The organism is Phaeobacter porticola (assembly GCF_001888185.1).
Classification (GTDB): domain Bacteria; phylum Pseudomonadota; class Alphaproteobacteria; order Rhodobacterales; family Rhodobacteraceae; genus Phaeobacter; species Phaeobacter porticola.
The window spans coordinates 897784-955454 of sequence record NZ_CP016364.1; the positions used below are offsets into that span (position 1 = coordinate 897784).

At 59.9% G+C, this 57671-nt stretch carries 48 protein-coding genes and 3 tRNA genes (2 of these 51 only partly in view); 29 read left to right on the forward strand and 22 right to left on the reverse strand.

The window, feature by feature from the left end:
* Positions 1 to 141, reverse strand: partial view of an imidazoleglycerol-phosphate dehydratase HisB gene (gene hisB, locus PhaeoP97_RS04440; protein WP_072504049.1) — the beginning only. Its footprint begins 447 nt before the window's first position; 141 of the gene's 588 nt are visible here — the first part of the coding sequence; its start codon is at positions 139 to 141; its stop codon lies beyond the left edge, outside the window.
* Positions 142 to 341: 200 nt separating this feature from the next.
* Between hisB and PhaeoP97_RS04445 the strand changes: the two genes are divergently transcribed.
* Positions 342 to 581 carry an Lrp/AsnC family transcriptional regulator gene (locus tag PhaeoP97_RS04445; protein ID WP_072506297.1) on the forward strand — a complete coding sequence of 80 codons (240 nt, stop codon included), beginning with the start codon at positions 342 to 344 and terminating at the stop codon, positions 579 to 581.
* Between the two features lie 387 nt (positions 582 to 968).
* On the opposite strand, the gene PhaeoP97_RS04450 is transcribed toward PhaeoP97_RS04445, so the two are convergent.
* The 6 genes from PhaeoP97_RS04450 to PhaeoP97_RS04475 all read right to left on the reverse strand — a co-directional run bounded on the left by PhaeoP97_RS04450 (position 969) and on the right by PhaeoP97_RS04475 (position 5179).
* Positions 969 to 2321, reverse strand: coding sequence for an aminotransferase (locus PhaeoP97_RS04450; RefSeq protein WP_072504050.1), 1353 nt, complete (start codon positions 2319 to 2321; stop codon positions 969 to 971).
* Between the two features lie 204 nt (positions 2322 to 2525).
* Positions 2526 to 2600: transfer RNA gene (locus PhaeoP97_RS04455), tRNA-Gly, on the reverse strand.
* 218 nt (positions 2601 to 2818) lie between these two features.
* Positions 2819 to 2893: transfer RNA gene (locus tag PhaeoP97_RS04460), tRNA-Gly, on the reverse strand.
* Between the two features lie 66 nt (positions 2894 to 2959).
* The gene (locus PhaeoP97_RS04465; protein ID WP_072504051.1) at positions 2960 to 3871 is read right to left on the reverse strand and encodes a NaeI family type II restriction endonuclease; all 912 of its coding nucleotides are present in this window, start codon (positions 3869 to 3871) and stop codon (positions 2960 to 2962) included.
* Between the two features lie 102 nt (positions 3872 to 3973).
* On the reverse strand, positions 3974 to 4948 hold the full coding sequence (locus tag PhaeoP97_RS04470) for a DNA cytosine methyltransferase (RefSeq protein WP_072504052.1): 975 nt from the start codon (positions 4946 to 4948) through the stop codon (positions 3974 to 3976).
* A gap of 156 nt (positions 4949 to 5104) precedes the next feature.
* A tRNA-Gly gene (locus tag PhaeoP97_RS04475) sits at positions 5105 to 5179 on the reverse strand.
* A gap of 238 nt (positions 5180 to 5417) precedes the next feature.
* Between PhaeoP97_RS04475 and PhaeoP97_RS04480 the strand changes: the two genes are divergently transcribed.
* Complete coding sequence (locus tag PhaeoP97_RS04480) at positions 5418 to 5636, forward strand: hypothetical protein (RefSeq protein WP_072504053.1); 219 nt, start codon at positions 5418 to 5420, stop codon at positions 5634 to 5636.
* 95 nt (positions 5637 to 5731) lie between these two features.
* Here PhaeoP97_RS04480 and PhaeoP97_RS04485 read toward each other — a convergent pair whose 3' ends face one another.
* The 3 genes from PhaeoP97_RS04485 to PhaeoP97_RS04495 form a co-directional block, all read right to left on the reverse strand.
* Positions 5732 to 9172: a pyruvate carboxylase gene (locus PhaeoP97_RS04485; RefSeq protein ID WP_072504054.1), complete on the reverse strand. Its 3441-nt coding sequence runs from the start codon at positions 9170 to 9172 to the stop codon at positions 5732 to 5734.
* Positions 9173 to 9299: 127 nt separating this feature from the next.
* Positions 9300 to 10505 (reverse strand): alpha-hydroxy acid oxidase, encoded by a 1206-nt coding sequence (locus PhaeoP97_RS04490; protein ID WP_072504055.1) that lies wholly within the window; start codon positions 10503 to 10505, stop codon positions 9300 to 9302.
* Positions 10506 to 10902: 397 nt separating this feature from the next.
* On the reverse strand, positions 10903 to 12696 hold the full coding sequence (locus tag PhaeoP97_RS04495) for a sensor domain-containing diguanylate cyclase (RefSeq protein WP_072504056.1): 1794 nt from the start codon (positions 12694 to 12696) through the stop codon (positions 10903 to 10905).
* Positions 12697 to 12930: 234 nt separating this feature from the next.
* On the opposite strand from PhaeoP97_RS04495, the gene PhaeoP97_RS04500 reads away from it, so the two are divergent.
* The gene (locus PhaeoP97_RS04500) at positions 12931 to 15288 is read left to right on the forward strand and encodes an ATP-dependent helicase (RefSeq protein ID WP_072504057.1); all 2358 of its coding nucleotides are present in this window, start codon (positions 12931 to 12933) and stop codon (positions 15286 to 15288) included.
* A gap of 415 nt (positions 15289 to 15703) precedes the next feature.
* Here the strand turns inward: PhaeoP97_RS04500 and PhaeoP97_RS04505 are convergent, their stop codons facing one another.
* Positions 15704 to 15922, reverse strand: a complete 219-nt coding sequence (locus PhaeoP97_RS04505; protein WP_072504058.1) for a DUF1127 domain-containing protein — start codon at positions 15920 to 15922, stop codon at positions 15704 to 15706.
* 296 nt (positions 15923 to 16218) lie between these two features.
* On the opposite strand from PhaeoP97_RS04505, the gene PhaeoP97_RS04510 reads away from it, so the two are divergent.
* The gene (locus PhaeoP97_RS04510; protein ID WP_072504059.1) at positions 16219 to 17289 is read left to right on the forward strand and encodes an Mrp/NBP35 family ATP-binding protein; all 1071 of its coding nucleotides are present in this window, start codon (positions 16219 to 16221) and stop codon (positions 17287 to 17289) included.
* A 175-nt stretch (positions 17290 to 17464) separates the two neighbouring features.
* On the opposite strand, the gene PhaeoP97_RS20785 is transcribed toward PhaeoP97_RS04510, so the two are convergent.
* Positions 17465 to 17587, reverse strand: a complete 123-nt coding sequence (locus PhaeoP97_RS20785) for a hypothetical protein (protein WP_257786528.1) — start codon at positions 17585 to 17587, stop codon at positions 17465 to 17467.
* Positions 17588 to 18047: 460 nt separating this feature from the next.
* Between PhaeoP97_RS20785 and mraZ the strand changes: the two genes are divergently transcribed.
* From mraZ to mraY, 7 genes are read left to right on the forward strand one after another with little or no spacing between them, the layout of a single operon-like run.
* A complete protein-coding gene (mraZ, locus tag PhaeoP97_RS04515) occupies positions 18048 to 18551 on the forward strand; it encodes a division/cell wall cluster transcriptional repressor MraZ (RefSeq protein ID WP_072504060.1) in 504 nt (167 codons plus the stop codon).
* A 3-nt stretch (positions 18552 to 18554) separates the two neighbouring features.
* Positions 18555 to 19547 carry a 16S rRNA (cytosine(1402)-N(4))-methyltransferase RsmH gene (gene rsmH, locus PhaeoP97_RS04520; protein ID WP_072504061.1) on the forward strand — a complete coding sequence of 331 codons (993 nt, stop codon included), beginning with the start codon at positions 18555 to 18557 and terminating at the stop codon, positions 19545 to 19547.
* Positions 19544 to 19915, forward strand: coding sequence for a cell division protein FtsL (ftsL, locus tag PhaeoP97_RS04525; protein WP_072504062.1), 372 nt, complete (start codon positions 19544 to 19546; stop codon positions 19913 to 19915). Before rsmH ends, ftsL begins: the two co-directional genes overlap by 4 nt.
* Positions 19912 to 21699, forward strand: a complete 1788-nt coding sequence (locus PhaeoP97_RS04530; RefSeq protein ID WP_072504063.1) for a peptidoglycan D,D-transpeptidase FtsI family protein — start codon at positions 19912 to 19914, stop codon at positions 21697 to 21699. The genes ftsL and PhaeoP97_RS04530 overlap by 4 nt, the downstream gene beginning before the upstream one ends.
* 15 nt (positions 21700 to 21714) lie before the next feature.
* Complete coding sequence (locus tag PhaeoP97_RS04535; RefSeq protein WP_072504064.1) at positions 21715 to 23199, forward strand: UDP-N-acetylmuramoyl-L-alanyl-D-glutamate--2,6-diaminopimelate ligase; 1485 nt, start codon at positions 21715 to 21717, stop codon at positions 23197 to 23199.
* Complete coding sequence (locus PhaeoP97_RS04540; protein ID WP_072504065.1) at positions 23196 to 24605, forward strand: UDP-N-acetylmuramoyl-tripeptide--D-alanyl-D-alanine ligase; 1410 nt, start codon at positions 23196 to 23198, stop codon at positions 24603 to 24605. The genes PhaeoP97_RS04535 and PhaeoP97_RS04540 overlap by 4 nt, the downstream gene beginning before the upstream one ends.
* A gap of 27 nt (positions 24606 to 24632) precedes the next feature.
* Positions 24633 to 25715, forward strand: coding sequence for a phospho-N-acetylmuramoyl-pentapeptide-transferase (mraY, locus tag PhaeoP97_RS04545; protein WP_072504066.1), 1083 nt, complete (start codon positions 24633 to 24635; stop codon positions 25713 to 25715).
* 318 nt (positions 25716 to 26033) lie between these two features.
* On the opposite strand, the gene PhaeoP97_RS04550 is transcribed toward mraY, so the two are convergent.
* The gene (locus PhaeoP97_RS04550) at positions 26034 to 26948 is read right to left on the reverse strand and encodes a glutaminase (protein ID WP_014879519.1); all 915 of its coding nucleotides are present in this window, start codon (positions 26946 to 26948) and stop codon (positions 26034 to 26036) included.
* A 124-nt stretch (positions 26949 to 27072) separates the two neighbouring features.
* Between PhaeoP97_RS04550 and murD the strand changes: the two genes are divergently transcribed.
* Positions 27073 to 28470 (forward strand): UDP-N-acetylmuramoyl-L-alanine--D-glutamate ligase, encoded by a 1398-nt coding sequence (murD, locus tag PhaeoP97_RS04555; RefSeq protein ID WP_072504067.1) that lies wholly within the window; start codon positions 27073 to 27075, stop codon positions 28468 to 28470.
* A gap of 30 nt (positions 28471 to 28500) precedes the next feature.
* Positions 28501 to 28836 (forward strand): thiamine-binding protein, encoded by a 336-nt coding sequence (locus PhaeoP97_RS04560; RefSeq protein ID WP_072504068.1) that lies wholly within the window; start codon positions 28501 to 28503, stop codon positions 28834 to 28836.
* 44 nt (positions 28837 to 28880) lie between these two features.
* Here the strand turns inward: PhaeoP97_RS04560 and PhaeoP97_RS04565 are convergent, their stop codons facing one another.
* The 3 genes from PhaeoP97_RS04565 to PhaeoP97_RS04575 all read right to left on the reverse strand — a co-directional run bounded on the left by PhaeoP97_RS04565 (position 28881) and on the right by PhaeoP97_RS04575 (position 30885).
* Positions 28881 to 29324, reverse strand: coding sequence for a MarR family winged helix-turn-helix transcriptional regulator (locus PhaeoP97_RS04565; RefSeq protein ID WP_072504069.1), 444 nt, complete (start codon positions 29322 to 29324; stop codon positions 28881 to 28883).
* Between the two features lie 4 nt (positions 29325 to 29328).
* Entirely contained in the window at positions 29329 to 29622 is a 294-nt protein-coding gene (locus PhaeoP97_RS04570) for a putative quinol monooxygenase (protein WP_040174194.1), read from the reverse strand.
* Positions 29623 to 29703: 81 nt separating this feature from the next.
* The gene (locus PhaeoP97_RS04575; protein ID WP_072504070.1) at positions 29704 to 30885 is read right to left on the reverse strand and encodes a BaiN/RdsA family NAD(P)/FAD-dependent oxidoreductase; all 1182 of its coding nucleotides are present in this window, start codon (positions 30883 to 30885) and stop codon (positions 29704 to 29706) included.
* Positions 30886 to 31018: 133 nt separating this feature from the next.
* On the opposite strand from PhaeoP97_RS04575, the gene ftsW reads away from it, so the two are divergent.
* From ftsW to PhaeoP97_RS04650, 15 genes are all read left to right on the forward strand, one after another.
* Positions 31019 to 32203, forward strand: a complete 1185-nt coding sequence (gene ftsW, locus PhaeoP97_RS04580) for a putative lipid II flippase FtsW (protein WP_072504071.1) — start codon at positions 31019 to 31021, stop codon at positions 32201 to 32203.
* 93 nt (positions 32204 to 32296) lie between these two features.
* On the forward strand, positions 32297 to 33394 hold the full coding sequence (locus PhaeoP97_RS04585) for a UDP-N-acetylglucosamine--N-acetylmuramyl-(pentapeptide) pyrophosphoryl-undecaprenol N-acetylglucosamine transferase (RefSeq protein ID WP_072504072.1): 1098 nt from the start codon (positions 32297 to 32299) through the stop codon (positions 33392 to 33394).
* Positions 33391 to 34788, forward strand: coding sequence for a UDP-N-acetylmuramate--L-alanine ligase (gene murC, locus PhaeoP97_RS04590; protein ID WP_072504073.1), 1398 nt, complete (start codon positions 33391 to 33393; stop codon positions 34786 to 34788). Before PhaeoP97_RS04585 ends, murC begins: the two co-directional genes overlap by 4 nt.
* Positions 34789 to 34846: 58 nt before the next feature.
* Entirely contained in the window at positions 34847 to 35101 is a 255-nt protein-coding gene (locus PhaeoP97_RS04595; RefSeq protein WP_072504074.1) for a DUF2484 family protein, read from the forward strand.
* Positions 35098 to 35349: a DUF2484 family protein gene (locus PhaeoP97_RS04600; RefSeq protein ID WP_072504075.1), complete on the forward strand. Its 252-nt coding sequence runs from the start codon at positions 35098 to 35100 to the stop codon at positions 35347 to 35349. The genes PhaeoP97_RS04595 and PhaeoP97_RS04600 overlap by 4 nt, the downstream gene beginning before the upstream one ends.
* A 381-nt stretch (positions 35350 to 35730) precedes the next feature.
* On the forward strand, positions 35731 to 36672 hold the full coding sequence (gene murB, locus PhaeoP97_RS04605) for a UDP-N-acetylmuramate dehydrogenase (protein ID WP_072504076.1): 942 nt from the start codon (positions 35731 to 35733) through the stop codon (positions 36670 to 36672).
* 287 nt (positions 36673 to 36959) lie between these two features.
* Positions 36960 to 37880, forward strand: coding sequence for a D-alanine--D-alanine ligase (locus tag PhaeoP97_RS04610; RefSeq protein ID WP_072504077.1), 921 nt, complete (start codon positions 36960 to 36962; stop codon positions 37878 to 37880).
* Complete coding sequence (locus PhaeoP97_RS04615; RefSeq protein ID WP_072504078.1) at positions 37868 to 38761, forward strand: cell division protein FtsQ/DivIB; 894 nt, start codon at positions 37868 to 37870, stop codon at positions 38759 to 38761. Before PhaeoP97_RS04610 ends, PhaeoP97_RS04615 begins: the two co-directional genes overlap by 13 nt.
* 1 nt (position 38762) lies before the next feature.
* On the forward strand, positions 38763 to 40097 hold the full coding sequence (ftsA, locus tag PhaeoP97_RS04620) for a cell division protein FtsA (RefSeq protein WP_072504079.1): 1335 nt from the start codon (positions 38763 to 38765) through the stop codon (positions 40095 to 40097).
* 476 nt (positions 40098 to 40573) lie between these two features.
* Positions 40574 to 42352, forward strand: a complete 1779-nt coding sequence (ftsZ, locus tag PhaeoP97_RS04625; protein WP_072504080.1) for a cell division protein FtsZ — start codon at positions 40574 to 40576, stop codon at positions 42350 to 42352.
* A gap of 213 nt (positions 42353 to 42565) precedes the next feature.
* Entirely contained in the window at positions 42566 to 43501 is a 936-nt protein-coding gene (gene lpxC, locus PhaeoP97_RS04630) for a UDP-3-O-acyl-N-acetylglucosamine deacetylase (RefSeq protein WP_072504081.1), read from the forward strand.
* A 593-nt stretch (positions 43502 to 44094) separates the two neighbouring features.
* On the forward strand, positions 44095 to 44943 hold the full coding sequence (locus PhaeoP97_RS04635; protein WP_072504082.1) for an outer membrane protein assembly factor BamD: 849 nt from the start codon (positions 44095 to 44097) through the stop codon (positions 44941 to 44943).
* Between the two features lie 27 nt (positions 44944 to 44970).
* Positions 44971 to 46617: a DNA repair protein RecN gene (recN, locus tag PhaeoP97_RS04640; RefSeq protein ID WP_072504083.1), complete on the forward strand. Its 1647-nt coding sequence runs from the start codon at positions 44971 to 44973 to the stop codon at positions 46615 to 46617.
* Positions 46618 to 46730: 113 nt separating this feature from the next.
* Positions 46731 to 48422, forward strand: coding sequence for a chloride channel protein (locus PhaeoP97_RS04645; RefSeq protein WP_072504084.1), 1692 nt, complete (start codon positions 46731 to 46733; stop codon positions 48420 to 48422).
* Between the two features lie 216 nt (positions 48423 to 48638).
* Positions 48639 to 48830 carry a hypothetical protein gene (locus PhaeoP97_RS04650; RefSeq protein WP_072504085.1) on the forward strand — a complete coding sequence of 64 codons (192 nt, stop codon included), beginning with the start codon at positions 48639 to 48641 and terminating at the stop codon, positions 48828 to 48830.
* A 394-nt stretch (positions 48831 to 49224) separates the two neighbouring features.
* Here PhaeoP97_RS04650 and PhaeoP97_RS04655 read toward each other — a convergent pair whose 3' ends face one another.
* The 5 genes from PhaeoP97_RS04655 to cobS form a co-directional block, all read right to left on the reverse strand.
* Complete coding sequence (locus tag PhaeoP97_RS04655; RefSeq protein ID WP_072504086.1) at positions 49225 to 49566, reverse strand: DUF427 domain-containing protein; 342 nt, start codon at positions 49564 to 49566, stop codon at positions 49225 to 49227.
* A gap of 61 nt (positions 49567 to 49627) precedes the next feature.
* On the reverse strand, positions 49628 to 51430 hold the full coding sequence (locus PhaeoP97_RS04660) for an aminopeptidase P family protein (protein ID WP_072506298.1): 1803 nt from the start codon (positions 51428 to 51430) through the stop codon (positions 49628 to 49630).
* Between the two features lie 273 nt (positions 51431 to 51703).
* A complete protein-coding gene (gene cobT, locus PhaeoP97_RS04665) occupies positions 51704 to 53581 on the reverse strand; it encodes a cobaltochelatase subunit CobT (protein ID WP_072504087.1) in 1878 nt (625 codons plus the stop codon).
* Complete coding sequence (locus PhaeoP97_RS04670) at positions 53578 to 53949, reverse strand: hypothetical protein (RefSeq protein WP_072504088.1); 372 nt, start codon at positions 53947 to 53949, stop codon at positions 53578 to 53580. The genes cobT and PhaeoP97_RS04670 overlap by 4 nt, the downstream gene beginning before the upstream one ends.
* A gap of 3 nt (positions 53950 to 53952) precedes the next feature.
* Positions 53953 to 54939, reverse strand: coding sequence for a cobaltochelatase subunit CobS (cobS, locus tag PhaeoP97_RS04675; RefSeq protein WP_072504089.1), 987 nt, complete (start codon positions 54937 to 54939; stop codon positions 53953 to 53955).
* 427 nt (positions 54940 to 55366) lie between these two features.
* Between cobS and PhaeoP97_RS04680 the strand changes: the two genes are divergently transcribed.
* Positions 55367 to 57481, forward strand: a complete 2115-nt coding sequence (locus tag PhaeoP97_RS04680; protein ID WP_072504090.1) for a DEAD/DEAH box helicase — start codon at positions 55367 to 55369, stop codon at positions 57479 to 57481.
* An 80-nt stretch (positions 57482 to 57561) separates the two neighbouring features.
* Here the strand turns inward: PhaeoP97_RS04680 and bla are convergent, their stop codons facing one another.
* Positions 57562 to 57671: the 3' end of a class A beta-lactamase gene (gene bla / locus PhaeoP97_RS04685; protein ID WP_072504091.1), read on the reverse strand. 781 nt of this gene lie beyond the right edge of the window; 110 of the gene's 891 nt are visible here — the last part of the coding sequence; its start codon lies beyond the right edge, outside the window; the stop codon is at positions 57562 to 57564.

Below are 57671 nucleotides of genomic sequence, written 5' to 3' on the forward strand. Positions count from 1 at the left end.
CGAATGCCGCGACAGCTGGTCCAGCATATGATCGAAGAAACCGACGCCGGTCTGATTGTCATAGGCGCCGACGCCGTCGAGGTTGATCTCGACCGTGATTTCGGTTTCGGCGGTCTTGCGGGTGATCTGAGCGGTGCGCATGGCGGCATGTCCTTGATATCCTGCGCCGCTTATAGGGGCAGGGTGGGGGCACGCTCAAGCCTATGGGTGGATTTGCCGCAAAACTGTTGCCGCAGATGCCCGCGTTTGGAACGGCGTCTGCCCCACCGGGGATTGCCACCCGCGCGCGTGCATGTCAGCTTGGCCATCAAATCAGGCATTCCAACCAGTTGAGGGGCACCATGTCCACCTGCGTCTTTATCCAGATCCGCTGCAGACCCGGCACCACGTATCAGGTCGCTGAAGAGATCGCGCTGCGCGAAATCCACTCCGAGCTTTATTCCACCAGTGGTGATTTTGATTTGCTGATGAAGCTCTACATCCCCAGCGATCAGGATGTCGGTAAATACATCAATGATCAGCTGCTGAACATTCCCGGCATCGAACGGTCGCTGACCACGATGACATTCAAAGTGTTCTGATACCGCCATGTCTTGTAACAACTGACAGCGGAGAACGGCGCGGGTCCGTGCCGCGCCGTTTTCCTTGCCCCGGCGTCCCCGATACAGTGGTCCCCGGTTCCACTGGCCTTTTGATCTTGCACGCCCCCCGGCCTTTGGCTCCCCCCAGAGCGCTCGGGCCGCGATCAGTGCAGGATCGTGAAATTATCTGGTGCTGAAATGCTGGATTGGAACACCCTTGGAATAGATCAAGCCTTGCAGCAATTTACGGTCGGTTCACGGGGAAAAATCGCAAGAATGTGACATTACTGTCTGTGGTGGGTTCCAAGTTTGGCATCAGCCCAAAACATGAAAAGTAGCGCCAATTCCCCGGCGCTGCTTTGTTTGTTTTAGACGTCGCTAGCGGCGTCAGCGGGCGAGATGGCCCTGCATCTGCAGTTGCTCAAAGCTGGCGTCAATCGCGGTCTTCAACCGGCTCAACATCTCGTCCACCTCTTCCTTGGTGATGATCAGAGGCGGGCAAAGCGCGACCGCATTTCCTGCCACGGCGCGCAGGATCAAGCCGTTGTCCTGACACAGTTTCTGTGCCGTTGCTCCCGCTAACCCCTTGTCAAAGCTGGCTCCCGTGGTCTTGTTCGATACCAGTTCAAGGGCTGCAATAAGACCTTTTCCGCGCACTTCGCCAACCAGCGGATGGTCGGTAAAGATATCACGCAGCTGGGCCTGCATATAGGCACCAACGTTCGCGGCATGCTCAAACAGGTTGTCGCGCTCATAGATCTCCAGTGTCTTCAATGCAGCGGCGCAGGCGGCCGGGTGGCCGGAATAGGTGTACCCATGGCCAAAAACGCCGACTTCGTTGGTTTGGTCAACCATGGCGTCATACATCCAGCCCGGAATGACAGAGGCTGAAATGGGGAAATAGGCAGATGAGAGTTGCTTGGCCAAGGTCATCAGATCCGGTTTGATGCCCATTGTGGTACAGCCGAAATCGGCACCCGTGCGGCCAAAACCGCAGATCACCTCATCCGCCCAGACAAGAATGCCATGTTTGCGCAGCAGCGCCTGTAGCCCTTCGTAATAGCCCTCTGGCGGGACAATCACGCCCGAGGCGCCGGTGATCGGCTCGACAATCATCGCCGCGATGGTGTCGGGATCTTCGGCGATGATCTGGTCCTCTAGGTTCTGAAGGATCCGCTCGACAAATTGCGCCTCGGTCTCATTGCCTTGGCGGGCTGTATAGTAGTGGGGCGAGTCGGCGCGCAGAATGCTCAACGCTTCAAGAGGGGCATCGAAATGCGCCAGGTTTGCGGGCAGCGAGGTCAGTGAACCGGCTGCGACGGTCACACCGTGATAGCCCCGTTCGCGTGTGATAATCTTGCGTTTTTCCGGTTTGCCGATGGCGTTGAAGTAATAGCGCAGCATCTTGTAGTGGGTGTCATTCGCATCAGACCCGGAGTTGCCGAAGAAGATATAGGCGTTTTCAATCGGGACCATCGCGCTCAGCTTGGTGGCGAGATCCTGAATCGGTTGATGCGTCTTACCGCCAAAAGTGTGTGAGAACGGCAGCTTGTGCAACTGCTCGGTAATCGCATCCACGACTTCGGTATTGCTGTAGCCCAGTGAGGTGCACCAGAGACCGGCAAGCCCCTCAATGTATTTGCGCCCGTCGCTGTCAAACACATAGATGCCTTCACCGCGCTCCAGGCAGAGCTGTTCGGTCGCAGTGAAATTGGTGGTGGGATAGATGACCGGGGCCATGGGCTGACGTCCTCCTGAGCTGGGGCGCCGCAATAGTCGGCGCATATGCGGTGGGGCAGGCCGCCCCTTCGGCACAGCATTGGCGCGTTTTGTGTGTCACGTCAAAGGAATTTGATCAAATTTAACCTGATCCAAGTTGGCGCGAACAACGCTGGGCCTGAAACGCAAAAAGCCGCCCATAACGAGCGGCTTTTGCAATCCGAATGGAGCGGGCGAGGCGATTCGAACGCCCGACCCTAACCTTGGCAAGGTTATGCTCTACCCCTGAGCTACGCCCGCGCTGCCATTCGGTGAGCCGGTGTTTAGGAAATTGCCGCACCGCCCGCAAGAGGAAAAGCGGCAGATTGGCGAAGAAAAGAACCGCCTATTTCATCGGGCTGATGGCCGTCAGTTCTGCACGCGCGCGATCAAGAGTGACGTGGCGGATGCACTGTAAGGTGTTTATTTATTGGCAAAAAAGAAAAAGCCGCTCAGATGAGCGGCCTTTCTTGTCCAGATGGAGCGGGCGAGGCGATTCGAACGCCCGACCCTAACCTTGGCAAGGTTATGCTCTACCCCTGAGCTACGCCCGCGCTGCATCTGGTGAGCCGGTGAATAGGCAATTGCGCAGCGGCCTGCAATAGAAAATCGTCAGGTTTTTACGCGCGATCAGAAAAATCTTCGCAGATCGGGTGGCCGGCGCTTGCCGCCAGACGCTGCTCTGCCGATGTGCTGAGCGATGCAGAGATAAATTCGGACCTGCTGCAATGTGAAAGCCCCAGCGCGCGGATCAGCTGTGCGTCTTTGCGCCCCTCAAGGATCACGATCCCTTCGCGCGCCAGCAGGTCCCGTGTCCCATGCCCGCCGTCAGATCGGATACGGCGCATAAAATCCTTCTGCGCCGCCACGGCCTCGACAACATCGCGCGGGATGGGGCGGCCCTGAAGCGCGCGAAACAGGCCTGCCATCCGTGCGTTGCCGCTGTCCCCGTCAAAGATACGCGCAACCGTTTCCTCTGGTAGGATGCGCCAGAAATTCGCAGGGTAGGGTTGGTCACAAAGCAGCCAGAGGATATGGCAAAAGCCCTCCGCAGAAATCGAGCGTTTGGCATCCTTGTTCTGGCCAGCCGTCAGATAATCCATCCGTGCCACAATCAGGCCCAGATAACACCGCGCCCGCGGCTCATCTGCGGCGACCAGAATACACGGCTGATCAATCGCCTCGGTCGGGATCATCCAATTGCTGCCCATTGTATGTTTGATGTCCACATCGTGGCCAAGGATTTTGGTGTCCAACCGCCCCTTTGGCAGGCGCAGCATTGCGCGCAGTTCGATCTCTACCCGAGTGCCAATGTAGGTCTTTTCGGTCTTCTCAAGCTCCTCGTAGCTGCGTCGCCCGGTTTTGGGCGTCATGATTACATTGTCGATGCACTCGCGCAGCATGGCTGGAAAACACTCGGCCAGTTCGATCGCCCCGCCTGAACGTGTGGTGATCTCTTGGGCAAGCGCGCTCAGCAGGGCGTGATCGGAATGGCCAGGACAGATGCAGCTGGGTGGCAGTTTCCGTTTCATGGCAGGCCCTGCGCATGGTTGATCCGTTGCTGTGAGTATTTTGGGAAAGGTGACAGGGCGGGCTGTGCCCTGTCAGAGGGCTGCGCGATGTTTGTCGGCACATCAACGCCCGATGGCAGATGTGGACACAACCCGCAGGTTGGGCCGGGCGATGGCGCGACTGATCTGTCGGGCAACCGCCTCGGCCACTGGCGGGGGGAAGGCATTGCCGACCTGACGGTAGGCGTTGGTCTTGGCACCGGTAAAGTGCCAGGAATCAGGAAAGCCCTGAATGCGCGCAACCATGCGTACAGTAAGCCGCGGCATATCATTGTGAAACGGATCGGGAGCCTCGGGTGCAATCGTGCGTCCCTCGACACCCAAGGCGGCCCAGGCGCGCCGCGCGCGTGTCGGGCCCAGGTCTGGTCCGCCATGTTTCTTGGAGCCACCCACGATGGTTGGCGCAATCTCATCAGCCTTGGCGGCCCAATCCTCAGCCCCACGCCAGCCGCGTTCCTTCATCAGGTCCAGCAGTGTCGCGCCAACGGTGGGGGGATTATGCGGCAGCGGGTCTGGCCAAGCGAATTGGTCCGAGAATTCCTTGCGCAGGGCCACGATGGCGACGCGCGGCCGCAGCTGCGGGACGCCAAAGTCTGAGGCATTGAGCAGCCGCCAGTCGGTTTCATAGCCAAGTTTTGACAATTGGCGTTTCAGCTTCTCGCGGTAGTCATGGAACACCGCATCCAGAAAACCACGGACATTTTCGATCATCACGGCGCGCGGACGGGTGGCGGCGACGATTTCAATGGCATCATCAAACAGGTTGCGCTCGTCTTGTTCGCCAAGCTGCTTACCTGCGACGGAAAACGGCGGGCAGGGCAGGCCGCCCGCCAGCAGATCAATGCCGCGATAGGCGTCGGCATCGTCTTTGAATGCCCGCACATCTTCCTCCAGCACGTTCCACTTGGGCCGGTTGTGGCGCAGGGTCGCACAGCAATGTTTGTCGATCTCTACCAGCGCTGTGTGGTCAAAACCGGCAGATTCCAGTCCGAGTGCCTGACCACCTGCACCTGCGCAGAGTTCTACTGATGTTAGCATCCTGCCGTGTCACCCGTTCCTATGCCGCTGCGCAGCTGTTCGTGCTCTGTTCTTAGGCGCTGAAATGATTCCGCGCAAGCCAGAGGCTACGTCGGATTTCAGAAACACAAAAGGCCACCGTTGCGTCTGCAAACGGTGGCCTTTTCATGTTCCAAATGGAGCGGGCGAGGCGATTCGAACGCCCGACCCTAACCTTGGCAAGGTTATGCTCTACCCCTGAGCTACGCCCGCGCTGCCATTCGGTGAAGCGGGATTTAGTCATTCACTGGCAGGGCTGCAAGCGAAAAACGCAAATCTGGCAGCAAAAAATGGCCGTCACAACGATTTGAGCGACGGAAACCGCGTCCGGTGCCGTTTTACCCGTATGATGGTGACAGGAACCCGGCCAATTCACCCGAATTACCTGACGAGCCAATGAGCCGGGTCAAACCGTGGACAGATCCGCGATACAAAAATTGGGAGCCCCAAGATGACACTGCTAAGCACACCGCTGCACGACCGAATGGGCAAATCTATGGACGACACATTGGATACCCTGCGCATTCTCAGCCTGACGTTTGCAATATCGCTGGCTGTTAGCATTCAACTGTCCGGCAGCGCTGCAACCGGTGGACCGATGCTGGATCACCACAGCGTCAACGCACCAATGAGCGCGCCTTCCGCCATTGAGGTGCGCGCGCTGATTTAAGCGCTGCAGGCCTCTGATGCAAAAAGGCGCCCCTGGCAAAAGGGACGCCTGTGAAATTTTGGAGCCCGGTTAGCAGGCGTTTCACAGATCGCCGATCACTCCAGTTCGATCAGCAGATCCTTGGCGTCAATCTGGCCGCCGGCCTGTACGTGTACCGCCTTCACCACCGCGTCGTGTTCGGCGTGGATCCCAGTTTCCATCTTCATTGCCTCGATGGTCAACAGCATGTCGCCTTCGTGGATCTGTTGACCTGGATGCACGGCAACCGTCGCCACAACGCCCGGCATCGGCGCGCCGATGTGGTTAGGATTGCCCGCTTCGGCTTTTTTGTTGGCGACCTGGGTCGCGGCGACCTTGCGGTTGGGCACCCGGATGACACGTGGTTGGCCATTGAGCTCGAAGAAGACTTTGACCTCTCCCTTGTCATCGGTTTCGCCAATGGCCTGGAGGCGAATTTCCAGCGTCTTGCCGGGGTCGATTTCGGCGGTGATCTCTGCGCCCGGCTCCATCCCGTAAAAGAATGTGCGGGTTGGCAGGGCACGCACCGGACCGTAGAGCCGATGGCGGCCCATGTAGTCAAGGAACACCTTGGGATACATCAGATAGCCATTGAGATCTTCGTCATCGACCTTAAAGCCTTCCAATTCGGCCGAGAGTTCGGCGCGGCTGGCTTCCAGATCAACCGGCTCCAGATGGGCGCCGGGGCGCGCCGTATTCGGGGCGTCACCTTTCAGCACTTTGGCAACGATCCCCTCAGGGAAACCACCGGGGGGCTGACCCAGATTGCCGCGCATCATGTCAACTACAGAATCCGGGAAGGCCACATCGGTCTTCGGATCCTCGACATCATCGCGGGTCAGGCCTTGGGACACCATCATCAGGGCCATATCGCCAACCACCTTGGACGAAGGCGTCACCTTGACGATATCGCCAAACATCTGGTTCACGTCGGCATAGGTCTGTGCCACGTCGGACCATTTTTCTTCCAGACCCAGCGAACGTGCCTGTGCCTTGAGGTTGGTAAACTGACCGCCAGGCATCTCGTGCAGATAAACCTCAGAGGCCGGTGCGGCGAGACCTGATTCAAAGGCCGCATATTGTGCCCGCACCTGCTCCCAATAAGCAGAGATTTCGCGGATTCTGGTGATATCCAGCCCGGTGTCGCGGTCGGTATTGCGCAGCCCCTCGACGATAGAGCCGAGGCAGGGCTGCGAGGTACCGCCACTGAAGGCATCCATAGCGGCGTCAACAGCATCAACCCCGGCATCGGCAGCCGCCAGAATGGTCGCCCCGGCAATGCCGGAGGTATCATGGGTGTGGAAATGGACGGGCAGGCCGACCTCTTCCTTCAGCGCCTTGACCAATTGCCGGGCCGCGGCGGGCTTCAACAGGCCCGCCATGTCTTTCAGGCCCAGGATATGCGCGCCTGCGGCTTCCAGCTCCTTGGCCATGCCGACATAATATTTGAGATCGTATTTGGCCCGGTTGGGATCGAGGATATCGCCGGTGTAGCAGATGGTGCCTTCGCAGATCTTGCCGCTCTCGACGACTGCATCCATCGCAACACGCATGTTTTCAACCCAGTTCAGCGAGTCAAAGACGCGGAACACATCAACGCCGGTGGCGGCCTGCTTCACAAAGCTCTGCACCACATTGTCGGGATAATTGGTGTAACCAACCCCGTTTGAGGCGCGCAGCAGCATCTGGGTCATCAGATTCGGCATCCGCTCGCGCAGGTCGCGCAGGCGTTGCCAGGGGCATTCCTGCAAGAAGCGGTAGGCCACATCAAATGTCGCACCACCCCAGCATTCGACCGAGAACAGCTGGCTTAGATGCTGCGCATAGGCCGGCGCCACTTTGATCATGTCATGGCTGCGCATGCGTGTGGCCAGCAGCGATTGGTGCCCATCGCGCATGGTCGTGTCTGTCAGCAACAGCTGGCGCTGTGCTTTCATCCAATCGGCCACCGCCTGCGCACCCTTTTGTTCCAACAGGTTGCGGGTGCCATAGGGTTGGGTTGCGGCATCGGCTTTGGGCGCTCGGGGCTCTTTCAGGTCTGCCTGCGGCTTGGGGCGGCCTTCGGTTTCCGGGTGCCCGTTGACCGAGATATCGGCGATATAGGTCAGCACCTTGGTGCCGCGATCGCGACGCTTGGCAAACTGGAACAGCTCCGGCGTCTCGTCGATGAATTTGGTGGTGTATTCATTCGACAGAAAGGTCGGATGTTTCAGCAGGTTCTCGACAAAGGCGATATTGGTGCTGACACCGCGCACCCGGAATTCACGCAAGGCGCGGTCCATACGGGCGATGGCTTTTTCTGGCGTTGGGGCCTTGGCGGTGACCTTGGTCAGCAGCGAATCGTAATAGCGTGTGATCACGCCGCCCGCGTAGGCGGTACCGCCGTCCAGACGAATGCCCATACCCGTGGCCGAGCGATAGGCGGTGATGCGGCCATAGTCGGGGATGAAGTTGTTCAGTGGGTCCTCAGTGGTCACACGAGTCTGTAGCGCATGGCCATTGAGCTGGATCTCGTCTTGGCTGGCCTTGCCCGTGGCCTCAGCGATGGTCTTGCCTTCGGCAATCAGGATCTGCGCCTGCACGATGTCGATACCGGTCACTTCCTCGGTGACGGTGTGTTCCACCTGCACGCGGGGGTTCACCTCGATAAAATAGAATTTGCCGTCGTTCATATCCATCAGGAATTCGACGGTGCCCGCGCATTCATAGTTCACATGCTGGCAGATCTTGCGGCCCAGATCGCAGATCTCGGCGCGCTGCTCCTCCGTCAGATAGGGGGCGGGCGCACGCTCGACCACTTTCTGATTGCGGCGCTGGACTGAGCAGTCCCGTTCAAACAGGTGATAAATCTCGCCGTGTTTGTCGCCGAGGATCTGCACCTCAACGTGGCGCGCGCGGGTGATCATCTTCTCCAGATAGCCCTCGCCATTGCCAAAGGCGGCTTCGGCTTCGCGGCGGCCTTCCAGCACCTTTTCTTCCAGTTCATCTTCGCCGTGGATCGGGCGCATCCCGCGGCCACCGCCACCCCAGGACGCCTTGAGCATCAAGGGATAGCCGACCTCTGCCGCTTCTTTGCGGATCGCGTCCATATCGTTGCCCAAAACCTCGGTCGCCGGGATCACCGGGACACCTGCGTCGACCGCAACGCGCCGCGCGCTGGCCTTGTCGCCAAGGGCGCGCATGGTTTCAGCCTTGGGGCCAATAAAGGTGATGCCGTTGCGCGCGCAGGCATCGACGAAATCGGGGTTCTCGGACAGCAGGCCGTAGCCTGGGTGGATCGCATCGGCGCCGCATGCCTTGGCAACGCGGATGATCTCATCAATCGACAGATAAGCGGCAACCGGCCCCATACCTTCGCCAATCCGGTAGGCTTCATCGGCTTTGAACCGGTGCAGTCCCAGCTTGTCCTCTTCGGCGTAGACGGCAACCGTCTTTTTGCCCATCTCATTGGCGGCCCGCATGACGCGGATGGCGATTTCGCCGCGATTGGCGATCAGGATTTTTTTGAAGTCGGTCATGGCTTCCTCGAGGGTCGTGCTGTTTAGCGAAGTGATAAGCGCAGATTAGGGTCCGGTATAGACGTAGTTCTGGGTATGGCCAGCGTGATAGCGCTGACCTGAGGCCAGAAACCGGCAGAAAACGCGATTATGGCGGAACATTTGCGTCCGTATCGGACCTACTTGTCGCGAATGGCGGGGTAAGCGGCGGAAGTGTCCGTGGCGCGGGCAGACTGTTCAGGTCCGGCAGGCCCAGCTGCCCCATGTTTGCCACCAGATCCTTGCGCAGGATATCAATCAGGTGATCGGGGCCTTTCTTGCCTAATGCGGCAAGCGCAAAATGAAACGCGCGGCCCAGCATCACAAAGTCTGCTCCCAATGCAAGGGCCCGCAAAATATCCAGCCCGCCTTCAATCCCGCTGTCAAAGATCAGTGGCAGGGCCGTGGCTGCGCGTATCTGAGGCAGCGCCTCGATTGTGGCGGGAGCCGCATCAAATTGCCGCCCGGCGTGGTTGGAAACCCACAAGGCATCAACTCCCAGGGCCTCCAGCGGTGCCGTATCTTCGGCGCGCATCACCCCCTTGATGATCAGCGGACCCTCCCAATTGTCGCGCAGCCATTTCACATATTCCCAATCTGGCGAAGTGCGCAGCAAGTAGCCGACATGAGCGGTAGAGGACAGAGTGGCATTTGCGCCCGTCACATAGGCGTCCAATGTGCGCATATGCGGCATTCCGCGTCGGGCCATGCCCATTGCCCAGGCCGGTCGCTGCGCGACCTGCGCCAGCAGGCGCGGGGTCAGCCGTGGTGGCTGGGTCAGACCAGAGCGCGTTTGTCGCTCGCGGCGTGAGGCAACCGGCACATCAACGGTCAGCACCAACCCTGTGAAGCCTGCTTTTTTGGCGCGATCCAGCAGATCGCGGCGAATATCGGGATCCTTTGGCGGGTAGAGCTGAAACCACGGTGCCGCCCCCAGATCGTCCGCCAGATCCTCGGGTGATTGGCTGGCCACGGTGGAGAGACAATAGGGAATGTTCTGTGCTGCGGCGCAGCGAGAAAGCAGCCGTTCCGCATCGGGCCAGATCAGACCGGACATGCCAACCGGCGCAATCCCAAAGGGTAGGGGGCGGCCGGCACCCAGAAAATTGCACTGAAGAGAGGTTTCTTGCTGGCCATGCAAAATGGAGGGGGAAAACCCTACCTGATCCAATGCAGCACGGTTGCGGGCCATAGTGGCCTCGGTTCCTGTGCCGCTATCCAGATAGTCCCAGACGAAACGCGGCAGCCGCCGCCGGGCGCGCTGGCGAAGATCACTGAGAGCGGGATAGCGCTGATGCAGGTCCATGACGCGCATTTGTTGCTGCCTTGCAGCAAAAGTCTAGTGCCGAGTGCCGCATTGAAACATTTTTGTAACCATTTGTGCCGGACCTGTTCTTGTGTCTTGTGTCTTGTGTCTTGTGTCTTGTGTCTTGTGTCTTGTGTCTTGTGTCTTGTGTCTTGTGTCTTGTGTCTTGTGTCTTGTGTCTTGTGTCTTGTGTCTTGTGTCTTGTGTCTTGTGTCTGTTGGGCTTCAGGGGTGAGCGGTAGAATAATGGGGCGGGAACGCCTCATTGTCGCCGCAGGCAGAGCGTTAGGGTTACCGGCATTGCGGCAACCAATCCGTCGAGCGTGGCCGTAGACGGCCGATAATGCCACCGGCAAATGACACCGGCAAATGACAAGGCATCACCAGCTTGGTGACGCCTCATATTGTCATTCTGCCGCGATCGGCGCGTCTGGTCCTGAGCGTTTCTGGCAGTCTTTTTGCACCGACGGATCGCGGGGGTGCTGTTCGGGGCCTGAGGCGACACAGACCTGGTTTCGGCCTTTGGCCTTTGCCTCATACAATGCTTCATCAGCAGCCCGCAGCAGGTCTTGCGGCATGGTGCCGTGCTGTGGGTAATGCGCCACGCCCAGGGAGATTGAGATGCCCGGCAGCGCTTTTTCACCGTAGCGGACCACAATGGCCTCGACGGCCTGACGCAATAGTTCCGCCTTGGTCATGACATCTTGCTGGCTGGCGCCGGGCAGGATCAGGGTGAATTCCTCGCCGCCCGGACGGCAGGCCACCTCCTCGCCGTCGCAGGCCTGCTCCAGCACCGAGCCGACGGCGCGCAGAACCATATCCCCGGCATCGTGACCATGGTTGTCATTGAATTTCTTGAAGTGATCCACATCCACCGCGATCAGGCTGAGTGGGATGCCCGATTTCTGGCTGGCATTGATGCTCTTGCGCAGGGTTTCGGTCATATGGCGACGATTGAACAGGCCGGTCAGCGGATCACGCACGGATTGATCATGCAGCTGATCGCGCATCCGCACATTGGCGATGGCCATGGAAATCTGTTCTGCGCACATCTGGGCCAGTTTCTTGCTCTGTGTGAATTCCTCAGTGGCGTCACTCAGGGCGCGCAGATGCATCAGGCCAACAGTTTCGCCATGGGCAAGGATCGGGAAGCAGTAATAGGCGCGACCATCATGGGGTTCGGCATGCTCACAGACAAAATCAATCTCCGAGGCGCCAAATTCATAGGTGCGGCCACGGCGCAACCCCCAGCATTCTTCCGGGTGAATGTGATCTTTGTGGGTGCCGCCATTCCAGCTGGCGCAGCCGTCCAATACATCGCGTGAGTTGGAGTAGACATAAACGCTGCCTTCGGCCGTTGGCAGGATATGGGTCATGAAACGCGCAACCATGTCAAACAGCTCATCCAGCGAGCGGCTGGATTGCAGCCATTCGTTCAGCTCCCCCAGCAGCTGGACCTCGCGGGCCAACCGCAGCTGTTCGTCCAGAATTTCACGTTCGGTTTTGCTGCGCTGACGCAGCTGGTTCATGCGGAAACGGTTCGATTTGAAAATAACATAGACGGCAATTGCCATTGCCAGCAGCGCAACGCCGGTCAGCAGGGCAACCGAAAGCCGGGCCAGCTGTATGAAGGTGTTTCGCAGGTCGGTGATATCCGTATGGAAATCAATCGCGCCGTCGAAATGACCATTGTGCATAAGCGGTACGTAGATGCGGGCAACCTCTCGGGTGATCCCCTCGTCGTAGCTGTCGCTAAGCGGGGACTCGTCAATCTCAAACGCGGGAACCGTTCTGCTGCTGTAGTAGATTTCACCGCGGGACACCTGGGTCGAAAAGAAGACGTTGGCTTCAAATTCGCCGATTTCATCACTGCGCGATGACCAGAAAATCTCTCCCGCGCTGGTCAGGAGGCGATAGCGATAGACATCTGTCTCCTCGGTGAACAAGGTCAGCAGCGCGGCATCCTGAGGCTGGATGATCCCCTCCTCAAAGGCTTCTTCGGCGTTGACCATATGTAGGGTCACGCGGCGCTGCCACAGTTCGGCCTGCTTGCGGATGTCCGCCTCCAGCATTTTATCGACAACTGGGCCGGGCACCGCCAGCACTGCCCAGACCGATACCACAGCGGCAGCAATCAGCATGAGCAGCAGGGACAGGCTGCGGATTTTCTCCGCAATGCTTGAGGTCAATGCTGTGTTCATAATGTGCTGGTCTGCCTCACTGGTGCTAGGTCAATCAATAACAACCTTTAGGTGAGTTAACATGCCTGACGGTGTTTTAGAAAACGTTAACACCCCAGCGTCTGGCCGTCGTTAGGGGGGCCGCGTGCCCACAGACAACGCCGCAAAGCGGACATGAGCTGCCATGATATTAGGGCGGAACAGACTGTGAACGCCCTCTTTCCGCCGGGATTGAAACGCGCTAATGTCCCGCTCATGAGCAGTTTTGACGATATCGACCCCTACGAGGGGATTTCGCTGTCCGCGCGCGCCATGGCAGCGCGGCCGATGCCGTATCTCGACGGGTTGAACCCGGCGCAGCGTGCCGCCGTTGAATGTCTGGAGGGGCCCGTCTTGATGCTGGCCGGGGCCGGCACCGGCAAGACCAAGGCGCTGACTGCGCGGATCGTCCATCTGCTGACCACCGGGACTGCCAAACCAAACGAGATCCTCGCCGTGACCTTTACCAACAAGGCTGCGCGCGAGATGAAAGAGCGGGTTGCAGGCATGTTGGGGCAGGCGGTTGAGGGGATGCCCTGGCTTGGCACCTTCCACTCGATCTGCGTGAAACTGCTGCGCCGCCATGCCGAACTGGTCGGGCTGAAATCAAACTTCACCATTCTGGATACCGATGATCAGATCCGCCTGCTGAAACAGCTGATCAAGGCGGAAGGCATAGATGACAAACGCTGGCCCGCGCGCATGCTGGCGGGCGTCATTGACGATTGGAAAAACCGCGCGCTGACGCCCTCCAAGGTGCCGGTCTCAGACGCCAGCGCCTACAATCACCGCGGCGTGGATTTCTATGCCCAGTATCAGGCGCGGCTGAAGGATCTGAACGCTGTCGATTTTGGCGATCTCCTGCTGCATATGGTCACTATTTTCCAGGACAACCCGGATGTGCTGGAGCAATACCAACGCTGGTTCCGGTTCATCATGGTGGACGAATACCAGGATACCAATGTGGCGCAGTATCTCTGGCTGCGGTTGCTGGCGGGCGCGCATAAAAACATCTGCTGCGTCGGTGATGATGACCAGTCGATCTATGGCTGGCGCGGTGCAGAGGTGGGCAATATCCTGCGCTTTGAAAAGGATTTTCCCGGCGCCAATGTGGTGCGGCTGGAACAAAACTACCGCTCGACCGAACATATTCTCAGCGCCGCCTCTGGCGTGATCCGTGGCAATTCCGGCCGTCTGGGCAAAGAGCTCTGGACCGAGGCGCGCGGTGGCGAGAAGGTCCGCCTGATCGGTCATTGGGACGGCGAGGAGGAGGCTCGCTGGATCGGCGAAGAGATTGAGGCGATGCAGCGCGGCACCCGTGGTCTGGCACCGGTGGATCTCAACAATATGGCGATCCTTGTGCGCGCCTCGCACCAGATGCGCGCCTTTGAGGACCGGTTCCTGACCATTGGTTTGCCATACAGGGTGATCGGCGGCCCGCGCTTTTATGAACGGCTCGAAATTCGCGACGCGATGGCCTATTTCCGCCAGGTGATCAGCCCTGATGATGATCTCGCGTTTGAGCGGATCGTGAACACCCCCAAACGTGGTCTTGGCGATAAGGCGCAGCAGACCATCCAGACCATGGCGCGCAGCAATGGCGTCTCATTGGTTGAAGGCGCGCGGCTTGCGGTGGAGAGTGGCCAGATCAAGGGGAAGGGTGGCAAAGCCCTGCACCAGCTGGTTACCGATTTGGCACGGTGGGGACGGCTCGCCGGAGATGCAGACACCACCCATATGGAGCTGGCTGAGATCATTCTGGATGAAAGCGGCTATACCACCATGTGGCAGACCGACAAAAATCCGGATTCGCCGGGCCGTCTGGAAAACCTCAAGGAATTGGTCAAGGCACTGGAGGCGTTTGAAAACCTGCAAGGCTTCCTCGAACATGTCAGCCTGATCATGGACAATGACAAACAGGACGCCGCCCAAAAGGTGTCGATCATGACGCTGCATGCCGCCAAGGGGCTGGAATTTCCTGCCGTCTTCCTGCCGGGGTGGGAGGATGGCCTGTTCCCCTCGCAGCGCTCCATGGACGAAAGCGGCCTGAAGGGCCTCGAAGAGGAACGCCGTCTGGCCTATGTCGGCATCACCAGGGCGGAGGAAATCTGCACCATTTCCTTTGCCGGTAACCGCCGGGTCTTTGGGCAGTGGCAATCACAGCTGCCGTCACGGTTCATTGATGAACTACCAGAGCAACATGTGGAGGTGCTGACGCCACCGGGTCTTTATGGTGGCGGCTATGGCGCTGCGGCCAGCAGTGCAGGGCCAGTGCGGTCCACAATCGAAGAGCGGATGGCCTCTGCGGATGGATATAACTCCCCCGGTTGGAAGCGGATGCAGGCGCGCGCTGGCGAGCGCGGGCTGTCACAGCCCAGGGAAAGCAAGTCGAGCGTCATCGACCTGACCGCCACATCCGCCTTCACTGTTGGTGAGCGGGTGTTCCACCAGAAATTCGGCTACGGCGCAATCATCGGCATTGAGGGTGACAAGCTGGAAGTCGATTTTGAGAAGGCCGGCGCGAAGAAAGTCGTGGCGCGGTTTGTTACCGCCGAGGACGGCGTTCCCTTCTAGGATCAAACCCCGGACCGGGCAGAGGCTGGCGGACACTCTGGTATGGTCCGCCCGTCAGCTGTAGGTCGATATGATAGACTGAGATCGGATCAAATGGATCAAATAAGGCGTCGACGCATCTGTCGGCGCCTTTTGCAGTCAACGATATGCCCATGACGTAATGCGCCCCAGTTATAGGGGTCAGCTTATAGGGGTCAGCTGCCTAAGGGTTGAAAATCTGGACATAAAAAAACGGCGGTGCCAGGGAGGAGGAGGGCACCGCCGTTCTGTACAACACCCTGCCATAAGGGAGGAGAAGACAAGGTGTATCAGGGTCCGACTATGACGCCGGTATAGGGTGCGGTGACATCAGGGAGGAGGAAGATGTCACCGCGATAGCAGGCTCTCTAGGGAGGAGACGAGAGCCTGATCTCAGTTATTTGGTGCCGTATGCAGCCTCGTAGGCGACGCTGCGCAGCATGGAGCGGCTCAGGCCAAGGTCTGCCAGTTCGCGACCAGAGAGCGTCGACAGCTCGTCCATGGTCTGGCGATACAGGCGGTACCGGGCAATCTTGCCTTTCAGTTCATCGAATACGGCGCGCGGGCTGAAGGCCAGAGCGCCTTTACGGGTTGTGATGTTGTCAACAGCGGCCATCGAATTCGTCCTTAGCGTCTTAGAATGTTTGGCCGTTCCCGGCCTGTGTTGTAACTATAAATAAGATAATGCTGCATGCGCACAATCCCTGAAAGAGGCATTTCTGCTATGCAGCAAATGCATGGGTTTCCTAAGGTAAATAGGCTGGACACTGCTGAGATATGCATCATGCAGACTGGTAGCGCCCAAAGAGCAAGCAGCGTGTGGATGGCGGCGAATATTATATGCCTTGGGATGTGGGCTTGGGCTTCGTTGCGACAGGTCTTATATGGCGGGAACCCAACAGGAGACTGGCCATGGCCCCCACATATGACGAGATTCGCGACGCACTCGCCCGGCTGCAACTTCCCGACGGCGGCACGCTGGTCTCGCGCGATATGTTGCGCGCCCTTATGGTGGACGGCAGCCGCGTCAGCTTTGTGATCGAAGCGCCCAATCCGCAGATCGCGGCCCAGATGGAACCGTTGCGCCGCGCGGCTGAGGCAACTGTTCTGGCCCTGCCGGGTGTAGAGAGTGTCTCGGCAGCGTTGACCGCACATGCCGATGCGGTCGCCAAACCTGCGCCGACCCTGAAACTGGGCGGTCACCCAAAACCACAACAAGGCCCGATGAAGCCCAGCGGCGTCAAACGCATCCTGGCAATTGGCTCGGGCAAGGGTGGGGTCGGCAAATCCACCGTCAGCGCCAATCTCGCCGTGGCCCTGACGCGTCAGGGCCGCAAGGTGGGCCTGCTGGACGCTGACATATATGGACCCAGCCAGCCACGCATGATGGGGGCCAGTGGCCGCCCCGCCAGCCCGGATGGCAAAATCATCGAACCGCTGCACGCCCATGGCGTCACCTTGATGTCGATCGGTTTCATGGTGGATGAGGCGAAGGCTGTGGTTTGGCGCGGGCCGATGCTGATGGGCGCGTTGCAGCAGATGCTGGGCCAGGTGAACTGGGGGGAGCTGGACGTGCTGATCGTCGATCTGCCGCCCGGCACCGGCGATGTGCAGCTGACCCTCTGCACCAAGGCGGAGCTTTCGGGGGCCATCGTTGTATCGACACCGCAGGATGTGGCGCTGTTGGATGCGCGCAAGGCGCTCGACATGTTCAACACGCTCAAGACCCCCGTATTGGGCTTGATTGAGAATATGTCGTTTTTCACCTGCCCGGATTGCGGCGGAGAGCATCATATATTTGGTCATGGCGGTGTCGCCGCCGAGGCCGAGCGCCTTGGCGTGCCACTTCTTGGCGCGCTGCCGATTGATCTGGACACCCGATTGGCGGGCGACAGCGGCACGCCTATCGCGGCGGGTGACAGTGCCATGGCGCAGGCCTACGCCCAGATGGCCGAAGGGCTGATACGCGGCGGTATGGCCTAAGCGGACGAAAACTGCGGGTGCAGGCGTCTCTGGCGGCGAACTGCACCCACTGCTCATGACCTCTTTGGTGCGTGTGTTGCGTTATTGGGATTTCATGGGCGGCGCGGATATGAGCCGCACTGGGATTTCATGGGCGATCTGGGAAATCATGGCCGATTGACGTGATTTCTCCGAATCACTGGGCCGTTTCTGGCTGATCTCGGGATGAAATCGGCGAAATCACCACATCTTCGATGGCTAAAGCGCGAACCGCAGGTGGAACGATGCGCGAACATTGCGATTCCTTGATCTCAAGCATGATCTCTCTGGGAAATCATGGAACTTTTTTCGACACCTCACTCTTAGCTATATGTGGTGTCTTTTGCGATGATTTAACCCACAAATAGGTTTTGTCTTTGATTTCATCACAAGAATCGGCGCTTCGTTACCTAGATGCGGCGGTAGGGTCTACAGAAAACAGTTGTCGCCCATGTATTCCCATAGTATCCCTAGTTCATCGAATGAGACGAAGAGCAGGGGCACCAAACGACCCCAACCAAGACTACTAAGAAGCAGGTTTCATACAGGCCTTCGCTTTCATCGAAAATAGAGAGATCCGGCGCGCGAGCGAGCAGACATCCCCCCAGGTGGCGCGCGCAGTCGGACACCCCGCATGTCGGGATTAGGGAGGCGGGTTGATCAGTGGCAGCAGATCAGCCCGCCCCTTTTGCTTCTGGGGATAGCTTCGGCACGAGGGACGCTGAAAAAAGGACGATAGATTGGGCCGCAGGTTCAGAGGTGAAAGCCACCATAAGGTGGATACGAAGGGGCGGGTGTCGATTCCAGCCTCCTTTCGCCGTGTTCTGGAGGCGGGTGATCCCAACTGGCAGTCTGGTGGCAGTCCCGAACTGGTGATCGTCTATGGCGACCAGCGCCGCAATTTTCTGGAATGTTACACGATGGAGGCCATCGACGAAGTCGATGCCAAAATTGATGCCTTGCCGCGTGGCTCGATGCCGCGCAAAATGTTGCAGCGCATGTTCCACGGTCAATCTTTCCCGACCAATGTGGATGAAACCGGGCGTCTGGTTCTGCCCGCTAAGCTGCGCAACAAGATTGATCTGGAAGCCATGGCGTTTTTCATTGGTGCCGGTGACACCTTCCAGATCTGGAAGCCTGAAACATACGACGAGGAAGAGCTGGCGAAATCCGAAGAGTGGATGGAAGATCTGCCCGAAGGTTTCGATCCGATGGAGTTCCTCGATAGCGCCGGAGGCGCTTGATCCATGACAACGGACCGTCCAACCTCAACCGGTCCTCACGTACCGGTCCTTTTACGCCCCTTGCTGAAAGCGGTGGCGCCTGTCTCTGGTCGCTGGCTTGACGGCACCTTTGGGGCCGGGGGCTATAGCCGGGGCCTGCTAGAGGCGGGGGCTGATCATGTTATCGGCGTGGACCGCGATCCTCTGGCCTTTGAAATGGCCGAAAGCTGGGTTGGCGACTATGCTGGCCGCCTGACCCTGCAACAGGGTGTGTTCTCCCGCATGGACGACTATGCGCAGGATCTCGACGGCGTCGTCCTCGATCTTGGTGTCTCCTCCATGCAGCTGGACCTGGCCGAACGCGGCTTCTCCTTCATGCGCGACGGGCCTTTGGACATGCGGATGTCGCAGGATGGTCCCTCAGCTGCGGATCTTGTGGCGGACCTGGACGAGGCGGAGCTGGCAGATATCCTGTTCCTTTTTGGCGAAGAACGCGCCAGCCGCCGTATTGCCCGTGCCATCGTCAAAGCCCGCAGCGAGGCGCCGATTACCACAACGTTGCAACTGGCGGGCATCATCGAACATTGCCTGCCGCGCGGCAAACCCGGTCAGTCGCATCCAGCCACCCGCAGCTTTCAGGCGCTGCGCATTGCGGTGAACGCCGAATATGAAGAGCTGTTCGAGGGGCTTTTGGCTGCTGAACGCGCGCTGAAACCCGGTGGATTGCTGGCGGTTGTGACCTTCCACTCGATTGAGGACCGGATGGTCAAACGCTTCTTCCAGCACCGCGCGGGCAAAACCGGCCGCGCCAATCGCTACGCGCCCGAAATTGAGGAAACACCGCTGCAATTCACCCTGGTGACACGCAAGGCCGTGGGCCCGGATGATGACGAGCTGGCCGAAAACCCGCGCTCGCGCTCTGCGCGCCTGCGGGTTGGATGCCGCACAGAGGCCGCGCCGATTGACATCAGCGCCAAAGATATCGGAATGCCGCAGTTGAGAGAAAAACGGTCATGAAATCGCTACTCTATGTCATGGCTTCCTTGGCAGTCCTGGGGCTGGCGTTCTGGGCCTACCGCGAGAATTACACGACACAACAGGTGCTAAAGGAAACCCGCGGACTGCAACGCCAGATCGGGGCCGTTCAGGTCCGTCTCAGCGTGCTGCGTGCCGAATGGGCCTATCTCAACCGGCCTGACCGGCTGCGGGAATTGGCCGACCTGAACTTTGATCGTCTGAATTTGTTGCCGTTGCGCCCGGAGCAATTCGGAAGCGTGGACGAGGTTGCATATCCCCCGGATGAAGACGTGCTGGATTTCACCAATGGGGTCGAGGTGTCGTCGCTGGGGGCCAAGGGACAGACCACGACGGGGACCTTCCCATGATCCGCACGCCGCTGCGCCCGCTTGCCCGTATCCTGACCGCCCGTGCGCGTGGCGAGAACCCGGATGTGATCGAGCGCGAAAACCTGCAACTGCGCCATGCCGAAATGCAGACCCAATCGCGCCAGCGCGCCGAAGGGCGGTTGTTGGTGTTGGGAATGTTCTTCCTCTGTGCGTTCACGGCCGTTGGCGTGCGGATGGCGACCCTCGCCACATCCGAGCCGGTTGAACCTGTGGCCAGTGCGCCGGGCAGTGCGATTGCGATGCAGCGCGCTGACATCGTTGACCGGCAAGGGCGTATTCTCGCAACCAATTTTGAAACGCATTCGCTCTATGCACAGCCACCCCAGATGGTGGATGCAGAAGGTGCCGCGCAGCGCCTGGTTGAGATTTTTCCCGACCTGGAACACGACCGGTTGATCAAGGATTTCACCGGCGGGCGCAAGTTCGTCTGGATCAAAAAGAAAATCAGCCCCGAGCAGAAACAGGCCGTGCATGACATCGGCGATCCGGGTCTTTTGTTCGGTCCACGCGAAATGCGGCTCTATCCAAACGGCAGCGTGGCTGCCCATGTTCTGGGGGGGGCTGGGTTCGGCAAGGAAGGCGTCAGCGCCGCTGAGGTGATCGGTGTTGCCGGTGTCGAAAAGCAGTTTGACGATTATCTGCGCGACCCGGCCAATGGCGGCCGACCGTTGCAGCTGTCCCTTGATCTGACGGTGCAGGCCGCGTCCGAACAGGTGTTGCTGGGCGGCATGAAGCTGATGAATGCCAAAGGCGCGACGTCGATTCTGATGGATGTCTATACGGGCGAGGTGATTTCGGTGGTGTCGTTGCCGGATTTCGATCCCAATGACCGCCCGCGTCCGCCGACCTCTGGTTTCGACCCCTCTGCCAGCCCGCTGTTTAATCGTGCGGTGCAAGGCGTTTACGAGCTTGGGTCGACCTTCAAGATCTTTACGGCGGCACAGGCTGTTGATCTGGGAATTGTGAATTCCGAAACCATTATCGACACCTCCGGTCCAATGCGGATCGGGCGGTTTCCGATTGGCGAGTTCAACAACAAAAACTATGGCAAGCTGAGCGTGGCCGATATCATCGTTCACAGCTCCAACCGGGGCACCGGACGTCTGGCACTGCAAATCGGTGCCGAGCGGCAGCAGGATTTCTTGCGCTCGATGGGCATGTTTGAGCCGACGCCGATTGAAATTGCCGAAGCCGCAGGCGGCAAGCCGCTAAAACCCCGCAAATGGGGAGAGCTGAGCACGGTGACGATTTCCTACGGTCACGGGCTGTCCACCAGCCCGATGCATTTGGCGGCCGGTTACGCGGCGATTGCCAATGGCGGGCGCTATGTCAGCCCGACCATTCTGCGCCAAACGGCCCCCCAACTGGGCGATCGTGTTATGTCCGATCACGCCGCAAACGATGCCCGCGCGATGCTCCGCAAGGTTGTGACCAGCGGCACTGCCTCCTTTGGCGAGGTGCCGGGCTATCAGGTGGGCGGCAAGACCGGTACGGCGGATAAACCGAAACCGCGCGGCGGCTATTACGACAGTAAGGTGATCGCCACTTTTGCATCGATGTTTCCGGCCCATGATCCAAAATATGTGCTGATCGTCACGCTGGACGAACCTTCGGTTGTCGCACATGGGGAAGAACGTCGTTCGGCGGGGTGGACCGCGGTTCCGGTCGCTGGTGAGATGATTGGCCGGATTGCCCCGCTTCTTGGGTTGCGGCCACAAGTTGAACCCGATGACCTGGCTGCTATAACCCTCACCTCAAACTGAACAGGTGGGGTTGCTATGCGCACCATTGAAAACCGTCCTCTTAGCCAGCTGGGGCTGACCGCTCGCGGCGGTGTTGATCCAATGATCCATGGCATTGCGGTGGACAGCCGCAAAACGGTAAAGGGCGGTCTGTTTGCCGCCTTGCCCGGCAGCCAGGTACACGGGGCCAAATTTATCCCCGCCGCATTGGGCAATGATGTTGCCGCGATCCTCACGGATACAGCGGGCGCAGAGATTGCTGCTGCCCTGTTGAAGAACAGCCATGTTGCGCTGGTGGTGGTCGAAGATCCGCGGCAGGCATTGGCCTATGCCGCCGCACTCTGGTTTGGCGCGCAGCCGCAGACCGTGGTGGCGGTGACCGGCACCAACGGGAAAACCTCGGTCGCCAGCTTTGTGCGTCAGATCTGGGTTCAGCTTGGCCATATGGCGGTAAACTTGGGCACCACTGGCGTCGAAGGGGCCTGGAGTCATCCGCTCAACCATACCACCCCTGAGCCGATCACTCTGCACGACGCGCTGTCAGAAGCTGCGGCAGTCGGGGTGACCCACGCCGCGATGGAGGCGTCGTCGCATGGGCTGGAGCAGCGCCGTTTGGACGGTGTGCATCTGGCGGCGGCAGGGTTCACCAATTTCACCCAGGACCATCTCGACTACCACGAGAGCTTTGAGATGTATTTCGCCGCCAAGGCCGGGTTGTTCCGCCGGGTGTTGCCGGATGACGGGGTTGCGGTGATCAATATGGATGATCCGCGTGGTGCAGAGATGCGCGCCGTGGCGGCCGCGCGTGGACAAGAGGTGATCTCTATTGGGCGTGGTCTGGGCGACCTGAGTCTTGTTGGTGCGCGCTATGATGCGTCCGGGCAGGACATGCGGTTCAACTGGCATGACCGCCCGTTCCAGACCCGTCTCAATCTGATTGGCGGTTTTCAGGCAGAAAACATCCTTCTGGCTTGCGGTTTGGTGATCGCCAGTGGCGAAGACCCGGAGGCGGTGTTTGAAACCCTGCCACATTTGCAGACGGTACGCGGCCGCATGCAGCTGGCGGCCACGCGTGAGAACAGCGCGACGGTGTTTGTGGATTACGCCCATACACCAGATGCGGTGGCCACCGCGATCAAAGCGCTGCGCCCGCATGTGCTGGGCCGGTTGGTGGCCATTGTCGGCGCCGGTGGTGATCGTGATGCGGCCAAACGTCCGCTGATGGGGCAGGCGGCGCAGGCCAATGCCGATCTGGTGATCGTCACCGATGACAATCCGCGCAGCGAGGATCCGGCGGTGATCCGTGCCGCGGTCAAGGGCGGCGCTCCTGATGCTGTTGAGGTCGGGGATCGTGCCGAGGCGATTTTGCGCGGTGTTGATGCGCTGGGGCCAGGGGATGCCTTGCTGATCTGCGGTAAGGGTCACGAGACGGGCCAGGCTGTGGGCACAGATGTGCTGCCCTTTGATGATGTTGAACAGGCCAGCATGGCGGTCGCAGCTCTGGACGGGAGGCTGGTATGACGCTTTGGACCGCAGCTGAGGCGGCAGCGGCCACCGGTGGCAAGGCGATTGGCGATTGGCGCGTTGATGGCATTTCCATCGACACCCGAAGCATCGCTGACGGCGATTTGTTTGTGGCGTTGAAGGCTGCGCGTGATGGTCATGAATTTGTGGCGCAAGCGCTGGACAAGGGCGCCGGGGCTGCGCTGGTCTCGCGCAGGCCCGAAGGGGTCGCCGACGATGCGCCGCTCTTGCTGGTGGATGACGTTCAGACAGCACTTGAGGCCCTTGGGCGGGCCGGTCGTGCGCGCACAGACGCGCGGGTGATTGCGGTGACCGGATCGGTCGGCAAGACCTCGACCAAGGAAATGCTGGCACGGATGCTGTCCGATCAGGGGCGCACCCATGCCGCTGTTGCCAGCTATAACAACCACTGGGGCGTGCCGCTGACACTGGCGCGGATGCCGCGTGACACCGAATTTGCGGTGATTGAGATTGGCATGAATCATCCCGGTGAGATCAGCCCGCTTGCGAAACAGGCGCGTCCGCATGTGGCGATGGTGACAACCGTGGCGCCGGTGCATCTTGAGGCCTTTGACGGGATCGAAGGCATCGCCACCGAGAAGGCCGCCATCATGGAGGGGCTGGAGCTGGGCGGTGTTGCCGTGCTGAATGCAGATATTGCCGAGGCGCATATGCTGCGCGCAGCTGCGCAGGCGCTGGGGATTGAGGCACGCTGGTTTGGCAGTGCTACTGGCGACAGCCGGTCCGACTATCTCCTGACCTCCATGGATCTGCGCGGTGAAGAAACACAGGCCGAGGTGCAGGCGCGGGAACAGACGCTTACTCTGCGTGTCCAATCTCTTGGCGCGCATTTTGCGATGAACGCCCTTGGTGCATTGGCCTGTCTGGATGCGCTGGGGCTGGATTTGGCGCGCGCGGTTCTTAGCTTGTCGCTCTGGTCGCCGGTCACCGGACGCGGGGCGCGTGAAACCATTAGCCTCGGTGCGGATCGGGGCGAAATTTTGCTGCTGGATGACAGTTACAACGCCAATCCGACCTCGGTCGCGGCGGCACTGGCGGTGCTGGCGGCGACGCCTTGCACCGGGCGGCGCATTGCCTACCTCGGCGACATGAAGGAACTGGGGGCGCAGGAACAGCGACTGCACAGCGATCTGGCCGATCTGGATGCAGTACAGGCCTTGGATGAAATTCATTGCATCGGTCCGCTGATGGGCGCGCTGCACGCGGCATTGCCTGCGAACAAACGTGGCGGGCACTACGCCACCAGCACCGACGCTTGCGCCGATCTGGCGGGTCAGATCGCGGCGGGGGATGTGGTTCTGGCCAAGGGGTCGCTGAGCATGGCGCTGGCCAAGGTTGTTGACGGCATCCGCGAATTGGGCCATGGCGAGGCCACTTTCTAAATTCTGATGAACTGAGGACCGGCTGACATGCTCTATTGGTTAACCGCGCTGTCGGATGGGGGGGATCTCTTCAACCTCTTCCGCTACATCACCTTTCGCGCGGGTGGGGCGTTTTTGACGGCGCTTCTGTTTGGGTTTCTGTTTGGCCCACCACTGATCAACGTGCTGCGCCGCAAGCAGGGCAAGGGCCAGCCGATCCGCGACGATGGGCCTGAGGGGCATCTGGCCAAGGCGGGCACACCCACCATGGGTGGGCTGCTGATCGTCGGCGCGCTGATGACCGCGACGCTGCTCTGGGCGCGCTGGGACAACCCGTTTGTCTGGCTGGTGCTGTTTGTCACATTATCCTTTGCGCTGATCGGCTTTGCTGATGACTATGCCAAGGTCTCCAAGCAGAACACGGCCGGCGTGCCGGGCAAGCTGCGGCTGGCGCTGGGGATCACCATTGCGGTGATCGCTGCCGTCTGGGCCTCGGCCTATCATCCGGTTGAGTTGCAGAATCAGCTGGCACTGCCGGTGTTCAAGGACACGCTGATCAATCTGGGTCTGTTCTATATTCCGTTTTCCATCTGTGTGATCGTCGGTACGGCCAATGCTGTGAACCTGACAGATGGTCTTGATGGGTTGGCGATCATGCCGGTCATGATTGCCACCTCGACCCTGGGCGTGATCGCCTATGCGGTGGGGCGCGTCGACTTCACCGAATATCTGGATGTGCATTACGTGCCTGGCACCGGGGAAATCCTGATCTTTGCCGCGGCGCTGTTCGGCGGTGGTCTTGGCTTCCTGTGGTACAATGCGCCGCCGGCAGCGGTGTTCATGGGCGATACCGGGTCATTGGCTCTGGGCGGCGCGCTGGGGGCCATCGCGGTGGTCACCAAACATGAGCTGGTGCTGGCAATTGTAGGCGGGCTGTTCGTGGTGGAGGCGCTGTCGGTGATCATTCAGGTGCTCTACTTCAAGCGCACGGGCAAGCGGGTGTTCCTGATGGCACCGATCCATCACCACTATGAGAAAAAGGGCTGGGCGGAGCCGACCATCGTGATCCGTTTCTGGATCATCTCGCTGATCCTTGCGATGATTGGTCTGGCGACCCTGAAAGTGCGCTAAGTCACGTTGGATTGCCGCCACGCAGGCTATCCTGCGGGACGGTGTGCCGATCTGGTCTGATATTTGAAACCGCTCGGGGCTGAAAATGCCTTGGGCGGTTTTTTTAGTGCAAAGAAGGCGGCGCCGCCGGAGGGGCGGAGGCTGGATGACCTTTGCTAGGGGTCATCTCCGTCTGTCGGCCTGTGCGGACCCCCCGCAGCCTTGGTGGGGCTGAAAATGGGGGGCGGTCTCCTGATCTTTGTGTTGCAACGGGGCTAGGTTAGCGGTGTCACCTGAAAGGATCCTAAGGGCTGCGAACGCAGGGACGGCAACGCGCGCCTAAAAGACTGACCAGTCCATTTCACGGGCCAGTTGCTCCATCGCTTCGGTGCCCAGTTTGGAATTGCCGTTGCGGTTCAATCCCGGCGACCAGACGGCGATGCTCGCCTGTCCCGGCACAACGCCGAGGATGCCGCCGCCCACACCGCTTTTGGCGGGCAGGCCCACGCGATAGGCAAATTCACCGGACCCATCATAATGTCCGCAGGTCAGCATCAGCGCATTGAGCCGTCGCACCCGGTCCAGGGACACCATCCGGGGATAACTTCCGGTGCCGATCAGGAAGCGGCCTGCCTTGGCCAGCTGCTGGGTTGTCATCTCGGTGGCGCAATGATGGAAGTAGGTGCCCAGCACCTTTTCCGGCGGGTTCTTGAGGTTGCCAAAGGAGGCCAGAAAATGAGCATGGGCCGCGTTGCGGTGACCATGGGCGGTTTCCGAACGCGCCACATCGGCGTTGATATGGATGTCGTCATCTTCTGCCGCGGCGCGCACGAAGCCGAGGAATTCCGCCAGCGCCTCGCGCGGTTCACGTCCGGCCAGCACCTCATCTGTGGTGACAATGGCACCGGCATTGACGAAGGGATTGCGCGGGCGTCCCTGTTCATGCTCCAGCTGCACGATGGAGTTGAAGGCCGTGCCGGAGGGTTCGCGGCCAACCCGGTGCCACAGCTGATCCCCCGCGCGCCCCAAGGCAATGGCAAGGGTGAACACTTTGGTGATACTTTGGGCGGAAAACCGTGTCTGGAAATCACCGGCGCTGAACAGCCCGCCATCGGCCGTTGCCACGCTGATTGCAAACTGATCGGGGCGCACCTCGCCCAGTTCGGGAATATAGCTGGCAACCTCGCCCCAATCGGTGCTGGCCCGCATCTGCTGGCTGATCTCGTCAAGGACGCGCTGTAACTTTGCAGCCATTGGATACTCCCTTCCTTTGGCAGAGGTTTCAGACGTGCCGGACCATTTGTCAACGCGACGGGACTGGCATTGGTTCCATGGATCGGTTAGCGATTTGATCAAAGGTTTTGCGGGAGGTTGGGCAATGATCCCTGTTACAGGTTTTGAGGGCGCAAAGGTCGCCGTTTTGGGGCTGGGCCGGTCGGGATTTGCCACCGCTCGGGCGCTGCGCGAAGGCGGGGCGGAGCCTGTCTGTTGGGACGACAACCCTGGCGCGCGGGCGCGGGCCGAGGTGGAGGGGTTTGTCTGCCGCGATCTGCTGAAAGCCGGGGCGTTTGATGACATCGCCTCGCTGGTCGTCTCGCCGGGTATTCCGCATCTCTATCCCAAACCCAATCCGGTGATCCGCGCGGCGATGGTCGCGGGTGTGCCGGTGGACAATGACATCGGGCTGTTCTTCCGCTCGGTTGCGACGCGGGGCTGGGAACGGTTCGATCAGGCGCCGCGTATTGTGGCGGTCACTGGCTCTAACGGCAAATCGACCACGGTGGCGTTGCTGCACCACATCCTGCAGGAGGCCGGACGCGAGAGCCAGCTGGCGGGCAATATCGGGCGTGGTGTGCTGGACATTGATCCGCCGGGATCCGGCGGCATCGTGGTGCTGGAGCTGTCGAGCTATCAGACCGATCTGGCCCGCGCCCTGACGCCGGATGTGGCGGTCTTCACCAACCTCAGCCCCGATCATCTGGACCGGCACGCGGGCATGGGCGGCTATTTCGCGGCCAAGCGACGGCTGTTTGCCGAAGGCGGGCCGGACCGTGCGATCATTGGCGTGGACGAGGATGAGGGGCTGTATCTGGCGGGCCAACTGGCAGAGGCCTCTAGCGACGATCGCGTCATTCGTGTCTCGGCCAGTCAGAAGTTGACCGGCCCGGGCTGGCAGGTCTTTGCCCGCAAGGGGTTCCTGAGCGAATACCGCAAGGGCCGACAGGCGGCGTCGATTGATCTGCGCCAGATGCAGGGGCTGCCGGGGGCGCATAACCATCAGAACGCCTGTGCGGCCTATGCGGCGGCGCGGGCGCTGGGTCTTGCGCCCCGTCTGATCGAGGACGCACTGGCGAGCTATCCGGGCCTGCCGCACCGCAGCCAGACCATCGCGACCCACGCAGGCGTGCGCTATGTGAATGACAGCAAGGCCACCAACCTTGATAGTGCGGTGAAGGCCTTGAGCGCCTTTGACAATATCCGCTGGATCTGCGGCGGGCTGGAGAAAGACGGCGGGCTGGAGGCCCTGCGTGGCCAGACTGGCAAGGTGCGCAAGGCCTATGTCATCGGCCGCGAGGCGGCGGGCTTTGCCATGCAGCTGGATGTGGAGGCAGAGGTCTGTATCACCATGGCCGAAGCCGTCGCCCGCGCCAGCGCCGAGGCAGAGACGGGCGATACGGTTCTGCTGGCCCCTGCGGCGGCGAGCTTTGACCAATACGACAACTTCGAGCAACGCGGCGAGGATTTCATCGCTGAGGTGGCAAAGCTGCGGGGCTGACGCCCTCGCTGTGGAAATGGAAAATATCTGATGACTGAACCGACTGAGACGAAGACCACTGTGATGCTGGCCTTTCAGGTCATTCCCCGTCTGCGGGAAGGCAACAACTTTGAAGTGGTGGACAGGGCCATTGATGTGGTGAAAGCCTCCGGCGTTCCTTTTCAAGTTGGCGCGATGGAGACCACCATGCAGGGGGAGCGTGATCAGCTTCTGGAGATTGTGAAACAAGCCGAGGCCGCCTGTCTCGCGGCGGGGGCCGTAGAGGTCATCACCAATATCAAGATGCACACCACCACGCCGCAGGCGCATGATACATTCTGCACCTACACGCGCGGTGTGACGCCAAGCAACCGGATGTTCATTTAGGATTGAATGCGCAAGGGCGGGCAGGTTCAGTCTGGGACTGATATCTACCCAGGCGCGGATTGCGCCATCTCCTTTGATAGGATCTGGTAATATTCGGGCAGAGTGGCCTGCAGTCGCGTATGGCCGTCGGGGGACAGTCTCACCTCCTTGGAGCGGCCATCGGTCTCGCTTGCGGTGATGCGAACCAGCCCGTCTGCCTGCAGCGCGTGCAGCGTGCGGGTCATCACCGGTTTCGAGACATCAATCCGCTGCGCGATTTCATTCGGGCTAAGCCATTGGCGATCCGGTTCGCGGTCGATGACGATCAGCACAAGAAACCGCAGCTGCGACAGCCCGTGACCTGCGAAATAGGTTTCCAGCTTGCGGATCAGCAGGCTGGCCCGGCGCATCATCAGCAGCGCATCACTGATGAGCGCCGGGTCACTGCCATAGGCTTCTACGTAGCGTTCGACCATCTGACGGGAGGGCAGCTCCTTGAGGAAGAACATGCGGTCAGGCCAGCGCGGTCATCTTGTGGATCTCAGCCGGGGCCGCCAGCCAATTTTCATATTTGGCAAAGATCGGTTTGATGTAATCCATCTCGTAATGGGCAGCGAGGGCGTCGTCGCTGGTCCATTCCTCATCCAGATAGAAACAATCGCCGCTGCGGCCCTCAAGCAGGTTGAATTTCAGGCAGCCGGGTTCGGCGCGAGTGGGGGCTAGGATGCTGGTGAGGCTGTCGCGGACGTCCTGCATATGCTCAGGCTTCGGGGTGATTTTGGCGATAAGCTGAAATTGCGTTGTCATGAAAAGGCTCCTTAATGAGTTATCATGATAACTAAACGAATATACGGGCGCGAATGTCAAGCCGCAGGCGGGCGGTTTGGCTCAGCTGCGGGCTGCGATTGCGCTGCCTGCGGCTACCCCAGAGGCCCAGGCCCATTGGAAGTTGTAGCCACCGAGCCAGCCGGTCACATCAACTGCCTCGCCAATGGCATAAAGGCCGGGAATGGTTTTGGATTCCATGGTTTTTGACGACAGCGCGTCGGTGTCGATCCCGCCAAGGGTGACCTCTGCCGTGCGATACCCTTCGCTGCCGGAGGGGGTGAGGGGCCAGTTTTCCAAGCGGTCGCTGAGATTGCGCAAGGCCGCGTCGGATTGATCTGCCAGTCGCCCATTGAGGTCAAACTCTGGCGCCAGGAAATCCACCAGCCGCCCGGGCAGGTGGCGGGCGAGTTCGGTGGTCAGAGCCTTGCGCCCGGCCTCCTGACGTTGGCTGCGTAAGAGGTCAAACACGGGTGTTTCAGGGATCAGATTGACGCTGATCTGCTCCCCCTCGCGCCAGTAGGATGACAGTTGCAACACCGACGGGCCAGAGAGGCCGCGATGAGTGAACAACAGCGCCTCGTCGAAACTGGTGCGGTCGTTGGAGAGCCGTGCGGGCAAAGCGACGCCTGCGAGAGCTTTGAAACGGTCTTCGGAAAAGGTGAAAGGCACCAGAGCAGGTCGGGTGTCCGTCAGTGGCAGGTCAAATTGGCGTGCCAGATCATAGGCCAGACCGGTTGCGCCCATCTTGGGGATCGACTTGCCGCCAGTGGCCAGTACCAGATTGCGGGCGTTCAGGGTTGTTGTCTGGCCTTCACGCGTGACCTTGATGCGATAGCCCTCTGCGGTCCGGTCAACAGACGTGATGCTGGTTTGCAACCAAAGCTCTGCCCCTGCGGCCTGCATTTCCTGCACCAGCATTGCGACAATCTGCTTGGCCGAGCCATCGCAGAACAGTTGGCCGAGGGTCTTTTCGTGCCAGGCAATGCCATGACGGTCCACCAGCTCGATGAAATCCCACTGGGTGTAGCGCGCCATCGCCGATTTGCAGAAATGCGGGTTCTGCGACAGGTAGTTTTCGGGGCTGGCATACATATTGGTGAAATTGCAGCGCCCGCCGCCTGAGATGCGGATTTTCTCGCCCGGAGCCTTGGCGTGATCAATTACCAGCGTGCCGGCACCGGAACGGGTTGCGCACATCATGCCGGCCGCACCGGCACCAAGGATAACGGTTTCATAGGTCATGTCCGCCCATAGGCGCGGATAACCGCCAAAGGCAAGAGGAAGAGACTGGCCTGAGGCAAAGTTTCCGGTTACTGTTTGCCTAACGATCCCGAAAACGGGACGGATCACGAGGCAGATTAGTGGCGGTATATCCATGACTGAAATGGTCTATGGCGCGCTCCCCGCGCAAACGGGAGAGCCGATTCTTCCGAAATGGTGGCGGACATTGGATAAATGGACCATGTCCTGCATCCTGATCCTGTTTGTCATCGGATTGTTGCTTGGGCTTGCGGCTTCGGTGCCACTGGCCGAGCGCAACGGGTTTGACAATTTTCACTATGTCGAACGGCAGGCCATTTTTGGCGTCACCGCCTTGGTGGCAATGGTGGTCACCTCGATGATGTCTCCAACGCTGGTGCGCCGCCTTGCGGTGATCGGCTTTATCGGGGCCTTTGTGGCGCTGGCGTTGCTGCCGGTCTTTGGTACCGATTTTGGCAAAGGGGCGACACGCTGGTATTCGCTGGGTTTTGCCTCGGTGCAGCCGTCGGAATTTCTGAAGCCGGGATTTATCGTCGTGGCCGCCTGGATGATTGCGGCCAGCCGACAAATCAACGGCCCTCCTGGCACGCTGATGTCATTTGGCCTGTGCCTGACGGTGGTGCTGATGCTGGTGATGCAGCCTGATTTTGGTCAGGCCTGTCTGGTGCTATTTGGTTGGGGGGTGATGTATTTCGTGGCCGGGGCGCCGATGCTGCTGCTTGTTGTGATGGCAGCGGTTGTCGTTTTGGGTGGCGTTTTTGCCTACTCCAGTTCTGAACATTTCGCCCGCCGAATTGATGGCTTTCTGAACCCCGAAATCGACCCGACCACCCAGATGGGCTATGCCACCAATGCGATCCGTGAAGGCGGGTTGTTTGGGGTTGGGGTCGGCGAGGGCGAGGTCAAATGGTCGTTGCCCGATGCCCATACCGACTTCATCATTGCAGTCGCGGCCGAGGAATACGGGCTTGTGCTCGTGGTGATCCTGATCCTGCTGTACGCGGCTGTGGTGGCGCGGTCGCTGTTCCGCCTTATGCGGGAACGGGACACGTTCATCCGTCTAGCGGGCACCGGGCTGGTCTGCACCTTTGGGGTGCAGGCGATGATCAATATGGGCGTTGCTGTACGGCTGTTGCCGGCCAAGGGGATGACGCTGCCGTTTGTCAGTTACGGGGGGTCCTCGCTGATTGCAGGTGGTATTGCGGTTGGCATGCTGCTGGCGTTTACGCGGGCGCGCCCACAGGGCGAGATTGCAGATTTCCTGCGTGGCCACGGTCATGGGCATAGCCGGGGGCGCTGACGCGGCCACATACTGCTGCCGATACGAGTTACCATGGGCCTGTGCGGATCTAAGCCGGGCAATGACGAGCAGACATAGAAAGACGAAGCAACAATGGCGCAGAAACTGCTCTTGATGGCGGCGGGGGGCACAGGCGGCCACATGTTTCCGGCGCAGGCGCTCGCCGAGGCGATGCTGCGACGTGGCTGGCGGGTGAAGCTGTCCACCGACGCGCGCGGTGCGCGCTACACCGGCGGCTATCCCCACACGACAGAAATCACCGAGGTGTCTTCGGCCACATTCGCACGTGGCGGGGTGCTGGCCAAGGCGATGGTGGCGCCGAAGATCGCGGCGGGTGTCGCACGCATGGCGCTGCAGATGCGGCGCGACCGGCCCGATGTGGTGGTGGGATTCGGCGGCTATCCGTCGATTCCGGCGCTGGGGGCGGCGACGCTGCTGAAACTGCCGCGTATGATCCACGAACAAAACGGCGTGCTGGGCCGGGTCAATCAGCTGTTCGCAACGCGCGTGGCCGGGGTGGCCTGTGGCGTCTGGCCGACGGATCTGCCGGAAGGTGTCGATGGCGTGCATGTCGGCAACCCGGTGCGCGCAGCTGTTCTTGAACGGGCAGGGGCCGGTTATATCCCACCCGGTGATTACCCGATGTCGGTGCTGGTGATGGGCGGAAGCCAGGGCGCGCGGATTCTGTCGGATGTGGTGCCGGGGGCAATTGCCGCTCTGCCCGAAGCGTTGCGCAGCCGGTTGCGCGTGTCCCATCAGGCTCGCGATGAGGATGGCGCGCGGGTGACGCAATTCTACGCCGAACATGGGATTTCGGCGGATGTGCAGCCCTTCTTTGCCGATGTGCCCGCGCGGATGTCGGAGGCACAGTTGGTGATCTCGCGCTCCGGTGCGTCGTCGGTTGCGGATATCGCGGTGATTGGCCGTCCGTCGATCCTGATCCCCTTTGCCGCAGCGGCTGGAGATCACCAGAGCGCCAATGCCCGTGGGCTGGTGGATGCCGGAGCTGCCATCCTGATCCCGGAGAGCGCCCTTGACGTTTCCGCTCTGACAGAGCAAATGAGCGCGGTTCTCAGCAATCCCGATGGTGCCAGTCAGATGGCGCGGGCCGCCTTGCAAGTGGGTATTCCCGATGCGACCGAGCGGCTGGTGGGGCTTGTTGAACAGCTGTCCGAGGAAGGAATGACATGAACCCTGCGACCAAACTCCCCGGTGATGTGGGCCCGATCCATTTTGTTGGGATCGGCGGCATCGGCATGTCCGGTATCGCCGAAGTGCTGCTCAATCTCGGCTATGTTGTGCAGGGCTCGGATCTGAAGGCGTCAAAGATCACCAACCGGCTGGAAGAGCTGGGCGCGCGGATCTTTGTCGGGCAGGCGGCAGAAAATCTGGAAGACGCGGCGGTTGTGGTCATTTCCTCGGCGATCAAACCGGGCAATCCCGAACTGGACGAGGCCCGCCTGCGTGGTCTGCCGGTGGTGCGCCGGGCCGAAATGCTGGCCGAGCTGATGCGGCTCAAATCGAACATTGCCATTGCAGGCACCCACGGCAAGACCACCACCACCACCATGATGGCAGAGCTGATGGTGGCGGGGCATTTCGATCCGACGATTGTGAATGGCGGCATCATCCACGCCTATGGCTCCAACGCGCGGATGGGGCAGGGCGAATGGATGGTGGTTGAAGCCGACGAGAGCGACGGCACATTCAACCGCCTGCCTGCGACCATCGCGGTTGTGACCAATATCGACCCTGAGCATATGGAACATTGGGGCGATTTCGATACGTTGCGGGATGGGTTTTATGACTTTGTCTCCAACATCCCGTTTTATGGCGTCGCGGTCTGCTGCACCGATCATCCCGAAGTGCAGGCGCTGGTAGGCCGGATCACCGACCGCCGGGTCGTGACCTATGGGTTCAATGCGCAGGCGGATGTGCGGGCGACCAACCTGACCTACAAGGCGGGCGTGGCGCATTTTGATATTCATCTACAGGCCGAGGATCGCGTGATTGAGGGCTGCACCCTGCCGATGCCGGGGGATCACAATGTCTCCAACGCTTTGTCCGCTGTGGCCGTTGCGCGCCACCTGGGCATGAAAAGCAGTGAGATCCGCGAGGCGCTGGCCGCCTTTGGCGGGGTGAACCGCCGCTTCACCAAGGTGGGCGAAGTGGATGGTGTGACCATCATTGACGATTACGGCCACCACCCGGTTGAAATCACCGCCGTGCTGAAAGCCGCGCGTCAGGCCTGCGATGGCCGCGTAATTGCCGTGCATCAGCCGCACCGCTATTCGCGCCTGTCCAGCCTGTTTGAAGATTTCTGTGCCTGTTTCAATGAGGCTGATGTTGTCGCCATCGCCGAGGTCTTTGCCGCTGGTGAAGATCCGATCGAGGGTGCGGGGCGCGATGATCTGGTGGCCGGTCTGATCCGCCATGGCCACCGCCACGCGCGCGCTCTGCTGGACGAGGCGGATCTGGAACGCCTGGTGCGCGAACAGGCGCGACCCGGCGATATGGTGGTCTGCCTTGGGGCAGGCACCATCAGCGCCTGGGCCAACGGCCTGCCCGAGCGGTTGCAGGGCTGACGGTGACTGGCGTGATCTCATATAAGCGGGCGGTTGGCCCGAAGGCTGAGGTCATACAATGCTGAGCCTGCTGGCCGCAGTTCTTTGGGTGTTTATCGCCACCGCTGTGGCCGCGCTGCCGGTTCGCTGGCAGCGGGGGCCGGGGATTGCACTGGCCGCCGTGGCACCGGTGCTAATCTATCTGCTGGGGCGGGACCATGGCTGGTTTGCCGCCGCCTTTGGGGTCTTTGCGGTGTTGTCGATGTTTCGCCGCCCATTGTGTCATGGCCTGTCACGCCTGCGGTCGGTGCCGGGATCGGAGGCGGGCAAATGACGCTGTCGCTTATTCTGGCCTGTCTTTGGGTGGTGGTTGCCAATGTGCTGGCGATGATCCCCAGCCGTGATAATCACTGGACGCGGGCCTATGCGTTAATTGCCCTTGGTATCCCGCTGCTGGGCTATGTGACCTATCAGAATGGCCCTTGGTGGGGCTTGGCGGCGTTGTTCGTTGGCATGTCAATGCTGCGCTGGCCGGTGATCTATCTGGGTCGGTGGCTGCGCCATCGGCTGATGCACAGGTAAATGTTATCATCGGACCCTAGTTAACTTTTTGTTTTAACTCCTCGGTTACACATTCACGCCCTGGTTTAGTTGACTTCCCTTGGCCCAGCACTGGGTTGAGGCTTGCTTCTGGAGATGTGCAATGTTGACATTGATCGTGTTTGTTTGGTTGGCATGTGGCGTGGCGTGGATGGTCGCATTTTACAGGCTTGCGCGGAGCAATAAGGTTGGCGCTGCTCGCATTATGGCCGGTCTTTGGCTGGCTTCAGGCTGTTGGCTGATCTATCGGTTTGCTGGAGATCATGATCATGATGACCACCATATGATAAACCTTTATTTCGTCGGCCACCTGGTCTACGGGATGTGCTCGCAGGCAGGCTGGTACTGGGGGCAGAAGACACGATGGCAGCGCATATTGAAATCGACCTCCCGAAAACGCGCGGTCGCGTTACCCAGGGCAGATCACTTGCGGATCTGACGTGGCTGCGTGTTGGCGGTCCTGCGGATTATCTGTTCCAGCCCGCCGATATTGAAGATCTGGCAGATGTTTTGCGCAGCCTCGATCCTTCGGTGCCGGTGTTTCCCATTGGAGTTGGCTCCAATCTGATCGTGCGCGATGGCGGATTGCGGGCGCTGGTGGTCCGGCTGGGGCGTGGGTTCAACACGATTGAGGTTGAGGGCGACACGGTGGTGGCCGGTGCCGCGGCACTGGATGCGCATGTGGCGCGCAAGGCGGCAGATGCAGGCATTGATCTGACATTTCTGCGTACCATTCCCGGCTCCATCGGGGGCGCTGTGCGTATGAATGCCGGCTGCTATGGCAGCTATATGGCCGATGTGTTTAAATCCGCGACCTTGGTGCTGCGCAGCGGTGAGGTTGTCACCCTTCGTGGCGATGATCTGAATTTTGCCTATCGTCAAAGCGATCTGCCCGAGGGAGCGGTGTTGGTGTCCGCAGTATTGCGCGGCCCCCAAGGTGATCCTGCAATGTTACATGCGCGGATGGAAGATCAGCTGGCCAAGCGCGATGCGACACAGCCAACCAAGGATCGTTCAGCTGGGTCAACTTTTCGCAATCCAGCGGGGTTCTCATCGACCGGTCAGGCCGATGATGTCCATGATCTGAAGGCCTGGAAAGTCATCGACGATGCCGGAATGCGCGGTGCGTGCCGTGGCGGCGCACAGATGAGCGAGAAACATTCCAATTTCTTGATTAACGCAGGTGGCGCATCTGCCGCAGATCTTGAGGGATTGGGCGAAGATGTCAGAAAAAAGGTTTACGCCAATTCAGGCATAACGCTAGAATGGGAAATCATGCGGGTGGGGGATCCGCTTTCCAAATAGCCAATAAAGGCCATGTTTTTCAGGGTGTTACCCTTGATCAGCGTGATGCCGCTTTGGGAATCGCAGTGGCAGGTGAATTGGAAAAGCGCGATCTTGGTAAAGGCACTGTTAACGGGCCGGTAACGTTTAAGACGTTAATGTGGTGACAGCACACCACATTGGTGCGGGCAGTGCAGGTCAGTCGCCTCGCAATGCAAAAAACAGGTCGCAGGATCTGTGAAAATTGGGGTCTTTCATGGCCCTGACAACAAGGGGCGCAAAGCCCCATAAGATTTGAGGCACTTGTCGTGGGTAAGTCGAGCAGGACACTCCCGAAAGTGGCGGTATTGATGGGTGGCCCCTCGGCGGAGCGCGAGGTGTCTTTGTCGACTGGGCGTGAATGCGCCGCCGCGCTGCGGGACGAGGGATATCAGGTTACAGAACTGGACGCGGGTCCGGATCTTGCCGCGCGTTTGCAGGCGGATCGCCCGGATGTTGTGTTCAACGCGCTGCATGGGCGTTGGGGCGAAGATGGCTGCGTGCAGGGTCTGTTGGAGTGGATGGGCATCCCCTATACCCATTCTGGTGTGCTGGCGTCGGCTTTGGCGATGGACAAGCAGCGGGCCAAATCCATTTACCGCGCCGCTGGTCTGCCGGTTGTCGAAAGTGGCATCTATTCCAAGACCGAGGTGATTGCGCGGCATGTGATGGCGCCGCCCTATGTGGTGAAACCCAACAACGAAGGCTCCAGCGTCGGTGTTTATCTGGTGAATGCGGTCGCCAATGGTCCGCCGCAGCTGTCGGAGGATATGCCCGATGAGGTGATGGTCGAAAGCTTTGCCCCGGGGCGTGAGCTGACCACCACGGTGCTTGGTGACAAGCCGCTGACGGTGACGGATATCCTGACTGATGGCTGGTACGACTATGACGCCAAATACAAGCCCGGCGGCTCGCGTCATGTGCTGCCTGCGGACATCCCCGAAGAGATCTTTGCGCTTTGCCTTGATTATGCGGTGAAGGCCCACGATGCGCTGGGCTGCCGCGGGATCAGCCGGACTGATTTCCGCTGGGATGAGGCGCGCGGCGCCGAAGGTCTGATCCTGTTGGAGACCAACACCCAGCCCGGCATGACGCCGACTTCGCTGACGCCCGAGCAGGCGGAACATAGCGGTATGACATTCGGGCAGCTTTGCGCCTGGCTGGTCGAGGATGCAACATGCCTTCGCTAATCGGTCGCTTCCGCAAATCCCGCGAGGGGCGCCCCGATCCGGCGCCGTCCCGGCTGACCTATCGTATTCAGCGCTGGATGCTGACGCCGGGCATTCGCTTTGGCCTTCGGTTCGGGGTGCCTTTTTGTCTGGTGTTTGTTGCGGGTGCTGGCTTTATGGCGGATGAAGCGCGGCGTGACCGGGTGCAGGTGATGATCAACGATCTGCGGGCTTCGATCGAAGAACGTCCAGAATTCATGGTCAATGTGATGGCCATTGACGGGGCTGGCGCCAGTGTTGACGACGATATTCGCGAAGTGGTGCCCATTGATTTTCCGATCAGCTCTTTTGATCTGGAGCTGACCCAGATCCGGGATGAAATCATTGGCCTGGACCCGGTGAAATCCGCCGACGTGCGCATCCGTCCGGGGGGCGTGTTGCAAATCACCGTCGAAGAACGGCAGCCAGCTGTGGTCTGGCGCAGCCACGAAGGGCTGGCCCTGCTGGATGACACGGGCGTTCATGTCGCAGAACTGGGCGCGCGCAATATGCACCCCGATCTGCCGTTGGTGGCGGGTCGAGGTGCGGATCAGGCAATCGAACAGGCGCTGCACCTCTTTTCCGTGGCCAAACCTTTGGGCCCGCGGATGCGCGGTCTTGTACGTATCGGAGAGCGCCGCTGGGATCTGGTTCTGGATCGTGGGCAACGCATCATGCTGCCCGCCGAAAAGCCGGTTTCGGCGCTGGAACGGGTGATCGCGGTGAGCGAAGTGCGCGATCTTCTGGAGCGCGACGTGGCGGCTGTGGATATGCGTCTGGCCGCGCGTCCCACAGTACGAATGACACAGAACGCCGTCGAGGACTGGTGGCGGATCAGGCAGTTGAACGCAGGCGGGCAATGAGATGACAGATCTATATCAATCCCAGCGAGCCATGCGGCAGATGCGGCGTCAGGCTATGCAACGTGGGGTCGTGGCTATTCTTGACGTGGGCAGCTCCAAGATTGCCTGCCTGGTGCTGCGCTTTGACGGCACCGGTCGGCTGAGCGAAGATAACTCCATCGGGTCTTTGGCTGGCCAGTCGGGGTTTCGGGTGATTGGGGCTGCGACCACCCGTTCACGCGGGGTGCAGTTTGGTGAGATCACCGCCATGCAGGAGACCGAACGCGCCATCCGTACCGCGGTTCAGGCTGCGCAGAAGATGGCCGAGGTTCGTGTCGATCATGTGATCGCCTGTTTTTCCGGGGCCAATCCGCGCTCCTACGGGCTGGATGCGCAGGTCGATCTGGAAGGTCAGGTGGTGACCGAGAATGAAATTGCCCGCGTTCTGGCAGCCTGCGAAGTGCCAGAATATGGCGCCGGGCGCGAGGTGCTGCATGCTCAGCCGGTGAATTTCGCGCTCGACAACCGGTCGGGTTTGAATGATCCGCGCGGGCAGATGGGTCAGACGCTGGCGGCAGATATGCATATGCTGACGGTTGATGCGCTGACGGTGCAGAATCTGGTGCGTTGTATCCAGCGTTGTGATCTGGAACTGGCAGGGATTGCCTCCTCCGCCTATGCCTCCGGCTTTGCCGCGCTGGTTGAGGATGAGCAGGAGCTGGGTGCCGCCTGTATCGATATGGGCGGCGGCTCGACCTCGATCTCGGTCTTTATGAAGAAGCATATGATCTATGCTGATGCGGTGCGTATGGGCGGCGATCACATTACGAGCGATATCTCCATGGGTCTGGGTGTGCCCACGGCCAATGCCGAGCGGATTAAGACCTTTCACGGTGGCGTCCATGCCACTGGCGCCGATGACCGTGAGATGATTGATATTCACGCAGACACTGGCGATTGGGAGCATGATCGCCGCGCCGTCAGCCGGGCCGAACTGATCGGTATTATGCGTCCGCGTGTCGAAGAAATCCTGGAGGAAGTCCGGGCCCGTCTGGATGCCGCCGGATTCGACAGCCTGCCGAGCCAACAGATCGTACTGACCGGCGGATCCAGTCAGATCATGGGCCTGGACGGGCTTGCCAGCCGCATTCTGGGACAGCAGGTGCGTCTTGGTAGGCCGTTGCGCGTTCACGGCCTGCCGCAATCGGCGACCGGTCCGGGCTTTGCCTCTGCCGTTGGTCTCAGCCTGTTTGCCGCCCATCCGCAGGACGAGTGGTGGGATTTTGAAATGCCGGTGGATCGCAACGCCAGCGGCACGCTGAAGCGCGCGGTGAAGTGGTTCCGCGACAACTGGTAAGATTCACGATTTTACCTTTTCGAACAGAAAGAGCGGGGAACTCCTCGCCCTTTTTTGCCTTTGGATTGCGTGTCTGTGGCATTGTGAGATCAGAAATTAGGAAATTGTTAACGAAAAACTTCGTGTTTGCGCGGTTTCGCGGGTGACAGCGAAATCCCGCCGCGTTAAAGTTTCACTAACGATCGCAACATGCGGCGCAAGCAGGCCGAGCAGTGGCCACCAGTATCAGTGACGAGATGTGCTTTCGAGGGCTTTGGTTTTCGGAGGCCAGCGTCATGTTGTGGTGTGTTGCATGGCTTTCCACAGCATTTGCCAAAATCGGCGAAATGTCGCGAAATTAGACAATACTATGTCTATATTTTGTGGAAAATAGCGCTTTTTTGGATGACGCGACTCGTGCTGCGCGGTAAGATTGTCGCAAAGATGGACAGGAATAGGCCCTTGCGGGAGGGCTGATAAACACAGGCGGAACGAGCATGACCTTGAACCTTTCGATGCCCGGCCAGGAAGAGCTGAAGCCCCGGATTACCGTATTCGGCGTCGGTGGGGCAGGCGGCAATGCCGTCAACAACATGATCGACAAGCAGCTGGACGGCGTGGATTTTGTCGTCGCCAATACTGACGCGCAGGCGCTTCAGCAAAGCGCCTCCAAAAGCCGCGTCCAGCTGGGCATCAAAGTCACCGAAGGTCTGGGCGCGGGTGCGCGCCCCTCGGTTGGGTCTGCTGCCGCTGAAGAGAGCATCGAACAGATCGTGGATCATCTCGCGGGGGCGCATATGTGCTTTATCACCGCGGGTATGGGCGGTGGCACTGGCACCGGCGCAGCGCCGATCATCGCGCAGGCCGCCCGTGAATTGGGTGTGCTGACCGTAGGTGTTGTCACCAAACCGTTCCAGTTCGAAGGCAACAAGCGGATGCGTCAGGCCGAGGAGGGTGTCGAAGCCCTGCAGAAGGTCGTCGACACGCTGATCATCATTCCGAACCAGAACCTGTTCCGCCTGGCCAATGAAAAGACTACGTTCACCGAAGCCTTCTCTATGGCGGATGACGTGCTGTATCAGGGTGTCAAAGGCGTGACCGACCTGATGGTGCGTCCGGGTCTCATCAACCTCGACTTTGCGGACGTGCGCGCCGTAATGGACGAGATGGGCAAGGCGATGATGGGCACCGGCGAAGCTGAGGGCGAAGATCGCGCGGTTCAGGCCGCCGAGAAGGCCATCGCGAACCCGCTGCTCGATGAAATCAGCCTCAAGGGCGCGAAGGGTGTTCTGATCAACATCACCGGCGCACATGACCTGACCCTGTTTGAGCTGGACGAAGCGGCCAACCGTATTCGCGAAGAGGTCGATCCCAACGCAAACATCATCGTCGGTTCCACCCTCGACACAGACATGGAAGGCAAAATGCGTGTCTCCGTTGTTGCTACCGGTATCGACGCTGTCGATGTGCATTCTGATCTGCCGGTTCCGCGACGCCCGATGTCCGCGCCGTTGAAGCAGACTGTAAGCGTTGAAGATAGCCGCGCCACCGCGCCGCTGGAGTTGAGCACGCCGGTTGAGCAGCCGATTGCTGCTTCGGCAGAAGCTGTTACCGGGCAGGAAGAACCGTCGCTGTTCTCTGACTTCGACAATGGCCAGGCCGCCGCTGAAGGTCACTACGAAGAGGTTCTGGAAGAGCCGGGCGAACAGCTTGGGGCGGACGGCCTACCTGCACCTGCGTATCAGGCGCCCAGCAGTGTGCCGGAATTCCAGCCGCAGTCCAACGTTGCGACCAATCAGGCGGAGAGCTTCATCGCGCCCAAGGCCCCAGCACCGGGTACGCCGTCGCCTGAGGCCATCGTGCGTCTGCAAGCCGCCGCGCAGCGCGCCCAACCGCAGCAGCCGATGCAGCAGCGCCCGTCGATTGATGCGGTGCAAACGCGCGCGCCTCAACCGCAGCAGGTGCAACAGCAGCAGCCCCAGCAGCAGCAGCCCGCCGCAGCGGGACAGGAGCAGCGTCGCTTTGGTCTCAACTCTCTGATCCACCGGATGACAGGGAATACGGCTGAGGGTCAGCAGCCCGCCACTCCGCAGCAGCCCGCACGTCAGCAACCGACCATGCAGCAGGCACCTGCGCAGCAGCCTATGCCGGTGCATCAGCCACAGGTTGCGCATCAGACACAGCAGGCCGCGCCCGCAGCGCAGCCGCAGCGGCAGGTCAACCCGGAGCAGGAACGCATCGAAATTCCCGCGTTCTTGCGCCGTCAGGCCAATTAATCTGATCACATAAAAGATGAAGAGGTCGCCGAAGGGCGACCTTTTTTTGTTTATATTCAAGGATTTATTATGTGGCTGGCAGTGTTTTGCCTATCCGTTACATGGATGTTTCATTCCGTTACAAAGATTGAGTTGAGGCTTGCGTGGTGACACCTTACCTCTGTTTCGCAACACGGCCCCTATGAGGCTGGACCATACGAGACGAGGCGCAACGTGCAAAATACGCTTAAAGCATCGGTGACATTTGACGGCGTGGGGCTCCACTCTGGCAAACCTGTTCGCATGATTCTGAAGCCTGCGTCTGCGGGCCATGGCATCTGCTTCCGGCGCACCGATATCGCTTTGGGCAACACGATGGTTCCGGCTCTGTGGGATCGGGTCGAACGGACGCCGCTCTGTACCCGTCTTGTCAATGCGTCCGGCGTGGCGGTGTCCACCGTGGAACACATCATGGCGGCGCTGGCTGGTTGTGGTATCCATAATGTGATGATTGACATCGACGGTCCCGAAGTGCCGATCATGGATGGCTCTTCCGCGCATTTCGTCCGCGGCATCATGCAAAAGGGCCTTCGTCGCCTGGGTGTGCCAGTCATGGCCTATCAGATGCTGAAGCCTGTCACGGTCAGCCAGGATGGTGCGACAGCAACCTTGCTACCCAGCAATCGCCTGACCATTGAATTCCACATTGATTTTGCCGAAGCCGCCATTGGCCGCCAGAGCAAAACACTTGATCTGCGCAATGGGTCCTTTGCCCGTGAGCTGTGTGACAGTCGGACGTTCTGTAGCCGCTCTGATGTAGAAACCATGCAGGCCAACGGTCTGGCTCTTGGTGGTGTGCCGGGTGAAAACGCCGTTGTGTTTGATGGTCCGCAGGTTGAAAGTGGTACTGGTCTGCGTCACCGGGATGAACCCGTCCGCCACAAGATGCTGGACGCGCTGGGAGATCTGTCGCTGGCAGGCGGTCCGGTGTTTGGACATTACATCGGCGAACGTGCAGGGCATTCCCTGACCAACACATTGCTGCGTGCGGTCTTTGCAACCCCTGGTGCCGTGCGCCAGGTGTCCTGTGATGCCGCCATGACGGCGCGCTTGCCCGGTCAGGGTTTGGTCTGGGCAGAGATTCCGACCGACGCGCGCCGCGTCGCGTAATTGAATTGAGGTGATCGGGCGGGAACGTCGGCTGGGGGGCCTGACGTTCTACCCGGGTTCCCCCGGCAAACGGGGCGCACCTGGCGCCAACCAGACCTCGCACTGCAACGACAGTGTCCTGGTCACTTTCGAACAGAGGAATGCAGCATGGACGCCGGGCGCAGGCTGCATCGTGGTTCGACCCAATACAGGCCAATGCGTTGGCGCGCCCAACCGGAGCAACACAGCGCCGGGGGCACCGGGGGGAGATCTTCGAGCCGTTCTTTGGCTCAGACGCTATAGGGGCGGAGCGGTTCGAAGATCACATTCCTGCACAAGCCAGAACGCCGGTCACGATCCCTGTGGAGGGGCGCGACCGGCGATTTATTGTGTCTGAGTGTTTGCCGGCGCGGGGAGACCAAAGCGCCCGGTGATCGGGTCACATTCTGGCGCGCAGAGGGGCGCAGGGCTTTCACACTCTTGACCCCGTCGCGCTTTCTCTGCCAAGTGGGCTGGAAATCGGTTAAAGACGTTTTGTGCGTCAAATGAATGTGCTAGACCGGGCAGAACCGGGGTTCACACCCGTAAGTAAATGACGGTGAGGTTAGGCGAACATGATTGGCATGGGGGCGGCAGCCAAAACCATCGGCGCGGTTCTTCTGGTAGCTGCGCTTTCGGGCTGCGGTGGAGACGGAGGCGCGGCCAAGAGTTCACAACCGCTGGAAGGCTTTACGCCGGAACAGATCTACGAACGCGGCGAATTCGAGATGGAACGCAACCGGACCGAGGATGCGGCGTTCTACTTCTCTGAAATCGAGCGGCTTTACCCCTATTCGTCCTGGGCGAAACAGGCGTTGATCATGCAGGCCTATGCCTATCACCTGGGCCGGGACTATGAGGACAGCCGGGCCGCTGCGCAGCGTTACATTGATTTTTATCCAACCGAGGAAGATGCCGCTTATGCGCAGTATCTTCTGGCGCTCAGCTATTATGACCAAATCGACGAAGTTGGTCGCGATCAGGGCCTGACCTTCCAGGCGCTGCAATCGCTGCGGACCGTGATCGAGGTCTATCCTGACAGTGAATATACCAGCTCTGCCATCCTGAAATTTGATCTCGCCTTTGACCATCTGGCGGGCAAGGAAATGGAAATCGGCCGATATTATCTGCGCAAGGGGCATTATACCTCTGCCGTGAACCGGTTCCGCGTTGTGGTCGAGGACTTTCAGACCACCAGCCATACCGCAGAGGCGTTGCACCGTCTGGTCGAAGCCTATCTGTCATTGGGGCTGGTGGCCGAGGCACAGACAGCTGGCGCCATTCTGGGCCATAACTATCAATCGACTGAATGGTATGAGGACAGCTTTAAGCTGCTGACACAAAACGGGCTGAAAATGCGCAATGTCGGCAATAATTGGCTGAGCCAGATCTACCGCCAGTCCATCAAGGGCGAGTGGCTGTAATCGCCACTCCCGCAATGAGGCCGGGCCATGCTGCGCGCGCTTGATATCCGCGATATCCTGATTATTGACCATCTGGAACTGAATTTTCAGGCCGGGCTTAATGTGCTGACGGGGGAAACTGGGGCGGGTAAGTCGATCCTGCTGGATTCTCTTGGATTTGTGCTAGGCTGGCGGGGGCGCGCCGAATTGGTACGCCAAGGCGCCAAGCAGGGCGAGGTGATGGCCGAGTTTGACCTGACACCAGATCATCCTGCCCATGCGGTTCTGGCAGAGGCCGGGTTGCCGACAGGGGACACACTGCTGTTGCGCCGCGTGAATACGGCTGAGGGGCGCAAGACCGCATGGGTCAATGACCGGCGTTGTTCGGGCGAGGTTCTGCGCGCCCTTTCGGACACCCTGCTGGAACTACACGGGCAGCATGATGATCGGGGGCTGCTGAACCCGCGCGGTCACCGGGCCATGCTGGATGAATTTGCCAACCTCGCTGACATGCTTGTCACCGTTCGGGAGCGCTGGACCACTGCCAGCCGGGCCCGCAAGATGGTGAGTGAGACCCGGATCGCGCTGGAGGCCATTCGCGCTGAGGAAGATTTTCTGCGGCACGCAGTGGCGGAGCTGGATGCGCTGGACCCGCAACCGGGCGAGGATGCAGCTCTGGATCTGCGCCGCAGGGATATGCAGTCGGCCGAGCGTATTCGCGGGGATATCCAGCGCGCCCAGAGCCTGCTGACCGGCGGGGCTGATGCCGCGCTTAGCGATGCGCAGCGCTGGCTTGAGGGCGTCGCGGATCAGGCTCAATCAGCATTGGATGCGCCAATCGCGGCCTTGTTGCGGGCGATGATCGAATTGGGCGAGGCGCAGGACGGCGTCGCCCGTGTGCTGGATGGACTGGATTTCAATCCGGGTGAGCTGGAAGACTGCGAGGAGCGCCTGTTTGCGATCCGCGCGCTGGCACGCAAGCATGACGTGCTGCCAGACGATCTGGGCGGCTATGCTGATACATTGCGCCAGAAATTGGCCGCGGTGGACGCAGGAGATCAAGATCTCGCTGATCAAGAGGCGGCATTGGCCGAAGCTGAGGCCGCCTATGCAGGTGCGGCGGATCAGTTGTCGGCTGCGCGGCGTGAAACCGCAGCGGCGCTGGATGCCGCCGTTATGGCCGAATTGGCACCGCTGAAGATGGAGCGCGCAGTTTTTGAAACGCGGGTGACCGACGCAGAGGCCGGGCCTGAGGGCAAGGACGCGGTGGCCTTTACCGTTGCGACCAATCCTGGCGCGCCCGCAGGCCCATTGAACAAGATTGCATCGGGCGGCGAATTGAGCCGGTTCTTGTTGGCGCTCAAGGTTTGTTTGCGTGGCGAGACCGGCAATCAGACGATGATTTTCGACGAGATCGACCGTGGCGTCGGCGGGGCCACGGCGGATGCGGTTGGCCGTCGTCTGAAATCGCTGGCCGATGGCGGGCAGGTTCTTGTGGTCACGCATTCGCCCCAGGTGGCGGCGCAGGGCGCACATCACTGGCGTGTTCAGAAACGGGTGGTTGATGGACAAACCCTGTCTGAGGTGGTGCCGCTGGACGACGATGAGCGCGTCGACGAATTGGCGCGTATGGTTTCAGGTGATACCATCACCCCAGAAGCGCGCGCAGCCGCTCGGGCGCTCTTGGCTGGATAGCTATTTTCCTGTGTCTTCTGGGGCTAAGCTCTTGGAATTTGACGTTGGATTAATATCCAGTCGATTATTGTGCTGCGCACAGACAGACAATCGACACCGGGACAATCGGGTTTATGCCACAGACACTTCGCTCCACTATTTCGGCCCAAATGGCACAGGGGGTTGCCGGGGCGCGGGATCTGTGGCGGGTGCTGCGACATCGCGGGCCGAGCCAGTTCCAGTTCTGGTTCATTGCCCTGCTGATCGGGATCGCGGCCGGCTTTGCTGCACTGTTTTTCCGCAAAGGTATCACCGCTTTTCAAGCTTGGGTCTATGGCGCTGAGGATGTGAATTTCCTGCATAGTTTTGCGCAGGATATGCCCTGGCATTGGGTGGTGATCATTCCCACACTTGGCGGTTTGGTAGTGGGGCTGATCCTGCATCGATTCACCCCTGACGCACGGGTGCGGTCGGTTGCTGATGTGATCGAGGGGGCTGCGCTTGGCAATGGGCGGGTTGAGACACGCGCCGGTCTGGCGTCGGCCTGCGCGTCTTTCATCACGCTGAGCACGGGCGGGTCTACAGGGCGGGAGGGGCCGGTTGTGCATATGGCCGGTGTGATCTCGACCTGGGTCAGCAATCGCATACAGGCCGATGGCATCACTGGGCGTGATTTGTTGGGATGTGCGGTGGCTGCTGCGGTTTCAGCCAGCTTCAACGCTCCCATTGCGGGTGCGCTTTTCGCGCTTGAGGTGGTGCTGCGACATTTTGCGGTTCACGCCTTTGCCCCCATCGTCATCGCCTCTGTTGCAGGAACGGTGATCAACCGATTGGAATATGGCGATGTCACCGAATTTGATCTCGTCACACCTGGTGCTTTGCAGTTCTATGTGGAGCTGCCGGCCTTTCTGATGCTTGGGTTGATTTGCGGGCTGGTGGCTGTGGTGCTGATGCGGTCGATCTTCTTTGCCGAGCAGATCGGCAGCGCGCTTCAGGACAAGCTCGGCCTGCCGCGCTGGCTGCGTCCGGCTGCCGCCGGTTTGCTGCTGGGTGTGATGGCGGTTTGGTTCCCTCACATCATCGGCGTTGGCTATGAAACGACGGTGCTGGCGCTGACCGGGGCATTGGTTCTACATCAGACCATCCTGTTGGCCATGGTCAAGACCGCTGCTGTGGCCATCACCATGGGCGGGCGCATGGGGGGCGGGGTGTTTTCACCCTCGCTGATGGTTGGGGCGCTGACCGGTCTGGCCTTTGGTCTGATCGCAACAAGAGTGCTGCCTGATATTTCGGGCACCCATACGCTTTATGCTTTTGCCGGGATGGGGGCCGTCGCTGCGGCTGTCCTGGGCGCACCAATATCGACCACGTTGATCGTGTTCGAGCTGACTGGGGATTGGCAGATCGGTTTGGCGGTGATGGTTGCGGTGTCCATGTCCACCGCCCTGGCCTCGCGCATTGTGGACCGGTCGTTTTTTCTCACTCAGCTGGAGCGCCGCAATATCCATTGTGCAGCAGGTCCACAGGCTTATCTTTTGTCGATGTTGCGGGCCGGTGCGGTGATGCGCCCGCTGGGAGACCCGCGCTGTCCTAGCGCCGAGGATTGCGCCGAATTGATTGATCAGGGGTTGTGCATCCGCGCCTCTGCGTCCCTGGAGGCGGCGATGCCGATCTTTGATCGGGCTGAGTTGGCATATCTGCCGGTGTTGACCGAAGATCCAACCAGCGAAAATTCGCCGAATCTGATTGGGGCCCTTTTCCACATTGATTCGCTCAAAGCTTACAACCGCGCGTTGGCCGCTGCGGCTGCGGAAGAACACAGTTGACGGTTGAAGTCTGCGGCGATTGACGGTCAGTTTGCGACATTAGCCATATAGGTATCGCTCAAAGACAAGTTTACCCGCAAAAGACGATCTCGAATATGTGATATTTCTGAAACGGGTGCCCCCTTTTTTTCTTAAGAAAATTTAACCTTTGTCGGTTCCTTGGATAAAATATGGTTAACATCAAGCTAATGGTGATCATTCTTCGGAAGTGAAAACATGCAATATGAAAAAATCAGCCCGACAGAGGCTGAACACGTGGCGAAGGCAGTTGAGCAAGAGAATGAACGGGCGTCTTACGAGGCATTGATTGACTATGTCGTTCAAAGTGCACGTGATGCGCAGATGTTCTGTACGGGCGAGTCCGTAGAGGAGGCGCGTCGGCATCTATGCCAGACGATTTTCAACTAACGTCCGAATTAATTAAGACGCCCCGTTTCGGTGTTTAATTGGTATTGTTTTTAAATCTGTAAATCTGCTGAAATCTTTCCGGCCAGGGGCAATAATCTCAGAGACGTATTACGGAAAATGTGATCGTCATACGTGTGTGACGTGCGCTATATGAACACGCGATAATGTCCCATTCGCACATGTTTAATATGGCTCATGTCGTATTTGGCTTACTTTGACCTACGCCGGCACCGGCACTGGCGATGTCTGCCTCGGGCAGTTTTGGATGGCCTTGACCCGCGTTCAATGCCGTCAAGGTCGATGAGCGGATCACTGCTTGTTGACGAAAAAGGCGCCCCGGAACGGGACGCCTCTGAAAAACCGGCAGCATATATCCGCCGATGAATTTTAGATCTCAGATCTGTTCAACCTTAACGCTGTCGCTCACAACAAAGGCCAGATGGTCTTTGATTTCAGCGACCGCGTCATTGGGGTTTTCATAGCTCCAGACGGCATTGTCGGTGACGGTGGATTTGTTCACGATCGAAAAATAGCTGGCGTCGCCTTTGTCGGCGCAATGGGTGGTCTTGTCGCTGCGGTCCAGCAGCGCTGTTGCGATATCACCACGAGGAAAATAGATGACGGGTGCAAGATCGCCCTCGCTCAGTTCCAGCGCGTTAGCGCTTTCGCCCAGCACGGCGCCACCAGACCGCACCACCCAGGTGCCTGCTGCTTTGCGAATTTGTATCTTTGTCATGTCTTTTCCTTCACGTCGTTCGTCACGGATCAATATCGTTTTCAGATGTAACACTGCGGTATCACAGCGGTGCCGTTACGGCACTCAGCCAGCGCTGCGCGGGCCGTGTTACGTTGGGTCCTATCTTAGCGGCCACGGCGGCATGATAGGCGTTCAGCCAGTCCCGCTCTGTCTTTGTCAGCATCTCTGCGACGATCAGTCGTCGATCCAAAGGGGCATAGGTCAGGGTGCGCCAGTGGAGCATCTCGCGGTCGGCATCGCCGCTGGCGAGCATCGTGGCAGGTTGCACCACCAGCAGATTTTCGATCCTGATGCCAAAGGCCCCTTCGCGGTAGTACCCCGGTTCATTCGAAAGGATCATACCTGCTTCCAGGGGCACGGTGCCCGCGCGGCTCAGCCGTTGCGGTCCCTCATGTACACTGAGAAACGCGCCAACGCCATGGCCCAGGCCGTGATTGAAATCCTGCCCTGCCTGCCACAGCGGCACACGGCCAACGGCTTCGATGTCGCGCCCCGCAAGGCCTTTGGGCCAGCGTAGCTGCGACATGGCGATCATGCCCTGCAAAACCCGCGTATAGGCTTGCTGTGCATCTTTGGGTGGTGTGCCGATGGCAAGGGTGCGGGTGATGTCAGTGGTGCCGTCCAGGTATTGTCCGCCACTATCCAGAACCAGAAGTTGGCCGTCCTCCAGTGGTGCATTGCTGTCCTCGCTCACCCGGTAGTGGATGATTGCGCCGTTGGGTCCGGTGCCGGAGATTGTGTCAAAGCTGATGTCCCGCAGATTTGGATCCTTGCGGCGCTCAGCCTCCAGGTGCTTTACCACGTCGATTTCGGTGACGCTGCCGGGTGGTTGCGCGTCGAGCCAGGCCAATGTTTCGACCAGTGCTGCACCATCGCGCAGATGCGCAGCGGCGCTGCCGTCGATTTCAGCCGCGCATTTGCGCGCTTTTGGCAGCATGCAGGGATCGCCAGCAGGGGCCAGACTATCTCCCAATTGATCGGCGACAATCTGGGGCAGGGAACTGAGATCGCCTGCGATGGCGGCGTTATCAATCTGCGCCAGTTCAGCCACTGCGGCCAAGAAGGCAGCAGGCGGGTGGATCTGGACACAACCGCCCAGATGGCCGGTCACATCAGCCAGCTTTTGTGCGGCCATGAATAGATCAACCCGGGCATCATGGTGCAGAATGGCAAAACCATGGGCGACCGGGTTGTGCGCGATATCGCTGCCGCGGATGTTCAGCAGCCACATGATGCTATCGGGAAGGGTTATCACCGCGGCCTGCTGACCGGCGCTGCGCAGCTCAGCGGCCAATGTGGCGATCTTCTCTTCGGCAGGGACGCCAGCATAGGCCAGCGGATGGGCCGTGACCGGCTGCATCGGTGGGGCAGGTTGATCCGGCCAGACGCGGTCCACCAGATTGTCGCATTGGACAAAGCTGATGCCATGCGGCGCCAGCGCCGTTGTCAGCGCGCGCATTTGGCTGGTAGCATGCAGCCAAGGGTCATAACCGATACGCCCACCCGCTGGCAGCTGTTCCCGGAGCCAGTCGGACAACTGCACCTCGGGCCAGTGAACCGGGGTGAAGACCTCCGCGATTTGTTGTTTCACTTGCGTGCGGTAGCGCCCGTCGATAAAGACGCCTGCTACATCCATCAGTGCCGCACAAAACCCGGCAGAGCCTGTAAACCCGGTGAGCCAGGCAAGACGTTCATCGCCGGCAGCGACATATTCCCCCTGATGGGCATCGGCACGGGGCACCAGAAAACCATCCAGACCCTCGCGGGTCAGCTCTTGGCGCAGTGCGGCCAACCGGGGCGGGCCTTGGTCCGGGCGGGTTGTGACGTCAAAAGTCTGAAACATCTGGTCACTCATCGTGGCGCTCCAAATCTGTGGGTGGTCTGCCGGTGCTGTGCCGCCGATCCTGGCAGCAGGCCGCGCGATCACGTCGTGCGACAAGGGCAGATGCAAGAAAAAGGCGCGCCAGTTATTGTTGGCGCGCGCTGTTATCTTGTTGTTCCAAATCCAAGGCGCAGAGGCAAGCCCCCGGAGCAGAAACTTCGCAATCAAAAAGCCCCGCCGCTAGGCGGGGCTTTTGAAAACCAACACGGACCAGTTTGCAGAGGCGGCGGCGTGTCAGCCAGCGCGTTTGATGCCCATCACCCGGGCGCGGGCGCGCGGATCGCTGTCAAACAATGCGGCCAGCTGTTCAGTCATGGCGCCGGCCAGCTGTTCGACATCGGTAATGGTCACCGCGCGGTCATAGTAGCGGGTGACGTCATGGCCGATCCCGATGGCCAGCAATTCGACCTGTTTGCGCCGTTCCACCATGGCAATCACATCGCGCAAGTGTTTTTCCAGATAGTTGGCAGGGTTCACCGAAAGCGTGCTGTCATCCACCGGTGCGCCATCGGAAATCACCATCAGGATTTTGCGGGCCTCTTGCCGCGCGACCATACGGCGATGCGCCCATTCCAGCGCCTCGCCATCAATGTTTTCCTTCAAGAGGCCCTCTTTCATCATCAGACCCAGATTGGTACGAGTCCGGCGCATCGGGGCGTCAGCACGTTTGTAGATGATGTGGCGCAGATCATTCAGGCGACCGGGCAGTTGTGGGCGGCCGTCGTTCAGCCAGGCCTCGCGCGCGAGCCCACCTTTCCAGGCGCGGGTGGTAAATCCGAGGATTTCGACCTTTACGTTGCACCGTTCCAGCGTGCGCGCCAGAACATCGGCGCAGATTGCAGCGATGGAAATCGGACGTCCCCGCATGGAGCCGGAGTTGTCCAGTAGCAGCGTCACCACGGTGTCACGGAATTCGGTATCTTTTTCGTGTTTGAAGGACAGCGGCGTGGTGGGGTTGGCAACCACACGGGCCAGACGGCCGGCATCCAGCGTGCCTTCTTCGAGATCAAACTCCCAGCTGCGGTTCTGCTGCGCCTGAAGGCGGCGCTGCAATTTGTTGGCCAAGCGGCTGACGGCACCTTTTAGTGGCTCAAGTTGCTGATCGAGATAGGCGCGCAGGCGTTCCAGTTCGGCGGGTTCTGCCAGATCTTCGGCTGCAATCTCTTCGTCATGGGTGTCCAGAAACACCTTGTAGTCGGGATCCGCGTCAGACGCTGCGGGCGGGGCGGGGGGCTCCAGCGGGGCCTCGCCGTCGGGCATTTCGGTCTCTTCGCCGCTGTCTTCCTCGGCCATCTCATCCATGGAGACCTGCGCCTGACTTTCGTCTTGCTGCTGCTCCTGAGCCTGCTCGGGGTTGGCGTCGGCTTCTTCCTCGTCGGAGTCGTCCTGACCGTTGCTATCGGGGTCCTGCTCTTCTTCGGCGTCCTCTTTGGCGTCGCTGTCCTGCTCGTCGTCAAGCTGATCCGGGTCATCGCCCAGCTGGTCGCCATAGCCAAGGTCAGTGATCACCTGCCGTGCAAATTTGGCGAACGCGGCCTGATCCGCGATGGTTTCGTCCAGGTTGGCCAGCGTGTCACCGGCCTGCTGTTCGATAAAACCGCGCCAGAGTTCCATCACATTGGCGGCGGCCTCTGGCATCGGGCGGCCTGTTGCCAGGTGGCGGATTAGATAGCCGGCTGACACCGCAAGCGGGGCCTCGGTTGCGGATTTGATCTGGTCATACCCCTTGCGCAGGGCCTCGTTCTGGATCTTCACGTCGATGTTGGAGGCGGTGCCGGGCATGTGCCGCGCGCCCATGGCCTCGCAGCGGGCAGATTCCATAGCCTCGTAGAGATCCCGCGCCATATCGCCGGGAGGGGCGTATCTGGTATGTGTGGCAGCGTCGTGAAACTTGTGGCGCAGCGCTAGCGCATCGGCGGTGCCACGAGCCAGCAGAACCTCTTCGCGGCTCATCCGACGGGAGACCTGCGGAAGCCGCATGCTGTCACCCGACATTCCAGCCGGGTCAACGGAATAGGACACGTTCAATTCCGGGTCGTTGGCCATGACCTTGGTGGCTTCGGCCAGCGCCTTCTTGAACGGATCGGCTGGGTTATCGTTCGGCTTTTTCATGGTTCAAGCTTTCTCAAGCATCCAGAATAGTAATCCCATCCTTCCGCTTGCAGTTCTTTGGTCCGTGTGGCGATTGAGGCCTTTACATCTGTTTGTCTCTTTTCATACTCCATCCAGGCCCACGCGGCAAAAGCTGCTTGGACTAGGCCCATGGTAATGAGAAACGCCGGTTGTTCGAAGCCCAGCAGTACCGCAACGCTTGCTAACCCGATGAAGCCTGCTAGGAGACACAAGTTAAGTATTTCTTGTCTGCCTAGCTGAATACCCCCCAGTGTCTGCTCAATCACAAGCGTCTCGTAGGCGATGGTCCGAACTTTTTTAGGGACAGTTTCATCAAACAACCATTCCGATGCAGACTGAGGCTCCATTGTTTATCCTAGGCTCACGCTCGCAGCGCTCTCCGGCAGCTCTTCGTCAAAGCAGCGCTGGTAGAACTCGGCAACGGTCTGGCGCTCCAGCTCGTCGCATTTGTTCAGGAACGACAGGCGGAAGGCATAGCCCACATCGCGGAAAATCTCGACGTTCTGCGCCCAGTTGATGACGGTCCGGGGCGACATCACGGTGGAAAGGTCGCCGTTCATAAAGGCGGTCCGGGTGAGGTCGGCGACGGTCACCATCTGGCTGATGGTTTTGCGACCCTTCTCGGTGTTGTAATGCGGTGCCTTGGACAGGACGATAGCGCTTTCGGCGTCATGGCTGAGGTAGTTCAGCGTCGCCACCAGCGACCAACGGTCCATCTGGGCCTGGTTGATCTGCTGGGTGCCATGGTACAGCCCGGTGGTGTCGCCAAGACCAACGGTGTTGGCGGTCGCAAACAGGCGGAAGAACGGGTTCGGGGTGATGATCTCGTTCTGGTCCAAAAGGGTCAGCTTGCCGTCATGCTCCAGAACCCGCTGGATCACGAACATCACATCGGCGCGGCCAGCGTCATATTCGTCGAACACAATCGCAACCGGGTTGCGCAGCGCCCACGGCAGAATGCCTTCGTGGAATTCGGTGACCTGCTTGCCGTCACGCAGTTTGATCGCGTCCTTGCCGATCAGGTCGATACGGGAGATGTGGCTGTCGAGGTTCACCCGCACAGAGGGCCAGTTCAGCCGCGCGGCGACCTGTTCGATATGGGTCGATTTACCAGTGCCGTGGTAGCCTTGGATCATCACACGACGGTTGTGCGAGAAACCGGCCAAGATCGCCAGCGTCGTTTCGGGATCAAATTTATAGGTCGAGTCGGTGGCGGGCACCCGGTCAGAGCCTTCGGCAAAGCCCTTGACGGTCATGTCCGTATCAATCCCGAACACATCACGCACCGAAAGGGTTTCGGTGGGTTTCGCGTTCATATCCAGCATACCGTCGGTCATCGCAGTCGATCCTTATCCTCATCCGCGCAGCGTCCGTCGGCTGCGGGCAATCCGGTGGATTGGTGCCCGATCTCGTCCGCAATCGCAAGGGGCCAAGACTGGGTTTGGCCAGCTGTCGCGACGTTTGGCCCCAATCTGGCCATATGAAGGCTGTCAGCCGCATGGTGTGTGGTGGTTTGTGCCAGAATGAGTGGCGCCCTGACGCACCACCCATCCCAAGGGCTGGGATGGTGGTAAACGCATAGCGGGGTTGCGTCTGCTGGCTGCTTCTGACGCGTTTGGCACCAAATGAACCCTGTACAAAAGCGGGCAAAGCCGATATCAGCGCGCACTTGGATGATACCATCCGCGTTCCTGCGCAGTCGGGGACATTCCCGATATCGGCAGGCCCCATGGCGGCCCGCCCCGCAGCAAGCGAAATGACATCTTGAAAACAGCACTCGAACAAGCGCTTCAGGCGCGCGGCTACGAGCATTTGACACCCGTGCAGCAGGCCGTTACCGCGCCCGAGCTGGATCAGTCCGACCTTCTGGTCTCGGCGCAGACCGGTTCCGGCAAAACTGTAGGCTTTGGCCTGGCGATGGCCCCCACATTGTTGGGGGACGCCGAAAAACTGAACCGTGCCGAGCTGCCGCTGGCATTGGTCATTGCCCCCACACGTGAACTGGCGCTTCAGGTCAAGCGCGAGCTGGGCTGGCTTTATGCCGAGGCGGGCGCACAGGTCGTGTCTACGGTTGGCGGCATGGACATGCGCGACGAACGTCGCTCGCTGGAGCGTGGCGCGCATATTGTTGTTGCCACACCAGGGCGTCTGCGCGATCACATTATGCGTGGCTCTATCAACCTGTCGCAGGTTCGCGCCGTGGTTCTGGACGAAGCCGATGAGATGCTCGATCTGGGTTTCCGCGAGGATCTGGAGTTCATTCTGGGCGAATCCCCGGAAGATCGCCGCACATTGATGTTCTCGGCCACCGTGCCGACTGGCATCGCGCGTCTGGCTGAGACCTATCTGAAAGACCACCAGCGGATCAAAACCGTCGCCGAAGCCTCGCAGCACGCGGATATCGAGTACCAGATGCTTGCCGTGGCCCAGCGGGATACGGAAAACGCTGTCATCAACGTGCTGCGGTTCCACGAGTCACCCAATGCGATTGTGTTCTGTAACACCCGTGCGGTGGTGAACCGGATGACCACCCGTCTAAGCAACCGCGGATTTTCCGTTGTTGCCCTGTCGGGCGAGCTGTCCCAGGCAGAGCGCAGCAATGCGTTGCAATCCCTGCGTGACGGACGTGCGCGCGTCTGTGTGGCAACGGATGTTGCGGCGCGCGGTATCGACCTGCCAAAGCTGGATCTGGTTGTTCATGCGGATCTGCCATCCAGCCACGAAACCCTGTTGCACCGCTCGGGCCGGACCGGCCGTGCGGGTCGCCAGGGTGTGTCAGCGTTGATTGTACCGCCAAAGGCCAAGGGCAAGGCCCTGCGCCTGCTGCGTGCAGCCAAGATCACCGCAGAAACCAGCCCCGCCCCCAGCGCCGATGATGTGCGCGCCCGCGATTTTGAGCGTCTGCTGGGCGACAAGGCCTGGAGTGAACCGGTCAGCGAAAATGAGACTGCGCCAGTTGCCGAGCTGACCGAGCGCTTCTCGCCCGAACAGCTGGCCGTCGCCTATCTGCGTCTGTTCCACGACCGCCACAGTGCCCCCGAGGAGCTGAGCGATCCGCAGCACGACAAGCGCGAGCGTGAAGAACGTGCGCCGTTTGGCCCTTCAGTTTGGTTTGCCGTCACCGGTGGCCGCAAAGCGGGTGCGGAACCGCGCCGGTTGCTGCCGATGCTGTGTAACGCTGGCAATCTGACCAAAGACGACATCGGCGCGATCCGTATTCAGTTCGATCAGAGCTATGTTGAAGTGCGCGAAAGCAGTGCGGAAACATTCTGGGGCGCTGTCAAACACGGTGAGCTGGAAGAGGGCGCAACCGTTACCCGTCTGGACAAAGCGCCGGATCTGCCCAAGAACCCGCGCCCACAGAGCCGTGATGGAGGTGGTTTTCGAGATGATAAACGCGGTGGCCCACGTGGGGCTGACCGTGGCGACCGTGGTGGAGACCGGGGCGAGCGTAAGCCCTATGGTGACAAGCCTCGCTATGACAAACCGCGCGGCGACAAGCCGTCCTATGGTGATAAACCCCGTGGCGAGAAATCCTACGGCGACAAGCCCCGGAGCGATAAACCTCGTGGTGACAAGCCCCGTGGTGACAAGCCGTCTTATGGCGATAAGCCGCGCTTTGATAAGCCCAAGCGTACTGGCGAGGGTGGCAAGGCAACCGTAACGGCGCGTGGGGATTCAGATCGTGGGTCTGCCCCGGCGAAACCTGCCAAGCCGGCAGTTCCGGGTAAGCCAAAAGGGGATTGGTCCAACCCAGGTAAATCTGGACGCAAAGGTCCGGTCCCACCCAAGGGCAAGCCAAGCAGCAAGAAGAACAAAGCCCGCGCCGCCGACGGCAAGCCGGGCGGCAGTGCGCGCCCCCAACGCAAGGGCAGCTAAACGCAATCAAGAAAGCCACGGGGCATCACCCTGTGGCTTTTTTCTTTGAGGCGGTCGGCAGAGAAGCAACCCTGTCCACGTCACCGTGCGGGGTGTTTGCGAGATTTGATTTCGCCGATCATGGCGCGCCCAATGTCTGAGATGGCCTGATTACGCTGTGCGAATTTTGCTGTCGTTTCTGTTATGTATA

Coding starts and splice junctions, on each gene's coding strand:
- PhaeoP97_RS04445 (WP_072506297.1), top strand. CDS start 342: ATGTCCACCTGCGTCTTTATCCAGATCCGCTGCAGACCCGGCACCACG.
- PhaeoP97_RS04450 (WP_072504050.1), bottom strand. CDS start 2,321: ATGGCCCCGGTCATCTATCCCACCACCAATTTCACTGCGACCGAACAG.
- PhaeoP97_RS04465 (WP_072504051.1), bottom strand. CDS start 3,871: ATGAAACGGAAACTGCCACCCAGCTGCATCTGTCCTGGCCATTCCGAT.
- PhaeoP97_RS04470 (WP_072504052.1), bottom strand. CDS start 4,948: ATGCTAACATCAGTAGAACTCTGCGCAGGTGCAGGTGGTCAGGCACTC.
- PhaeoP97_RS04480 (WP_072504053.1), top strand. CDS start 5,418: ATGACACTGCTAAGCACACCGCTGCACGACCGAATGGGCAAATCTATG.
- PhaeoP97_RS04485 (WP_072504054.1), bottom strand. CDS start 9,172: ATGACCGACTTCAAAAAAATCCTGATCGCCAATCGCGGCGAAATCGCC.
- PhaeoP97_RS04490 (WP_072504055.1), bottom strand. CDS start 10,505: ATGCGCGTCATGGACCTGCATCAGCGCTATCCCGCTCTCAGTGATCTT.
- PhaeoP97_RS04495 (WP_072504056.1), bottom strand. CDS start 12,696: ATGAACACAGCATTGACCTCAAGCATTGCGGAGAAAATCCGCAGCCTG.
- PhaeoP97_RS04500 (WP_072504057.1), top strand. CDS start 12,931: ATGAGCAGTTTTGACGATATCGACCCCTACGAGGGGATTTCGCTGTCC.
- PhaeoP97_RS04505 (WP_072504058.1), bottom strand. CDS start 15,922: ATGGCCGCTGTTGACAACATCACAACCCGTAAAGGCGCTCTGGCCTTC.
- PhaeoP97_RS04510 (WP_072504059.1), top strand. CDS start 16,219: ATGGCCCCCACATATGACGAGATTCGCGACGCACTCGCCCGGCTGCAA.
- PhaeoP97_RS20785 (WP_257786528.1), bottom strand. CDS start 17,587: ATGCTTGAGATCAAGGAATCGCAATGTTCGCGCATCGTTCCACCTGCG.
- rsmH (WP_072504061.1), top strand. CDS start 18,555: ATGACAACGGACCGTCCAACCTCAACCGGTCCTCACGTACCGGTCCTT.
- ftsL (WP_072504062.1), top strand. CDS start 19,544: ATGAAATCGCTACTCTATGTCATGGCTTCCTTGGCAGTCCTGGGGCTG.
- PhaeoP97_RS04530 (WP_072504063.1), top strand. CDS start 19,912: ATGATCCGCACGCCGCTGCGCCCGCTTGCCCGTATCCTGACCGCCCGT.
- PhaeoP97_RS04535 (WP_072504064.1), top strand. CDS start 21,715: ATGCGCACCATTGAAAACCGTCCTCTTAGCCAGCTGGGGCTGACCGCT.
- PhaeoP97_RS04540 (WP_072504065.1), top strand. CDS start 23,196: ATGACGCTTTGGACCGCAGCTGAGGCGGCAGCGGCCACCGGTGGCAAG.
- mraY (WP_072504066.1), top strand. CDS start 24,633: ATGCTCTATTGGTTAACCGCGCTGTCGGATGGGGGGGATCTCTTCAAC.
- PhaeoP97_RS04550 (WP_014879519.1), bottom strand. CDS start 26,948: ATGGCTGCAAAGTTACAGCGCGTCCTTGACGAGATCAGCCAGCAGATG.
- murD (WP_072504067.1), top strand. CDS start 27,073: ATGATCCCTGTTACAGGTTTTGAGGGCGCAAAGGTCGCCGTTTTGGGG.
- PhaeoP97_RS04560 (WP_072504068.1), top strand. CDS start 28,501: ATGACTGAACCGACTGAGACGAAGACCACTGTGATGCTGGCCTTTCAG.
- PhaeoP97_RS04565 (WP_072504069.1), bottom strand. CDS start 29,324: ATGTTCTTCCTCAAGGAGCTGCCCTCCCGTCAGATGGTCGAACGCTAC.
- PhaeoP97_RS04570 (WP_040174194.1), bottom strand. CDS start 29,622: ATGACAACGCAATTTCAGCTTATCGCCAAAATCACCCCGAAGCCTGAG.
- PhaeoP97_RS04575 (WP_072504070.1), bottom strand. CDS start 30,885: ATGACCTATGAAACCGTTATCCTTGGTGCCGGTGCGGCCGGCATGATG.
- ftsW (WP_072504071.1), top strand. CDS start 31,019: ATGACTGAAATGGTCTATGGCGCGCTCCCCGCGCAAACGGGAGAGCCG.
- PhaeoP97_RS04585 (WP_072504072.1), top strand. CDS start 32,297: ATGGCGCAGAAACTGCTCTTGATGGCGGCGGGGGGCACAGGCGGCCAC.
- murC (WP_072504073.1), top strand. CDS start 33,391: ATGAACCCTGCGACCAAACTCCCCGGTGATGTGGGCCCGATCCATTTT.
- PhaeoP97_RS04595 (WP_072504074.1), top strand. CDS start 34,847: ATGCTGAGCCTGCTGGCCGCAGTTCTTTGGGTGTTTATCGCCACCGCT.
- PhaeoP97_RS04600 (WP_072504075.1), top strand. CDS start 35,098: ATGACGCTGTCGCTTATTCTGGCCTGTCTTTGGGTGGTGGTTGCCAAT.
- murB (WP_072504076.1), top strand. CDS start 35,731: ATGGCAGCGCATATTGAAATCGACCTCCCGAAAACGCGCGGTCGCGTT.
- PhaeoP97_RS04615 (WP_072504078.1), top strand. CDS start 37,868: ATGCCTTCGCTAATCGGTCGCTTCCGCAAATCCCGCGAGGGGCGCCCC.
- ftsA (WP_072504079.1), top strand. CDS start 38,763: ATGACAGATCTATATCAATCCCAGCGAGCCATGCGGCAGATGCGGCGT.
- ftsZ (WP_072504080.1), top strand. CDS start 40,574: ATGACCTTGAACCTTTCGATGCCCGGCCAGGAAGAGCTGAAGCCCCGG.
- PhaeoP97_RS04635 (WP_072504082.1), top strand. CDS start 44,095: ATGATTGGCATGGGGGCGGCAGCCAAAACCATCGGCGCGGTTCTTCTG.
- recN (WP_072504083.1), top strand. CDS start 44,971: ATGCTGCGCGCGCTTGATATCCGCGATATCCTGATTATTGACCATCTG.
- PhaeoP97_RS04645 (WP_072504084.1), top strand. CDS start 46,731: ATGCCACAGACACTTCGCTCCACTATTTCGGCCCAAATGGCACAGGGG.
- PhaeoP97_RS04650 (WP_072504085.1), top strand. CDS start 48,639: ATGCAATATGAAAAAATCAGCCCGACAGAGGCTGAACACGTGGCGAAG.
- PhaeoP97_RS04655 (WP_072504086.1), bottom strand. CDS start 49,566: ATGACAAAGATACAAATTCGCAAAGCAGCAGGCACCTGGGTGGTGCGG.
- PhaeoP97_RS04660 (WP_072506298.1), bottom strand. CDS start 51,430: ATGTTTCAGACTTTTGACGTCACAACCCGCCCGGACCAAGGCCCGCCC.
- cobT (WP_072504087.1), bottom strand. CDS start 53,581: ATGAAAAAGCCGAACGATAACCCAGCCGATCCGTTCAAGAAGGCGCTG.
- PhaeoP97_RS04670 (WP_072504088.1), bottom strand. CDS start 53,949: ATGGAGCCTCAGTCTGCATCGGAATGGTTGTTTGATGAAACTGTCCCT.
- cobS (WP_072504089.1), bottom strand. CDS start 54,939: ATGACCGACGGTATGCTGGATATGAACGCGAAACCCACCGAAACCCTT.